Genomic DNA, 57,671 nt, shown 5'->3' with positions numbered 1-57,671 from the left:
GGCGTAGTGGCGGGCGTCGAAGCCGCCGTTGCCGAGCTGCGGGAAGTAGGAGTCGCCGATGCCGTCGGAGCCCGGGGCCGGGGCGGAGGACGCCGCGACGGCGAGGAAGGAGGCCGCCGCGGTGGCCAGAACCCCTAAGCGCGCCGAACGTGCCGAACGGGAGAGTGCCATGGAGTCATCCCTTCGAGCGTGCGCCGATCAGTCGATCGGACGGTCACGCCAGACTCTGCACTCACCCGTTCGGTCATGTGCATGACTTTGCCAACTTGTCATGCCTTACTTGTCGGTTGACTCCTGACGGTCCGCCGCCGCGGGCTTGTCGGGAGCGGGCTCCTCCGCGTCCGCCTCGCCGGCGGGCTCCTCCGAGTCCGCCTCGTCGGAGGTCTCGTCCGCGGACTCCTCGCTCGCGGGCTCCTCCGCGGACTCCTCGCCCGCGGGTTCGGAGGCCTCCTCGGCGGAGGGTGCTTCCGTGTCCTCGGAGCCGTCGGACGCCGCGGACACCTCGGATGCCTCCTCGGTCGCAGCCGGCGCACCGGAGGCCTCGGCCTCCGCCTCGACCGCCGCGGCCACCGCCGCCGACGTCTCCGCGGACTCCGCCAGCACCTCGTCGGCGACCAGCTTCGCCGCCTCCTTGGCGTCGGAGAGCAGCACCGTGTCCTGCGGGGCCTGGTCCTCGAAGTTCTCCGGGTGGTGGCAGGCCACCCGCTGCCCCGGCTTCAGCTCCAGCAGCTGCGGCTCGGTCGTCCGGCAGATCTCCGTCGCCTTCCAGCACCGCGTGTGGAAGCGGCATCCGCTCGGCGGGGCGATCGGCGAGGGGACGTCGCCCTTGAGCAGGATGCGCTCGCTCTTGGCGTTCTTCCGCTTCGGGTCCGGGATCGGCACCGCCGACATCAGCGCCTTGGTGTACGGGTGCATCGGCGCCTTGTACAGCGAGTCGCGGTCGGCGAGCTCGACGATCTTGCCGAGGTACATCACCGCGATCCGGTCCGAGACGTGCCGGACGACCGACAGGTCGTGCGCGATGATCACATACGTCAGCCCCAGCTCCTGCTGGAGGTCGTCGAGCAGGTTGACGACCTGCGCCTGGATCGACACGTCGAGCGCGGAGACCGGCTCGTCGGCCACGACCAGCTTCGGGTTGAGCGCGAGCGCCCGGGCGATGCCGATGCGCTGGCGCTGACCGCCGGAGAACTCGTGCGGATAGCGGTTGTAGTGCTCGGGGTTGAGACCCACGACCGACAGCAGCCGCTGCACTTCCTTCTTGATGCCGCCCTCGGGCGTGACGCCCTGGAGCCGGAAGGGCGCGCCGACGATGGTGCCGATGGTGTGGCGCGGGTTCAGCGACGAGTACGGGTCCTGGAAGATCATCTGCACATCGCGGCGCAGCGGGCGCATCCCGCTCACGCCGAGGTGCGTGATGTCCTTGCCCTCGAACTCGACGGTGCCCTCGGTCGGCTCGAGCAGCCTGGTGATCAGCCGGCCCATGGTGGACTTGCCGCATCCGGACTCGCCGACGACGCCCAGGGTTTCACCGGACTTGACCTCGAAGTCGAGGCCGTCGACCGCGCGCACGGCGCCGACCTGCCGCTGCAGCAGGCCCTTGCGGATGGGGAAGTGCTTCTTGAGGCCGGTCACCTTCAGCAGGGTCTCGCCGGGTGCGGCGTCCTTGGCGAGGGTGGCACCGTCGCTCTGCGCAGGAATCGTCACTGCCGCTTCCTTGGAGTTCTCGCTCACAGCTTCGGCGCAATCTCTTCGGTCCAGATACGCTCCCGCTGCTCCCGCGACATGTGGCAGGCGGCCCAGTGCCGGCTGCCGACCTCGGTCAGCTCGGGCCGGACGGTGCGGGTGACGTTGTCCTTCGGGACGTCGGCGTACGGGCAGCGGGGGTTGAAGGCGCAGCCGGACGGGACGTTGATCAGGGAGGGCGGTGAGCCCTTGACCGGAATAAGGCGCTCCTGCTGCTCGCGGTCCAGGCGCGGCATCGAGCCGAGCAGGCCCCAGGTGTAGGGGTGGCGGGGCTCGTAGAACACCTTCTCGGCCGGCCCGCGTTCCACGCAGCGGCCGCCGTACATCACCAGGATGTCGTCGGCCAGCTCGGCGACGACGCCCAGGTCGTGGGTGATGATGATGACGGCGGAGCCGAACTCCTTCTGCAGATCGCGCATGAGGTCGAGGATCTGCGCCTGGACGGTCACGTCCAGGGCGGTGGTCGGCTCGTCCGCGATGAGCAGTTCGGGGTTGTTGACCAGCGACATCGCGATCATCGCGCGCTGGCGCATACCGCCGGAGAACTCGTGCGGGTAGTTGTCGACCCGCTTGTCGGGCTGCGGGATGCCCACCCGGTCGAGCATCTCGATCGCCCGCTTGCGGGCGGTCTTCTTGTCGACGTCGTGGTGGATCCGGTACGCCTCCACGATCTGCTGGCCGATCGTGTAGTACGGGTGCAGCGCGGACAGCGGGTCCTGGAAGATCATCGCCATCTCGCGACCGCGCATCTTCCGTACCTGGTCGGGGTCGGCGGACAGCAGCTCGGTGCCGTTCAGCCAGATCTCGCCGGAGATCTGCGCCTTGCGCTTGCCGTACTGGCCCGTGGTGTGCAGGCCCATGATGCCGAGCGAGGTGACGGACTTGCCGGAGCCCGACTCGCCCACGATGCCGAGGGTCTTGCCCTTCTCCAGCCGGAAGCTGAGCCCGTCGACGGACTTCACCAGACCGTCGTCGGTCGGGAAGTGCACCTTGAGGTCGCGCACCTCCAGGAAGGCGGTCGGCGCGGGCGAGGAACTCGTGGGTTCACTCACGGCTGCTCCGGTCTTGCTGAGTTCGCTCATGAGAGCCTCACTCGGGGGTCGATCACGGCGTACAGAACGTCCACCACGAGGTTGGCGATGAGCACCGCGAGGGAAGTGATCAGGGTGACGCCGAGGATGATGGGCAGGTCCTGGTTCCTGATGGCGTCGAGCACGGCACGGCCGAGGCCCGGCAGGTTGAACGTGGACTCGGTCAGGATGGCGCCGCCGATGAGCGCGCCGAGGTCCATGCCGAGCATGGTCAGGATGGGCGTCATCGTCGAGCGCATGGCGTGCTTGCCGATGACGGTCTGTTCGCGCAGGCCCTTTGCGCGGGCGGTGCGGATGTAGTCCTCGCCGAGGATCTCCAGCATGGTGGCGCGGGTGATCCGGGCGTACATCGCCGCGTACAGGAACGCGAGGGTGATCCACGGCAGGATCATTCCGCCGAACCAGCCGCCGACGCTCTGGTCGAGGGGCACGTACTGCGCGTCGATCCACTTCAGGCCGAAGGCGAAGATCGCCAGGCTGAGCAGGCCGGTGAAGTAGATGGGGAGGGACACACCCGCCAGGGCGACGACCATCGCGCCGCGGTCCCAGATGCTGCCCCGCTTGAGCGCGGAGAGCACCCCCGCCGCGATGCCGAAGATCAGCCACAGCACGGCGGCGCCGAGCGCGAGACCCAGGGTCACCGGGAAGCGGTCGGTCAGCACCGGCCAGACGGCCTGTTCACTGCGGAAGGAGTAGCCGAAGCACGGTGCGGCGCAGTGGGTGACGTCACCGCCGGCCGCGTACGTGCGGCCCGCGAAGATGCCCTTGAAGAACTCCCAGACCTGGACGTAGATCGGGTCGCCGAGGCCCAGCTTCTCGCGCACCGCCTCCACGGCGGCCGGGTCGGCCTGCTTGCCCACGAAACTCGCGGCGATGTCGACGCCCGCCCACTTCGGGACGAGGAAGAAGATGCCGAAGACCACCATGACGATGACCACAAGCATCACTGCGGCGGCGAACAGCCGCCTGATGAGGTAAGCGAGCACAGCTAACGGCCCGCCGCGGACCGCGGGCCGCCGGAGGTTGTCCGGTGGCCCGCGGTCACGCCGCGCCGGCCTTCACCTGCCTTTCGTGCCGTACGGCGGGTGTGCCGGGGTTTACTTCGCGGACTTCAGGCCCAGGTTGACGAAGTCGTACTGACCGCTGTACGCGTCGGTCGTGTACACGTTCGCCAGCCGGTTGGAACGCCAGTTGATGAACTTCTCGAAGACGAAGGGCAGGTAGTAGCCGCCCTCCATGACCTTGTGGTTGATCTGCGTGGCGATCTCGGTCTTCTTCGCGTCGTCCAGCGTGTTCACGTAGGTGTCGAACAGGCCGTCGATCGTCTTGTCCTTGATCAGGGCGTAGTTGTTGTTGCCGCTCTGCAGGATGTACTTGCTGTCCCACAGCGGCAGACCGAAGCCCTGGACGGTCGGGAAGTCCGGGCCCCAGCCCATGATGATGATGCCGTAGCCCTTCTTCTTCACGTTGTCGGGGCTACCGATGATGCCGGTGGTCTGCGAACCGTCGAACTGGTCGATCTGGGCGTTGATGCCGATCTTCTTCAGCGACGCCTGCAGGGACTGGGCGGTGGCCACCTCGACCGGCTTGTTGTTGCGGACGGCGATGGTGGTGCTGAAGCCGTTCGGCTGGCCGCAGGCCTTCAGCTCTTCCTTGGCCTTGGCGGCGTTGCCGTTCTTGTTGGCACCGGCGAGCTCGTACGGGTCGTACTTCTGGTGTTCGGCGCCCGGGACGGACGGCGGCAGCATGTTGGTGCCGATGTCACCACCGGCGACGGGGCCACCGCGGGCGGTCTGCAGGGAGACGTGGTCGGCGCCGTAGATGACGGCCTTGCGGCAGTGCTCGTTGTCGAACGGCTTCACGCTCTGCGGGAAGACCGCGTAGCGGATGTATCCGGAGACCGGGTTGTCCAGGTTGGCCTTGTGCTCCTTCAGGGCGGTGGTACGGCCCTGGGGCGACATGCCCGTCTGGTTGATGTCCAGGTCCAGGTCACCGTTGAGCAGACGCTGGTCCAGCTGGTTGGCGTCGGAGAAGAACTGGACGGTGATCTTGTCCGGGTACGCCTTGCGGATCGGGTCCGAGGACTGCTTCCAGTTGGTGTTGCGGACCAGGGTGAGGTCCTTGCCCGGGTTGTACGACTGGAACTTGTACGGGCCCGAGGAGAACGGGTGCAGCGCGTACTTGGACTTGGTGTCCTTGTCCTGGCGGACCGGGGACGCCGAGGTCAGCGCGAGCACTTCCTCGAAGTCGGCGTTCGCCTTGGGCAGGTGGAAGACGATCGTCTTGTCGTCGGGCGTGTCGATCGCCTTCAGACCGAGGTGGTCCGCGGACGTGTCCTTGTACGGGCCCTGGTACTTGCCGTCCGGGTCCAGGAAGTCCTTCAGGTAGGTCGGGCCGCCGGAGAGCACGTCCTGCGCCCACACGCGCTCGATGCCGTACTTGACGTCCTTGGAGGTGATCGGCTTGCCGTCCTCCCAGGTGATCCCGTCGCGCAGCGTGTAGGTGTACGTCTTGCCGTCGTCGGAGACCTTGGCGAGCCCGGTGGCGAGGTCCGGGGTCAGCTTGGCGCCTTCCTTACCGGGCTCCGTCTTGTTCGTGACGAGCTGGCGGCTGTAGTAGCGCATGAAGTTCCAGGCGAAGCCGTAGTAGCCGCGCGTGGTGTCCCACGAGTCGGCGTCCTGGGCCCCACCGAACTTCAGCGTGCCGCCCTTCTTGACCTCGGAGGCCTGGGCGACCTTGTTGTTCGCCGCGTCGAAGCCGGCCGCACCGTTCTTCGAACCGCTGTTGTCGTTGCCGCCGCCGCACGCCGCCGTGGTCAGCAGCGCGGCGACCACGGCGGCAGCGGCCATGGCCTGCTTGCGCCGCCCTGAGGTGCGTTGGGTAGTCACGATCTCGGATCCTCCGGATTTGATGAGAGACCCCGTGCAGGTGCCACGGGAAGTTTGGGGTACGGCAGTTCAGCGGGAGCCCTTCGGGTCCAGCGCATCGCGCACGCCGTCACCGAAGAGGTTGAATGCAAGAACGGTGATGAAGATCGCCACGCCCGGGACCACCATGTACATGGGATCCGAGTCGTAGTAGTCGATCGCGCTCGAAAGCATCTGTCCCCAGGAGGCCGTGGGCGGCTTGACGCCCACGCCCAGGAAGCTGAGTGCCGCCTCGGTGAGGATGTTGGTGGGGATCATCATCGTCGTGTACACGATGATCGGCGCGACGAGGTTGGGCAGCAGCTCCTTGAAGAGGATGTAGAGGCGCCCGGCGCCGAGGGAGCGGGCCGCCTCGACGTACTCGCGCTCACGCAGCGAGAGCGTCTGGCCGCGAACCACGCGTCCGATGTAGGGCCACCCGAAGAAGCCGATGACCAGGATCATCACGAACACTCGCACGCTGGAGCCGGTCAGCCCCAGCATGTTGTTCGGCATGACGGAGACCAGCGCGATGGTGAACAGCAGCTGCGGGAAGGCGAGCAGACCGTCCATGACGCGGCTGACGACCGAGTCGACCCAGCCGCCGAAGAAGCCTGCCAGGACGCCCAGGACGGTGCCGAGGATGACGGCGACCAACGCGGACAGGAAGCCGACCAGCAGCGAGACCCGCGCGCCGTAGAGGATGCGAGCGAAGATGTCGCGGCCGTTGACCGGCTCGACACCCAGCAGGTGATCGCCGCTGATGCCGCCCAGGGACCCCGTGGGCGTGCCGAAGAGCGGGTCGATCAGGTTCTCGTGGTAGGCGTCGGGATCCTGCCCGACCAGGTTGGAGATCACGGGAGCGAGCAGGGCGACCGCGATGAGCACGAGCACGACGATGCCGCCCGTGAGGGCGAGCTTGTCCTGCTTGAGGCGCTCCCAGGCGATCCGTCCCAGGGAGCGGCCCTGTACGGCTTTCGCGTCGGCGGCGGCAGCTGCTGCTTCCTCGGCCGCCCCCGGGGCCGCTTCCGCAGTCGGCTCGTGCAATGGTGCCGTCATCTGGCAGGGACCCCTCTCAACCGGCGGTGGCCGGCCCGCACTTGCCGCTGTGGCGGCATGACTCAGTCCGTCGTACACAGGGGCGAAACCCCTTGAAGCCGGAGTCTTCAATGCTTCGGCGATCAGTGACCAGACTTGGCAGTGAAAGGATGCATAAACGTGATGCGGACTGGGGAGATCCGTTATCCGGACAGCTGGTAACGCGGTGCGGACGCCACCAAATTGGGACACTTGGCGCGAGACAGGGACCATCCACCCTCATCTACGCGCGGAGAAGGACTCCAGGTACCGAACTCGGCCCTCCGCCCGGGACGTACGGACGTCAGTACGCCCCGCGCGCCGGCGGATAGCCGTAACCGCCCGCCGCGGGGGCCGGTGCCGTGGCGTGGGCCTCTCGGTCGTAGAACGGGCGGGAGTTGACGCGCAGCCACATCGCCACCGGGTCGTCCTCGTCGGACAGCGCGACCGTCGACACCGGAAGGCCCTCCGGGACGGCCGTGACGGACTGCTGCATCATCGCCCGCACCGAGTCGACGGCGGGCGGCGAGGTGTCGTAGACGTCCAGGCCGATCGCCAGGTAGGGGGCGCCGAGGGCCGGTTGCACCCAGGCGCGACGCAGGGAGCGCACGGCGGGCGTGCGGTGGGCGTTCTGGGTGAGCAGGGCGTAGAACTGCGGAATCTCGATGGCCGGTTCGGACAGCCGCAGGGGGCCCGCGGGCTGGCGGTCCAGACCGGCGGCGATGCGGCGCAGGTCCAGCCAGGGGATGCCGACGCCACCGCCGGGCGCGTGCGGGTTCAGCCACAGGCCGTAGTGGCCCGGGTAGAGGGCGCGGGCCACGTCGGCGCCGTCGATCACCTCGTAGGAGCGGGTCCAGCCGCTGGCCGAGAGCTCCTGTGCGGAGGTGACGCAGGGCGCGTAGCCGTGGCCGTCCACCTCCATGGTGGCGTACTGGGCGTCGGGCGAACCTGCCTGGCCGTGCCACAGCAGCATCCAGACCCTGCCGGTGGAGGGGGTCGCGAGCGCGCGCAGGAGCGCCTCGTAGGCGTCGTAGCGCCCGGGCGTCACCTGGCGCAGCATGTGTTCGACCTGGCCGGCCGCGGTGCCGCTCGCGCTCACCCCGCTCACCCTTTACCGCCCCTTCGCTGACGATGTGCTGCGCATATGAAACCAGGTTAGGCGGGTCCGCTGACAGCCGGTGCGGTGTGGCTGCCACCGGCCGCGGGGTACCCAGGAGCTCGGGGTCTGCTGCCGGCCGGCGGGTGCGGCTCGTTCGTGGCTGGGCGCGCAGTTCCCCGCGCCCCTGAGGGGGCGCCCCTGAGGGAGCGCCCTGCTCAGTACCCCTGCTGGTAGAACGGCCGGACCTTCTCTCTCATCCAGTCGGCCACCGGGTCCTGGGCCACGTCCAGGAGGACCAGGTTGACCGGCCACTCGACCGCGACCTCGGCCAGGGCGCGGCCCAGGGCGTCCATGGGGAGGGTGCGCAGGTCGCCCTCCCACTGGGAGAGCTCCACGCCGATGAACAGCACCGGGTCCGCCGTCTCGATGGCGGCGAGGCAGCGGCGTGCCGTGAGGACCACACCGGTCGCCGTGAACTCGGCGGACGCGGCGGCGAGGAAGTCCACCGGGTCGTCCTGCCAGTCCGGTTCGAAGAGGCGGACGCGACCGCCGGTCGTGGGGCCGTCCAGCGGGGTGCGTCCCACGCGGCACAGCTCGGCCACCGCCTCCGGAGGCAGGGGTATGCCGACCACGCCGCCCGGGTTGACCGCGATGCCGACCTGTGGGGGCAGCCCGCGGGCGAACTCGGCGGCGGGCGCGACGGTGTACGACATATGGCCGCCGGCGGCGTGGCGGAACTGCTCCTCCGAGCTGAACACCGGGACGTACGCCTGGCCCTCGATCTCCAGCGTGGGCAGGTCGAGGGGCCCGCTGTGCGGGCCGCCGCCGTTCGGCAGCGGCACCCACAGGTAGCTGCGCCCGAGCACCTCGACGATCCGGCCGCCCGCCGAGGGGATGCCGAGCGAGGCGGACAGCACCTCCTCCAGCTCGTTGCCCGGCCATCCGCCGTGCGGATGGGGGTGCGACTGTGCCGGGAAGTCCGCGGGAAGGTCCGCCGGGATGTCCATCTGCCTACCGCCTGCCGAGTACCACTGGTGTGGCGAAAAGGCTAACGGGTGCGCGGGCACCGCGATTCATTCCGCCCCTTCCGCCCGGTCCGCGAAGTCGATCCGGCGCAGCACGTCCGCCGCGTCCCGGTCGAGCAGGACCGCCGAGCCGCAGCCCTCCGGGAGCCGGCCCCGTTCGACGGCGCGCAGCAGATGGCGGGTGGCGCGGCGGTGGCGCAGGAAGGCGTAGCGGGAGACCCCTCGGCCCCTCTCGCGCTGGCCGTCCAGGGCCGTGTCGGGGGTGACGTCGAGCAGGAGCAGATGGAGCGTGCCGCCACGGCGCCGGGCCTCGCGGGCCAGCCAGGTGCGCACCCAGGTCTGGGTACCGCAGTCGTGCACGACCACTCCGCTGTCGGCGCGCAGGGCCCGGCGCAGGCCGGCGTAGTGCGCGAGGCGGACCAGGGGGCGGTAGATCCCGTACGGCAGGAAGCGGGCCAGGCGGGCGTCCCAGCGGTCGCGGGTGTCCTGGGAGTCGACGCGGGCGCCGCGCACCGTGCGCCGCATGAGCGTGGACTTGCCGCTGCCGGGAAGGCCGGTGACCACGACGAGGTCGCGGGCGCCGAAGGTGAGCCCGTACGGGCTGCGGCCCCCTCGGTCGCGCAGGTCGCGGACCACCGGCGCCGGCACCGGCGCGCCGGCCTCCCGGGCCGGGACTCCGGGCTGCCGGGGCACCGCGATGCCCGTGGTCATGGCGTACGCCGTCGTCCTGTTCACCGTGATCGTCCTCCCTTGCGGTCAGGAAGTCCCATCCCCGCCGAATGTAAAGAGAAGGTAATGGACGGTATCTCCCCGTGGCGTTCGCGTACTGCCACAACCCGGTCACAGATGCGTCCGGAAGCCGGTCGCGGAGGCGGCCCCGGGCCGGTTGCCCACGCGGCCTGCCACGATCGGGCGAGGCGTGCAATGATGTGCCCGCCAACTGCATACCGGCCGCTTGAATCCGCGCGGGAGAGTTCCGGGGACGTACGGGTACGTACGTGGGCCCGGGCGCCGAAGGAGCAAGTCCCTCCCTTGAATCTCTCAGGCCCCGATACCGCGCGGGCGAGGCACATCTGGAAAGTGGGCCGCTTGTCGGTGGCTCCACCCAAGGTGCAAGCCGTGACGACCCGCCGTGCGGGCGTTCATGGCGAACCTCTCAGGTTCCGATGACAGATGGGGAGGACCGACCTCGCCCTTCCCCACGCTCGAATTCGCTCGCGCGCGGGGACCCACGCCCTGGGAGCACAACCGATGAGCAGTAGCCCCCTGCGCCGCACCGCGCTCGATGCCCTGCATCGTTCGCTCGGCGCGACGATGACCGACTTCGCCGGCTGGGACATGCCCCTCAGGTACGGCTCCGAGCGCGACGAGCACGTCGCGGTCCGTACCAGGGCGGGGCTGTTCGACCTCTCGCACATGGGCGAGATCACGGTGACCGGGCCCGAGGCGGACCGGTTCCTCAACCACGCGCTGGTCGGCGACATCGCCTCCGTCCGCGTGGGCCGCGCCCGCTACACCATGATCTGCCAGGAGGACGGCGGCATCCTGGACGACCTGATCGTCTACCGGCTGGCCGAGAACGAGTACATGGTCGTCGCCAACGCCTCCAACGCCCAGGTGGTGCTGGACGCGCTGACCGAGCGTGCCGCGGGCTTCGCCGCCGCGGTCCGCGACGACCGGGACGCCTACGCCCTGATCGCCGTCCAGGGCCCCGAGTCCCCCGGCATCCTGAAGTCGCTCACCGACGCCGATCTCGACGGCCTGAAGTACTACGCGGGCCTGCCCGGCACGGTCGCGGGCGTTCCCGCCCTCATCGCGCGCACCGGCTACACCGGCGAGGACGGCTTCGAGCTGTTCGTCGCGCCCGAGCACGCCGAGAAGCTGTGGCAGGCGCTGACCGAGGCGGGCGCCCCCGTCGGTCTGGCCCCCTGTGGGCTCTCCTGCCGGGACACGCTGCGCCTGGAAGCGGGCATGCCGCTGTACGGGCACGAGCTGACCACCTCGTTGACGCCCTTCGACGCCGGGCTCGGCCGGGTGGTGAAGTTCGAGAAGGAGGGCGACTTCGTGGGGCGTGCCGCGCTGGAGGATGCCGCCTCCCGTGCCGAGGAGAACCCGCCGCGCGTCCTCGTCGGCCTGGTCGCCGAGGGCCGCCGCGTGCCGCGGGCCGGGTACCCGGTCGTCGCGGGCGGCGAGGTGATCGGCGAGGTCACCTCCGGGGCGCCCTCCCCCACGCTGGGCAGGCCGATCGCGATGGCGTACGTCGACGCCGCGCACTCGGCGCCGGGCACGCCCGGGGTCGGGGTGGACATCCGGGGCAGCCACGAGCCGCACGAGGTCGTGGCGCTGCCGTTCTACAAGCGCCAGAAGTAGGCACTCGGCGGACGGGTGACGTGATCCCGCGCACCTCCGCCGTGCTCACGCACGCCTCCAGCAGTACTCCCTTCACCACCACTCCCCCGCGTACAGGAGAATTCAGGCCATGAGCAACCCCCAGCAGCTGCGCTACAGCAAGGAGCACGAGTGGCTGTCGGACGCCGAGGACGGCGTCGCGACGGTCGGCATCACGGAGCACGCGGCGAACGCGCTCGGCGATGTCGTGTTCGTCCAGCTCCCGGAGGTCGGTGACACGGTGACCGCGGGCGAGACCTGCGGCGAGCTGGAGTCGACCAAGTCGGTCAGCGACCTGTACTCCCCGGTCACCGGCGAGATCACGGAGGTCAACGAGGACGTGGTCAACGACCCGTCGCTGGTGAACTCCGAGCCCTTCGAGGGCGGCTGGCTGTTCAAGGTGCGCGTGTCCGAGGAGCCGGCCGACCTGCTGTCCGCCGACGAGTACGACGCCCACATCGCCGGCTGAGGAGCGCACCCGCAGATGACCCTTCTGAACACGTCCCTGCACGAGCTCGACCCGGAGGTCGCCGCAGCGGTCGACGCCGAGCTGCACCGCCAGCAGTCCACCCTCGAGATGATCGCCTCCGAGAACTTCGCCCCGCTGGCGGTCATGGAGGCGCAGGGCTCGGTCCTCACCAACAAGTACGCCGAGGGCTACCCGGGCCGCCGCTACTACGGCGGCTGCGAGCACGTCGACGTCACCGAGCAGATCGCCATCGACCGGCTCAAGGAGCTGTTCGACGCGGAGTACGCCAATGTGCAGCCCCACTCCGGCGCCTCCGCCAACCAGGCCGCCCTGTTCGCGCTGGCCCAGCCCGGCGACACCATCCTCGGCCTGGACCTGGCGCACGGCGGCCACCTGACCCACGGGATGCGGCTGAACTTCTCGGGCAAGCAGTTCCACGTGGTCGCCTACCACGTGGACGAGATCGGCCTGGTCGACATGGCCGAGGTCGAGCGGCTGGCCAAGGAGCACCGCCCGAAGGTGATCATCGCCGGCTGGTCGGCGTACCCGCGGCAGCTGGACTTCGCCGCCTTCCGCCGGATCGCGGACGAGGTCGAGGCGTACCTGTGGGTCGACATGGCGCACTTCGCGGGCCTGGTCGCCGCCGGTCTCCACCCGAACCCGGTCGAGTACGCGGACGTGGTCACCTCCACGACCCACAAGACCCTCGGCGGTCCCCGCGGCGGCATCATCCTCGCGAAGAAGGACTTCGCGAAGAAGCTGAACTCGTCCGTCTTCCCGGGCTTCCAGGGCGGCCCCCTGGAGCACGTGATCGCGGCCAAGGCGGTCTCCTTCAAGGTCGCCGCGTCGGAGGAGTTCCGGGAGCGCCAGCGTCGTACGGTGGAGGGCGCGAAGCTCCTCGCCGAGCGGCTGACGGCGGCCGACGCGCGCGAGGCCGGAGTGAACGTCCTGACCGGCGGCACGGACGTGCACCTGATCCTGGTCGACCTGCGCGAGTCGGAGCTGGACGGGCAGCAGGCCGAGGACCGCCTGCACGAGGTCGGCATCACGGTCAACCGCAACGCGGTCCCGAACGACCCGCGCCCCCCGATGGTCACGTCCGGCCTGCGGATCGGCACGCCCGCCCTCGCGACGCGCGGCTTCACGGCCGAGGACTTCGCCGAGGTCGCCGACGTGATCGCCGAGACGCTGAAGCCGTCCTACGACGCGGAGGCGCTCAAGGCCCGGGTGAAGGCCCTGGCAGAAAAGCACCCGCTGTACCCGGGTCTGAACAAGTGAGTCCCCGGTGGGGCACCCGAGGGAGGGTGCCCCACCACCCCCTGTCTTGAGGAGTGACCGTGGCCATCTCGGTCTTCGACCTGTTCTCGATCGGCATCGGCCCGTCCAGCTCCCACACGGTCGGCCCGATGCGCGCGGCACGCATGTTCGCGCGGCGACTGCGCAACGAGGGCCTGCTGCCCTCCGTCGCGTCGGTGCGGACGGAGCTGTACGGCTCCCTGGGCGCGACCGGGCACGGCCACGGCACCCCGAAGGCGGTGCTGCTCGGTCTGGAGGGCGCCTCGCCGCGCACGGTGGACGTGGAGACGGCGGACGCCCGGGTGGAGGCGATCAGGACCGGGGGCCGGATCGAGCTCCTGGGCGAACACGAGATCGCGTTCGACTTCGACAAGGATCTCGTGCTGCACCGCCGCAAGGCGCTCCCGTACCACGCCAACGGCATGACGATCTGGGCGTACGACGGTACGGGCGCCGAGCTGCTGTCGAAGACGTACTACTCGGTCGGCGGCGGCTTCGTCGTGGACGAGGACGCGGTCGGCGCGGACCGCATCAAGCTGGACGACACGGTCCTGAAGTACCCCTTCCGCACCGGCGACGAGCTGCTCCGCCTCACCGAGGAGACGGGCCTGTCGATCTCCGCTCTCATGCTGGAGAACGAGCGGTCCTGGCGCACCGAGGAGGAGATACGAGCCGGGCTGCTGGAGATCTGGCACGTCATGCGGGAGTGCGTCCGGCGCGGCATGTCCCGTGAGGGCATCCTCCCCGGCGGTCTGAAGGTGCGCCGCCGCGCGGCCGTCACGGCCCGCCAGCTGCGCGCCGAGGGAGACCCGCTGGCGCACGCGATGGAGTGGATCACGCTCTACGCGATGGCCGTGAACGAGGAGAACGCGGCCGGCGGCCGGGTCGTCACCGCCCCCACGAACGGGGCCGCGGGCATCATCCCGGCGGTCCTGCACTACTACATGAACTTCGTGCCGGGCGCCGACGAGGACGGCGTGGTCCGCTTCCTGCTCGCCGCGGGTGCGATCGGCATGCTCTTCAAGGAGAACGCGTCGATCTCCGGCGCGGAGGTCGGCTGCCAGGGCGAGGTCGGCTCGGCCTGCTCCATGGCGGCCGGCGCGCTGGCGGAGGTGCTCGGCGGCACCCCCGAGCAGGTGGAGAACGCGGCCGAGATCGGCATGGAGCACAACCTCGGCCTGACCTGCGATCCGGTCGGCGGTCTGGTCCAGATCCCGTGCATCGAGCGCAACGGCATGGCGGCGGTGAAGGCGGTCACGGCGGCCCGCATGGCGATGCGCGGCGACGGCTCCCACAAGGTCTCCCTCGACAAGGTCATCAAGACCATGAAGGAGACCGGCGCGGACATGTCCGTCAAGTACAAGGAGACGGCGCGGGGCGGGCTGGCCGTCAACATCATCGAGTGCTGAACAGACAGAGCTCCGGAGGCATCCTGGCCCTCCGGAGCTCACGACCGCCGGTCACCTCGCCCGCCGTCGGCGCCGCCAGCGCCTCCGGGACGGCGGCGCATCGGGGGCGGCGGGGGTGGCAGGGGCGTCGGCGGGGGCAGGGGCGTCGGCGGGGGCAGCCGGGGCGGACTGCTGGCCCAGAAAGAGCATGGAGGCGAACTTCAGTACGTCACCGCGTACACCCTCGCTCTTGCGGGAGAACCACTCGAGGACGAGGAGCTTGAGCAGGACGGCGGTGACGAGGACGGCGGCGCCGGCGGCGACGGACTGCAGGGGGGAGAGGCCGGCGAAGTGGGCGGTGAGGGAGCCGGTACCGGCGGCGACGACGGTCTTCACGGACGTGGTGGACATGGCTGTTCACTCCTCGGGAAGGGGGGCGGCCGGTTCGGCCGTCGGGCGTTCTGCCCGCTTCCCCAAGGGAACCGAGGATTTCCCAGCCACTCCACGGGCCTCTTTCTGAACTCGAACTCACTTGGGCCGCTTGGCTGTTGAGCCGCGTTCAGATCGAGTTACGGACCTGGTTCACCGGCGCTAGCATGAGGCCATGGGGGACGGAGTTTCACAGCAGGACAGACCGCATGTCGCCGCACTCGGCGAACTGATCCTGGAAAGCCGCACGGGGGGCCGGACACAGCTGAACGGAGTGGCAGCGGCCATCCTGTTACGGCTGCTGTTCCAGAAGGGGCAGTTGGTGTCCTCGGAGAGCATCAAGGCGATGCTGCCGCGCAGCGGGAGCGACGACGCTGTGTACACCCACGTCGGCAAGCTGAACAGCCGGCTCAAGGAGCACGGTGTGGCGATTCCCCGCCGGAATTCCGGTGGTTATCGGCTGCCGAAGGACCTCATCCGGCTCGATGCGTTCGAATTCCCCGAGCGAGTCGCGGCGTTGGGGAAGCCGCCGCACGCCGACGAGGTGGCCCGCCTGCTGGCGATGTGGCGAGGCGATCCGCTGCAGGTCCACCACCTGGTCGAGCCCCGGCACTGGACCACGGCTCTGAAGGCGCGCAGTGTGCTCATGACCGGCGTGTCCGAGCTGTTCCGGCGGGGCGTCGAGGTCGAAGGCTGGGACGCGTTCGCTGACCGGTTCGGTGACGATCAGGCGGTGAAGACGGCGGACGCGTTGCATCCGGGTGGGCGCGCGGCGGCGCGGCGGCGGCTGCTGATCGTGGAGGACGACGAGCAGATCTGCCGGGCGCTGCAGACACTCCTGGGCGACTTCGACACCACGGTCGTCCACAGCCTCGACGAGTACTACCTGCTCATGCGCGGCAACCCACCTCGGTTCCATGGTGCCCTGGTGGATCGTCACCTCACCCAACGCAACAACGACCAGTACGGCTATGCCGCCCTGCAGGACCTGCAGAGCCGCGGAATACCCCGGATACTCATCACCGCGTTCTTCCCCGACGGCGACGTGGAGGTGAATTACCGCAACCTCATCGAGCGTTTCGGGCTGTCCGGCATCTGCACCAAGGCGAGACCGGATGTCGGCGGCTTCGACACCCTCGCCGTCCGCGAGGCCGTCGACCGCATGCTGAGGGGCGGCTGAGACCCCTCAGCGCGGCGGCGGGGTCTCTGTCACCGGCAGCTCGATGCGGACGTGGGCGCCGCCCAGGTCCTGCGAGCGCGACAGGAACGCCAGGGTCCCGTTGTGGGCGACGATGAAGTTGCGCGCGAACGTCACCCCGCGGCCGCTGCCCTTCGGGGCATCCGGCGGCCCGCTCACCGTCCCGTTGAGGAACGGCAGCCAGTTCTCGGCCACCCCCGGCCCGCTGTCCTCGATGTCGATCCGGGCGACGGGCCCGCCCACCCCCTCGCTGCCCCGCCGCAGCAGATCGAGGGCCACCCGGATGCCACCTGTGGTGCCGACCTCCCGCAGGGCGTTGTCCAGGAGGTTGTCCACCGCCATCTTCAGCAGCCGCTGGCTGGCCCAGACGACCACTTCCCCGTCGGTGCGCGGCAAGAAGTCGACGGCCACCCCCGCCGGTGCGTGGTCCAGCACGCCGAGGCAGTGGCTGAGCAGTTCGGCGCGCAGGTTCAACCGCTCCTTGGCGTTCAGGTCGTCGTACAGCCTCTTCGGGTCACGAGAGCGGGCCTCCGCCTGCTGGCCCTCCGCCAGGGCACGCAGTGCCGTCTCCAGGTCGGTGCGGTGCTGCTCCGGCAGGTCGCCCCGCTCCAGCATCCGCCTGATGGTGTCCGTGGCCCCCATCAGCCGGTTGACCATGGTGTGCGTGTACGACTCCCTGACCTCCAGCAGCCCGAGCACCGCACTCTCCTCGCTGCGGTCCCGGCGGTCGTACAACTCCCGCAGGTCCCCATCGAGGCGCGACTCGAGGCGGTGCGGATCGGGGCCGATGAGGAGGGCCGCGAGGCCGGGGCCGTTCCAGCGGTAGCGGCGCTCGCCCTCCTGGCGCAGGAACCCGGCCGTGGCGACCCGGGCCAGGGCCGGTCCCACTTCCATCGGCGGGCTCCCGGCGCCGGACGAGGATGCTTCGATGACCGCCGCGACGTCGTCCTCCATCAGCGTCAGGTCCGGCTCGTCCCGGACGAGCAGCAGCACCGACCGCAGCGCGGCGGCCGCTTCCCGGTCAGAGCCGAGGAACGACCGCTCGACCACCGCGTCGTGGAAGGCCGCCTGGGCGACCGGGTCGGCGCGCCACGCGTCGAGTGCCTCGGACGTCAGCTCGTAGGGCCGGTCGGTGTCCGGGAGCAGCCCGGCCAGGGCGGCGCGCAGCGCCACCGGGTGGCCGTCGGTGTCGTACAGGAGCATGTCCACGACGGCGTCGGTGGAGCGGACGCCGAGGAGGTCGAGCCACCAGGCGAGGTCCTCGTGCTCCTCGTGCGGGTGGGCCGCGGGTCCGGAGCGGTCGTCCGGCAGCGGCTGCCGACCCGCTACGTCCACGACCCGAAGGCCTCGGCCCATGGCGCGCAGCAAGTGAACGGTGCGGTGACTGCGTGGGGTGGCCATGCCGTGGCGGTCCGGAGCGGCGAGCTGGAGCAGCGTCCGCGCGTCGAGCACCGCGACGCCGGGCGGAAGCAGCCTGCGCTGCTCGGAGGTGGCCTGCATGCGCAGCACCAGCCAGGCCGCGGGCCGGTCCTTCGGCGGGACCTCGGGAACCCAGTCGTGCGGGCCCACGTACAGCCGCAGCTTGCGAGGCAGGGCGAGTTGCGGGATGCGCTGGTAGTCGGCGACGCCGGACAGCCAGGTGACGTATCCCGCGCCGCACTCCTCCACCGGGTGCCGGGCGGCATCGGCACCCAGGTGCGTGTCGAGGGCTGCGGCGAGGTTGCGCACGGTCTCCGCGGACAGGCGGCGGTGCAGCTCGGTCAGTGCCTCGATCAGGGCGGTGCCGGATTCGTCGACCGGCTTCCACTGGCTGCCGAACTCCGGGCGCACGCCCACCGATCCGGCGTACCACTCCAGTGCCTCGCGCAGCGGAACGTCCGCCCAGGGCCAGGTCCGCTGCCCCGGCACCGCGAGCGGACCTCCGATGGCGTCCGGGGAGGGTCCGGCGTCCAGCAGCCTTTCCGCGGCGGCCAGTTCGCCCTGGGCCAGGCAGCTGCGCACGGCCTGCTGCCAGTCGGCGCGGGCGGGCCCGGACGCCTCCACTCCAGCCGCGGCCCAGCCGTCCTCCTCCTGGGCCGTGGTGAGCCGCTCCTCCAGTTCGGCCACGCGGGCCTTCTCTGCCCTGGCGAGATCGCGCTCCCATGTGTTCAGAGCCGTGTCGGCATCCGCGGAGCGGACCTCCAGCAGGGAGTCCAGGCCCTCCGGGGGACGGTCGGGCAGGCCCGCGCGGACGGCCCGCCGCGTGAGCCGGTCGAGGCGACGGCCGAGCCGGGCCTTGGCCTCGGCTACGGCCGCCTCCGTCGCGGCCTCCGTGTCGGTCCAGCCCGGCACCTGTCGCGCCGCCGCGAACTCGCCCTGGGCGATCAGGGCCCTGGCCGCGACCTCGGGCGCCTCGACCGGGCGGGCCAGCCCATCGCTGATCGCCTCGGCCAGTTCCTCGGGGCCGGGCGCCGTCGCCTCGTCCGTGCGGCTCAACAGGGCCAGCAGCTCCGGGTAGCGCCACCGCTCGCTCCAGCGCTCCAGCAGCGCACGCGGGACAGCGTGGGCCTCCTGTTCCTGTGGTTCGGTCACCGAGAGCCTCCCCAGGCGGCGATGTCGGTCAGACGCGCGAGCATGGCCCGGGCGAGCAGCGGTTCCGGGCCGTCCAGGGCCTCGGCCGCCGCGACGGCGCGGGGCAGCAGCGAGGACAGGGCGCGGGCCACCGGAACATACTCGGCGAGTCTGCGGGTCCCGGCGAGGCTGTCCGCGTCCAGCAGCGCCACCAGGTCCGCGGCGCCCTCGGCGACCTCGGTGAGCCGGGCGACGAAGTTGAGCCGCTGGTTGCGAGCCATCAGCGGCAGTTGGCGCGAGCTGTCGACCGAGCGCGTGGCCCGGTCCAGGATCCGGTCGATGTCCGAGGGCGGGTGCGCGGCCAGCCACTGCCGTACGCCGTCACCGTTCCAGGAGTCAAGCAGCCCTTTGAGCCGGCCGAAGGCGCCGTCGGGGCGGAAGAGCTGGGCGTGGGTACGGATGCCGGACTGGAAGCGGAAGGTGACCTGGGCCGCACGGTGGTGGCGCCGGGCCAGCTCCTGCCAGGCACGGGCGACTTCGGCCCGGTGCCGGGCGCCGTCGGCCTGGGCCCGGATCTCGGCCACGGGCACCGGTCCGAGCGTCTTGTCGTCCCAGTGGTCGCGGCCCAGCCGGGCGAGCGCCTTCCAGGGGGCGCCGAGGTACTGCTCCAGCAGATCCAGGGTCTCCGCGGCGGCTTCTCCCCGTTCGGCCGTCAGGATCTCGGCCACACACAGCGACACCAGGGCGGCGGCCTCCGCCCCGGCCCACGGCCGGGACCGCTTCAGGGCGTCCTCGGTGGCCAGGGCCGCCTCCACCATCGCCTCGTCGAGCCACGCGTCCCCCCGGGCCGCGGCGGCCAGCGCCAGCGGCAGGCGCGGCCGGGTGTGCTCCGAGGGGATGGCGGTCCGGAGCACCACGGCCTCGAGGAACTTCCCGCTCTCCCAGCAGTCGCGCATCAGCCAGCGGCGCCACATCCGGGCTTCGGTGCTTCCCGCCAGCCGCCCGGTGGCGTGAGCGGCCGCGAAACGCAGCAGCGGCCGGTACGCGTCGTGCTCCTTGAGAGCATCGAGCAGCGCCCACACCGCGTCCGCTCCCCTGTCCGCGAGCCGGTCGACGTACTCACGGACGAGGCGTGCCACGGTGGTCGGCTCGCCGGACGGGGCCTCCTTTGCCACCGCGTTGACCAGGCGCTGGGCGTGGCTCACGGCGTCGGGCACAACGGCTTCGCCCGGGTCCAAGGCCGGCGCGGTCCGTTCCACCGGTTCCGAGGCGTAGTGCTGCACGGCTCCGTGGACGGCGTCGGCCAGCTCGTCGGCGGTGCGCCGGTCGATCAGCCTGAGCCCGATCTCGCTGGGGCGCCGTCTGAGGCCGCCGGTGGCCGGGCTGCCGAGGAAGAGCAGGTCGAAGCTGCCGACCAGGGCCTCGTCGTCGCTCACCATGACGCGGGCGTTGGTGGCCTGCTGGGTCACCTCCAGGCCGCGCCCGCCGAAGTCCGCCTTCAGTGCCGCAAGGAGGCGGCGCGGGCCGTCGGCGACCCCGGTGGACTCGGTCGGCCGTCCGTGCGCGATGGTCACCTGAACGCCGGCGCCCAGGAGTTTCTCCAGTGCTACGGAGGCACGGGAGTCGAAGGCGTCCGGGCCGACGCGGGCGCCCGAGAGCAGCAGGCGCCGACGGCTGTGGCGCAGTGCCTGCCACAGGGTCTCCCGGTGCGCGCCGTCCACCTGCGCCATCGCCCACGGCAGCGTACGGGCCTCGAACTCCCGGCGCAGGGCAGCCACGTACTCCACCCATGCCTGCTCCCACACCAGAACAACGGCCTCGGAGGGCGCGGTGCCGTTGGGGGATGCCATGGGTTCGGCGGGCACCTCGGGCAGCCGCGGCTCCCAGGCGGTGAACCGCTCCTTCGCCGGGTCCGCGTCCGGCGCCGACGGCCGCGCGCCGTTGCGGGCGCCACCGGACACGGGCGCGCCGACGGCTTCGGCGAAGTCGCTGTGCCGACTGCGCACCTGCTGGCCGACCGCGTAGTCCGGTACGGCGGTCCTGGCCCAGCGCAGCAGGCCTTCCACCGGCTCACAAGCGGCGGGGGTCGGGGCCTCGATCCGCACGCCGATCTGCCGGGCCCGGTTCTGCCGGTCGCGGCCCTCCTTGCCGTGGCGTGGGGGCGGAGGGCCGAGGAAGCGGTGGCCGGTCACCAAGGCGGCACGGTCGTCGCGGACCGCCAGGCAGGCGTTGGTGCGGCTGGGACGGTACGTCCACACGAGCCTGCCGCGGCCCGCCCGCCGCAGTTCGCTGAGCAGGTTGCGCACGTTCTCCGGGAGTTCGTCCCCGTACTTCTCGCCCCACAGCAACACCACCTGGACGCCTCTCAGCAGCGCCTGCCGCAACTGCTCGGAGATCGCGTACAGGGGTTCATAGCCGACGGCGGGGCAGGCCAGCACGATCTGTCTGCGGGCGGTGTCGATCAGTTCGAGGAGCGTCTCGCGGTGGTCATCCGGATCGACCACGACGCGGGTGGCGACCTCGGAGGCGACCCGCAGCCGCAGCAACTCCGTAACCTGGCGGCTCAGCCGGGCCAGCTCGCGGTGCCGGGTGTGGTAGGTGCCGGGCGCCGATCCGGACGACGCGGACGCCGTCCGTTCCAGCCGCTCCAGGGCGGCCTCCAGTGAGGGCGCCTCCACGAACTGGCTGTTCGCGGCGCGCCGGACCTGGGCGGCGAAGTTGCTCTCCGGCATGGTGTCCAAAAGCTCCGAGATCCGGCTCAGGGCACGCAGCCGGCTCTCGGTGGGAAAGTTGGAGTCGTCCGAGAAGAGCCGGATCTTCTCGGCGTCGTTGTCCCAGCCGACGGTGATGCTCAGCGGCAGCCAGCGGTGCTGCGGCGGCGGGCGCAGCGCAGCCGGGACCAACTGGGCGGTCAGGACGCGCTGTTCCCGGACGGACGTGTACGGGCGGCGCTCCTGCCGCTCCTGCCGCAGGTGTTCCTGTAGCGCGTCGGCGAGTTCCGCCTGGGTGAAGTTCTCGTCGGCGGCCCACTGGTCGCGCACGGGCACGAGGAGGTGCCCCTCCTGCGGACGGCTGTAGCCGTTGACGGGCATCAGGGTGCCGGTGAGGGAGTCGACCATGAGCGGGTACTCGGCGGAGTGCTCCTCGGCGCCCGGCAGTTCGTGCAGCGTCCCCTGCGCCGCGTGGCGCCTGACGTGGTCGGCGGCCCTGACCTTGCCGCGGGCGAGATCCAGCGTGATGTAGTTCTTGTGCCACAGGTCAGAGATGATGTCGAGGGTCAGTCGCTGGCCGAGGCCGAGTCTGCGCGCCAGTTCGTCGGCCCCGTACACGGCCGGCTCGTCGAGGCCCTCGCTCTCGTGGAGGGTGAGCTGCCGCAGGACGATCTGCTCGATCGGGGAGACGTACCGGCCGTATCCGAGGGTGACCCGGACCGGTACCACCAGGCACTGCACGCTGACCGTCAGATTCCCCACCGCCGGCCCTCCCCCGTCCCGCTCGCTTCGGCGAAGCCGGCCCTTCTTTGCCGGTCAGCCACTGAACACCCGCCCCGCGGGCAGCACGAGGCCGTGCTGCCGGAACGTGCCGCAGACCCGCGGCCAGAAGTCCACCCCGCTGCCGTTGAAGTGCTCGAAGTCGCCGACCACGATCAGCAGGCGCCGGGCGCGCGAGCACATCACGTTGACCAGGTCAGGCTGCACCAGATGGCCGAGGTTCTTCCACGGCCGGTCCCTGGCCTCGCTCCGGTTGCGGTCGCGCACCAGGGAGACGATCACGACCTCGGCCTCCCGTCCCTGGTAGGCGTGGACCGTGTGGACGAAGGGGGCGAGGTCGCTGCGGGCACGAAGCAGGTCGTTCTGCTGGCGGTACGGCGTGAGCACTGCGAGGGCGTCATGGCCGATGCCGTCGCGGCGCGGCTGGGGCCGTGGCCGGAGCCGGGAGACCAGCTCGGCGACGACCTCGACTTCGCCGCGGTTCTTCCAGGCGGGCTCGTCCTCGCACTCGGTCAGGGCACGGGTGTCCAGCCACACCAGGGAGGCGTCGCCCAGCCATTCGGGGCCGCTGTAGCCGTGCGGCTCGTCGGGCTTGCCGGTGCGGATGAGGCCGTGGCCCTCCGGGTCCTCCGGGTCCGGGTAGAAGACGCGGCTGATCAGGTCACCGATGGGCCGGTTCATCCGGAACTGGGTGCTGAGCGTGCGAACCGGCCGGATCAGGGCCCTGTCCCCGTTGCCCGCGTCCGCGGTGCCCCGGTCGAAGAGACTGCCGAACAGGTTGAAGACGCGCAGGTATTCCGCGCTCCGGGAGCCGTGCAGGGCCAGTGCGGGGTCGGGGTGGTCGGCGGAGTCGTGCAGGAAGCGCTCGACGTCCTGTCTGCGGTGAGCGGGGAGCTGGTGGTGGTCACCGATCAGCGTCCAGCGCAGGCCCTGGGAGAGCGGGATGGCGATCTCGGTGGGCCACGCCTTGGCGGCCTCCTCGATCAGCACCCAGTCGAAGGGCTCGTCGTTGCCGGTGATCGACATGTGCTCCGGGTCGGCCGACGAGCAGGTGGCGAAGACGAGGTTGGCGGAGCGGCGGATACGGTCCGTGAGCTCGGGCACGGCCGCCTTCGCCACCGCCTCCCAGTCCCTGAGCAACTCGAACTCCAACTGGTCCCGGCCGGCCTCCTTCTGCGCCCTGGCCGCGAACCTCTGGAGGGCCTCGGACCGGGCCGTGGCGAGTTCGGCCGGTCGGAAGGGGCGCAGCCGGTCGTCGACACGGTCCGCGGAGGCGCTGGTGGTGATGCGCAGGGCGATGACATCACCCACCGTCAGGGCGTCGAGCGGAGCGCTCTCCGGATCGCTCTCCCCCGGTTGCTCGTCGTTCTCGGGAGCGAGCCGTTCCAGGATCCGTGCGGCGAGGTTGTCCAGGGCCCAGTTGGACTGGGCGGAGACCATGACCCGGGCGGCGGGCTCCTGCCGGAGGTAGGCGACCACCGCCCGGGCGGTCATCTCGGTCTTGCCCGTGCCGGGCGGCCCCTGCAGGGCGAAGAACGGCTGCGAGACGAGCATGTCGGTGACGACCTCGCCGCCCACCAGGCCGGCGCCCGCGTCCTTCCACCGCTCCGGAAGGCCCTTGATCGTCGTCGGATGCTGCAGCTGCTGCAGGAGCACCTTGTTGCCCAGCAGTTTCCAGCGGGCGTGCAGCTGACGCCGGAAGGCGACCCAGCTCCCCAAGTCGCCGGCGGGGCGGATCCAGCCCCGCTCGGGCGGCCGCCTGCTGTCGGAGTGCAGTCGCACCCGGATGGCCTGCTCGCCGAGCTGGTCGTCCAGGCCGGCCAGGCAGCGGCGATGGGTGCGGTGGCGGCGCGGGGCGCCGTTACGGTCGTCGAGAATCTCGATGTCGCCGCCCTCCTCGGAGGCGAACGAGGCGAAGAAGTCGCCGAGCGGCGGCCGCAGCACCGGGTCCTCGCAGTAGTGGGTCAGCATGGCGTTGCGGTACCGGCGGGCGTCGTCGCGCTCCGCGTCCAGCCGCAGCGTCAGATAGCGTCCGCTGCTCTCGACCGAGTCGATCTCGTAGGCGTACTCACGTGCCTGGAGTTCCACCTCCTGGTAGCTCAGCAGCCAGTCGAAGGCCTGCTCGTAGATGAGGTCGGTGGGCGAGTCGACCACCGCCCGGGAAATCGCGTCGATGAGCGGGGTCCACGGGGGGCGGTCCTTTTGGGCCTTGGCGAACTCGGCGGGGTGAATGTTGTAGGCGACCGCGTCGACCGAGGGGATGGTCCGGTGGAAGCGGGTCCGGTCGACGTCCTCCCGGATGGATCGCCCTGCGGAACTGTCCAGCGCCACCGTGTACTTGACGACCAGGGTGTCCTCGCGAGGGGGCCCCAGCGCCGTGCCCAGCGCGCTGAAGGGCCGGTACCGCTGGCAGAACCAGGCCGCCCGTTGCCCCACCAGGAGAAGCTGGGCCTCCCTCTTCGTCTCCTTGTCTCCCGGTACCACGTAGGGGACGGCCCCGTGCGGTGCGTGCACCAGCCGTGCTCCGCTCATGTCCTGCTCGATGAGCTCGGCCAGCTCCCGGTGCCCTTCCTCGGTCTCCGGATCGTGGGTCAGCCAGCCCCAGTGGTAGAGGGTGTGCCGGGACTCGGCCGGCAGGAAGGCCACGAGGTAGGGTCGCTGGACGTCCGTGACCTCGGCCCAGTGGCCGGAGATGTGCTCGTAGTGCCGGCTGATCTGCTCCACGACGTCGTGGCTGGTAGGGCGCTGGCGGTGGTGGGGGGCGAGCATGTCGGTGAGCAGCGCCTGCAGCGGACCGGGCAGGTCGGTCCGCTCGGCGAGGGCCTCGCGCAGCGCGGTGTGGCGGGTGCGCGCCCAGTCGAGGAGGCTCTTCTCTCCCGAGCCCGACGGAGCGGCGGGACCGGGCTTGGCGGGCAGGAACCACTCCGCGACCGTGGCGCCCAGGCTGAAGACGTCGGAGCTGGCGTGGTCGGCCGGCTCGATGCCCTGATCCGGAAAGAGGTACGCCAGCCTCTCTGGTGCGCAGTAGGCCAGCGCCTCGGTGCCCTGCCCCAGCAGCAGGTGCGTGACCTGCTCGACGGCGTGCTCGGTGTCCATCTCGGTGACGCGCAGGAGGTTGCCGATCAGGGCGCTCATCTCGAAGCGGGAGAGCCGCAGTTGCAGCCGCTCGGGGCCGACCGGCATGGTGGTGTCCTGGTGGACGTCGATGCTGCCGGGCCAGAGGTTGCGGTGCACGATCTTCTGGCTGTGCAGCACAGACAGCGCGTCTGCGAGGAAGAAGAACTGCCGTACGGCCACGGCCGGTTGGGTGCGCAGATCGTCGAGCAGGCCGCCGTCCGCGAGGCTGTCTACGGTGCCCTTGGTGACCACGTAGGCGAAACCGCTCACGTCGAAGCCCCTCGATCGGGTCGCCTCGGCATCGCGGAAGCCACCCGTGACGATCTCCGGCAGCGCGGGGTGGCGGAGCGCCGCCGCGCGCAGCAGTACACGCACCTCCTGCTCCCACAGGTGGCCGGCGACATCGGAAAGGCCCTCGTAGAGCTGGAGCGTGACGGGGAACTGGCCACCGTCGATCAGGTCGTAGCGGTGCAGCGCTCCGGCGATCAGTTCGTGACCGCACTCCTCGACGTTCCGCCCCCCGGGAGTGCCGTAGCGTCCGAGCGCTGTCTGGGGATCGCAGAAGAAGTACTCGACCAGCCGATCCGTCTCCGCCGCCACCATGCCTCCGCTCGCCCCGTCCCCCCGCCACCGCGGCCACTCATCCATACATAGCGCAAACTCGGCACCATTTACTGCCAGTTGACAGGACCGACGTGTCCAGCCTGATGTTCCCCCGGAGCTACCACCCAGTAATCAACTCCCTTTAATCTGCCGCCAACTCGGCAATGAGAAGGGGAGTTGAGACGTGCGCAGACTCCGGGTGATGAGACGACTGGCGGCGCTGCTGGGTGCCGCCGCGATGCTGGTGGTGGTACCGGGGAACGCCCGGGCCGCGTCGCCCACGTTCGCGGACGCGACCGCGATCGGGACGCACAACGCGTACGACAAGGCCAAGTACACCTACTTCGCCCAGGCCCTCGACTCGGGGGCCTCACTGCTGGAACTGGACGTCTACACCGACAGCATCAGCAAGCGCTGGCGGGTCAGCCACAGCAATCCGTTCGGCGACGACAACAACTGCGAGGCCGCGAAGACCCCGGGCGAGCTGTACAGCAAGAACCGCAACCAGGACCTCGGCAGCTGCCTCGACAACATCGCGGCCTGGCACCAGCTGCACCCCGACCACAGGCCGATCGTCTTCAAGGTGGAGATGAAGAACGGCTTCAACAACAACGGCGGCCTCGGACCCGACGAGTTCGACGCGCTGGTCGCCTCCAAGCTCGGCAACATCGTCTACAAGCCGTCCGACCTGCTCGGCTCCAGCTACTCCACGCTCGACGCGGCCGCGAAGGCGAACGCCTGGCCGTCGCGGGACGCCCTCAAGGGCAAGGTCGTCTTCGAACTCATCCCCGGCACGGTGGAGATGAACAACCCGTTCGACCACTACTGGACCGACCGGGAGTACGGCGACTACCTGCGCGACCTGTACGCCGCCGGGAACATCTCCAAGGCGCAGGCCTTCCCCGCGGTTCTCGGCGCGGGCTCCGGCGATCCGCGCGCCGGCCGCTACGACGCCTCCATCCGCCCGTGGTTCGTGTTCTTCGACGGGGACGCGGCGACGTACGTCAACAACGGCTACGACACGTCCTGGTACGACTCGAACCACTACATCCTGATCATGACCGACGCGGCCGGCGTCGCCCCGGCGATCTCGTCCACCGACCCGACGGACGCAGAGGTGGCGGCACGCCTGTCGCTGCTCGCCCACGACCACGCCAGCGTGATCACCTCGGACTGGTCGGCGAAGTCGGCGTCGGTCCTCAGTTCGGTGGCCGACCGGGGCTGACGTCCGAACACAAGGGGCATACCACCCGTACCAAGGTGACAACAGGCGTCGATCCGTGTCGGCGCCTGTTCCCCCCCACCACCTCTTCAGGGAGCCCCCATGCTGCGAGGCATCGACGTCAGCGCGTACCAGTCCTCCGCCTACGACACGGACGGCCTCTCCTTCGTCTTCATCAAGGCGACGGAGGGGCGTTCGTATGTGAACCCGAAACTCTCCGCCCAGACGAAGACCGCCCGGGACGCCGGCTGCGTGGTCGGCTTCTACCACTTCCTGTGGCCGGGTGACATCACCGCCCAGGCCGAGTACTTCGTCGCCAAGGCTCCGGAAAGGGCGGACGATCTGCTCGCGGTGGACTGGGAGACGACCGGCGACGGGACGCACGCGAGCAACGCGGAGAAGGACGCCTTCATCCGCAAGGTCAAGCAACTCCGGCCGGACAACCGCGTGCTCCTCTACACCAGCCGCCATTTCTGGCTGACCGTCGACACCACGTCCTACGCCGGGGACGGCCTGTGGATCGCCGACTATGTCACCGCGGGCAAGCCCCGCATCAAGGCCCCCTGGCGCTTCCACCAGTACACCTCGGACCCGGTGGACCGGAACGTGGCGAACTTCTCCAGCAAGGCGGCGCTCAGGGAGTGGGCGCAGGACGCCTGACCGACTCCGGCCCGCCGCCGCTCGGGCGGCTCGACGAGGCGGCGCCTACGCGCGGAACTCCGCGGGGCGCTCGGGGGACGCCTGTTCCAGCGCCTTGGTGACCTCGGCCACTCCGGCGCCCAGGCCGTAGACCGGGGTGCCGGGCTGCTGGCGCCAGGAGTCGTCGATGCCGCCCGCGTCCACCGTGTCGAAGCCCAGCTCGTCGATCAGGGCCCTGACCTTCGCCTTCGCCGATGCGTCGTCGCCCGCCACCGGCAGCGCCATGCGATCGGGGGCCCCGGCCGGGCGCGGACGCTCCAGGATGTCCTGGGCGTACGTGCCGTTGAAGGCCTTGATCACGGGGTGGCCGATCTGCCGTTCGGTCCAGCGGCTCTCGGTGAGGCCCTCGTCCTCGATGGCCGCGATCCTGCCGTCCCGCTGCTGCGGGTAGTAGTTGCCGGTGTCGATCACGGCGACACCCTCCGCCGCGCCGTCCAGCAGCCCGGAGGGCAGGTCGGGTACGGCCTTCACCGGGACCGTGATCACGACGACCTCGGCGCCGCGGGCGGCGTCGCGCGCCGTGACGGGGGTCGCGCCGGTCTCCTCGGCGAGGGCGGTGAGCGTGTGCGGGCCGCGGGAGTTGGCGACGGAGACGTCGTGACCGAGGGCGGTGAGCCGCCGGGTCAGGTTGCCGCCGATGTTGCCCGCGCCGATGATGCCGATCTTCATGACTGGCCTCGCCCTTCCGGGGGTCGGAGTCCTTCACAACCTCTGCCGGGCAGGACCAACCCCGGTGTACGGCGGAGTATTCCGGTCCGCGGCGAACGGGTGACGTCCCTCCCAGGGTCAGCGCGGCCGGCCCCTGAGCGCCCGCGCGCTCACGCCGCAGCCCCGGCTGCTGCTGGGCGCCGGCCCCCAAGGACCGGCGCCCCCCTGTCGCGTCACTTGCTCAGGTGTGCCCAGAACTCGTCGAACGACAGCACCTTGTCACCGTTGAGGTCACGGGACTTGATGATGGCCTCGGCCACCGCCTCGGTGACGTTCCAGTCGCCCCCCTGAGCCAGGGCGGTCTTGAACTCGGCGGCGGTGATGAAACCGTCGCCGTCCGCGTCGATCCGCTCGAAGTGCTTGCGTGCTTCCTCGATGTCCGCCACCGGTCCGCCCCTTTGTGTCGCGTTTCTTCTGTCTTGCTGTCGTACTGACGCAGGTCAGATTAACGGGCCACGCGAGCCCTCAGTGCCGCGACCACCCAGGCGAACTCCTCGTCGGGCGACGGCAGGGGCTCGAGGCCGTTCGCGACGGCGGTCAACTCGCGGTAACGGGCGAGTCGGACGTTCGCGACCGCCGTCAGACGCTCCAGTACGGCGGCCCGGTCCCCGTCGCCGAGCAGCTCGCGCAACACGTCCTCGGCCTCCGGCGCCTCAGGGGCGATGCCCTGCCGCAGCGCCTGGCCCGCCGACTGCACCAGGCGGCTCATGAACCACAGAGACGTGCCCGCCGGGACGTCCGGTCCCCGGTCCGCAGCGTTGAACTCGACCATCCTGCGCATGTGTGCGCGGAAGTCCGGGTCCTGGATCAGCTCCGCGAGCTCCACCCAGGCGTCGACCTGCTCGGGCGTCGGGTCGTCGGGCAGGTTCGCCGCGGCGAACCGGAGCCGCTTGCGGATGTCGGGGTCCACCGTGTCGAGACCCTCGAAGATCTCCGCCATGAAGTCATCGATGATCCGTTTCCGCTCGGCCGCCGAGAGTCGCGCCAGTTTGTTCATCAGGGTCGTCTCCTCCGCACTCGAGCCCCGTCGCGCCACCGTCGACAGCACCGCCCTGGTCACCTTCAGAGCCCGGATCTGCGCGTCCAGGGCCGCCACGTGCGCGGCCGCCACCTCCGCGACGGTCCGCTCGCCCCCGAGCACTCCGCGCACGTCTGCCAGGCCGAGGCCCAGCTCGCGCAGGGACCGGATCAGCTCCAGGCGCGCCACGGACGCGGCGTCGTACAGCCGGTAGCCGCCCGTGGAGCGGTCCACCGGGGGCAGGACACCCTCGTCCGACCAGTAGCGGATGGTGCGCACGGTCAGTCCGGTGGCGCGGGCCAGGTCGCCGATGGTGAAGAGGCCGGTGCCGTCGTCGATCACGTCTGCGAGTCTGGGCCTTCCAGTGGGTGGAGACTCAAGGAGCGTACGGTGGCGGTGGCGGAGACTCTGCGGGGCATCCTGGACGCGGCGGCACGGGGCGTCTTCCCGCCGCCGGACGGCCGGACGACCGTCGTGCCGCAGCCATCCCGCCGGGACGCGGGGGTCGTCGCCTTCACCGCGCACTCCGTCGTGTTCACGGACGAGGACCCGCGCTGGGTGCGGGAGACGTTGCGGCGTACCGACTGCGACCCCCTGGCCGCCACCATGAACGCCCGGTTCCTGGCCACCCTCATGGAGCGGACGGGACGCGGGGCCGAGACCGTCGACGCGCTCCTCGTCGGGGCTCCCCTGCCGGGCGAGCCGTCGCTCGCACTTCAGGAGATCGGGGAGCCCGACCATCCCCGGGTCGGCTACGCCCGCCGGCGGCGTGACGACGTGCGCGCCTGGGCGGCGGACGGCGGCGTGCTCGTGCTGGGGCGCGGGGTCGCCGGGCGGCTGGAGGTCTCGGTCGAGGTGGACGAGGGGGTACGGCAGCGGGGGCTCGGGCGTCGGCTGGCGGGTGCGGCCCGGCAACTGGCGGCCGAGCCGGTGTGGGCGCAGATCTCACCGGGGAACGCCCGCAGCGTGCGGGCGTTCCAGGCGGCGGGGTACCTGCCGGTCGGCGCGGAGGCACTGCTCCTCGCGCGGTAGGGCGGCGGCGTCAGCGGAAGACGCCCGTGTGGCCGAGCGAGTAGCGGCCCGGCTGGGGGTAGACGGCGAGGCCGTGCGGACCGCTGCCGACCCTGATCCGGGCCAGCTGCCGGCCGGTATGCGTGTCGATGGCGTACACCTCGGAGTTGTAGCGGCCGGACAGCCACAGCACCTTGCCGTCCGCCGAGACACCGCCCATGTCGGGGCTGCCGCCGCCCGGCAGGCGCCACTTCTTGGTCAGCCGGTTCTCCTTGAAGTCGAAGACGGAGATGGTGCCCTCGCCCCGGTTGGAGATGTACATCTCACGGGAGTCACGGCTGACGTAGAGCCCGTGCGTGCCCTTGCCGGTGGGCAGGAAGGACGGTTCGGCGAAGGTGTCGCCGTCCAGGATCCAGATGCCGTCGGCGACCATGTCGGCGATGTAGAACTTCTTGCCGTCCGGGGAGATCTTGACGTCCTGCGGCATGGCACCGCGGTGGGGCAGCTTCTGCTGGCCGATCACCCTCATCTGCTCGGTGTCGACCTTGAGCAGTTCCCCGCTGAACTCGCAGGAGACGATGAAGTAGCGTCCGTCGAGCGAGAAGTCGGCGTGGTTGACGCCGTAACAGCTCACGGGGACGGCCTTCTTCACCTTCATGGTGTGCGCGTCGCGGAAGACCAGCTGGCGGTCCTTGGAGGCCATCACCACCGCGTACTTGCCGTCCGGTGTGAAGTACAGGTTGTAGGGGTCGTGCACGGCGACCGGTTTGCCCGCCTCGCCGGTCGCCGGGTCGATGGGGGTGAGGGAGTTGCCGAGGTCGTTGTTGACCCACAGCGTCTTCAGGTCCCAGGAGGGCACCACGTGCTGGGGCTGGCGGCCGACCCGGATCGTCTCGATGACCTTGTAGGTCTTCGGGTCGATGACGGAGACGGTGTCGGAGTTGGTGTTGGGCACGTAGACCCGGGACCGGAAGCCCTTGACCACCGGGGAGAGCTGCCCCGGGCGGTCGGCGGCGTAGACGTCCTTGGGGTCGAGCACGGGCGGCATGCCCGGCAGTCCCTGGACGGCCTGCGGCTGGGCGCTCCGGACGGGGGTCTTGGAGGCGGTGTCCTCGTCCTTGTGGGGGGATCCGCTGCTGCAGCCGGCCAGCACGGCGAGAGCGGCGCCGGCGATCAGTACGCGCGTGACGGTCGAGGGGTGCATCAGCTCAGCAGCTCCGTGGTCGTCACCGCGGCGAGGCCGCGGTCATTGAGTGCGTGCAGGATGTCGGGGACGGCGGCGACCGTGTCCGGGTACCCGAAGTGCAGGCTCACCACCGCTCCGTTGTGGATGTCGTCGGTGACCTTGCGGGTGACGGCGGCGGCGCCCGGTGAGGTGTAGTCGAGCGAGTCGATGTCGTACGACAGGATGTGCGGGTAGCCGGCGCGGCGGGCCAGGCGTTCGACGAGCGGGGTGGCGCGTTGCGCCCGGGACGGGCGGAACCAGGCGCCGATGCCTCCGGTGAGGTGCCGCAGCCGCTCGGCGCATCCCTTGATCTCGGCGAACGCCTCCGACTCGGACATGGCGTTGATGTCGAGGTGGCGCAGGGTGTGGTTGCCGAGGTCGTGACCGCCCTCGAGGATGCGGCCGGCGACCTCGGGGTGCTCGTCCAGCCAGGTGCCGACCGCGAGGACGGTGACCTTGGCGCCCGCCTTCTCGGCCGCGTCGAGGATCGCCTTGGCGTAGGAGGGGTCGCCCTGGCCGTGGAAGGTGAGCGCGACCCGGGGACGGTTGCGTGGACCGCTCGCGATCTGGGCGGGCTGCCCCGGGAAGGAGCGCGGGACGGGCGCGGCGACCGGGGCGCGCGATCCGGTGACGGAGCGCCCGGTTCCGGTGGCGCGGGACGGGAGGGGCCGGTGGACGACGGTGTCGCCGGGGGAACAGGCGGCGAGGGCACCGGCGGCGGCGAGCCCCGCGCCCGCGCGCAGAGCCGCACGGCGGCCGGGCACCGTGCGCGCGGCGTCCGTCTCACGGCCGGTCTCACGGTTGGACGAGGAGGGATGGTCGGGGGTGGTCACTCTCCCCATTTAAGGACGTGTTGATGCTGAAATCGACGATTTGACCTTTTCCTGGAAGGGGCGGGTCGTGGTCACCGGTCGGCGACCCGCATCTCGAACCAGGTGGTCTTGCCGCGCGGCAGCAGGTCGACACCCCAGCGGTCGGCGAGTTTGTCGACGAGGAACAGGCCACGGCCGCTGAGGTCCAGTTCCTGAACGGGCATCAGGCACGGCAGTCCACGGGAGGGGTCGCGGATCTCGACGCGGATCCAGCCGCGGCGCCGGCGCATCCGTAATCCGAAGACACGTGCGCCGGTGTGGCGTACGGCGTTCCCGACGAGTTCGGAGACGAGCAGGACGGCGTCCTCGGTCATGCGCGGGCCGAGACCCCACTGCCGCAGGATCACGACCTGGGCGAGCCTGCGCGCGGTGGCGGCGGATTCGGGCCGGGACGGCAGCGGCACATCGGCCTCGGCGGGGTTCCCGTACAACTCCAGTGCCTTGAGCGCCTGTTCGTCCTCGATCGCAGGCGACCAGCGTGCCGCGGTGGCACCCCCGTGCCGCCGCGGCGGCTCCATACCCTCCAGCCCCGCCATGGACCCATCATGGCTGCCCGTAGGGGGGCTCGGGGTCGTTACGACGGAATGCGCCCCCGGGAAGCACACATTCCTCACCATTCGACCGGCATATGCCATCTGCAAGACGGGGGTTGTCGCACCCCAACTGGCCTGCGAGAACGAGCCAGTTGGGGGCAATCGCCGGGCGAGATCGGCGCGACAGCCTTAAGGTTGCCTTAAGGCTTCCATAATCCGCCCCATCGGGGGACACGAAACGGGACTCGGCGTCAACTGCGAGTAGATCAGCGGGACTTGCTGAACAATTCTCAGGTTGACGCCCTCCAGGCGGTTTTCAGAGGAATTTCGCCTTGCCCGGCCCCTCCTCCACGAAGCTGCGCATCCCGCGCTCACGGTCCTCCGTCGCGAACAGGCCCGCGAACCAGTTGCGTTCGACCGCGAGACCGGTGTCGATGTCCGTCTCGAGCCCCGTGTCGATCGACTCCTTGGCGGCGCGCAGCGCGATCGCCGGACCCTGGGCGAGCTTCGCGGCCCAGGCGTGCGCCTCGGCGTACACCTGCTCGGCGGGGACGACCCGGTCGACCAGGCCCAGCGTCAGCGCCTCGTCCGCCTTCACCTGGCGCCCCGTGAAGATCAGGTCCTTGGCCTTGGACGGGCCGATGAGCCGGGCCAGCCGCTGCGTGCCGCCCGCGCCCGGGATGAGGCCGAGCAGGATCTCCGGCTGCCCCAGCTTGGCGTTCTCGCCGGCGATGCGGTAGTCCGCGCACAGCGCCAGCTCGCAGCCGCCGCCCAGGGCGTAGCCGGTGACGGCGGCGACGACGGGCTTGGGGATGCGGGCGACGGCGGTGAAGGAGTCCTGCAGGGCGCGGGAGCGCAGGACCATCGCGGTGTGGTCCATGCCCTGCATCTCCTTGATGTCCGCGCCCGCGGCGAACACCTTCTCCCCGCCGTAGAGGACCACGGCGCGCACGTCCTCGCGGCGCGTGACCTCCTCGGCGAGCTCCTTGAGCCGGTCCTGGGTGGCGACGTCCAGCGCGTTCATCGGCGGGCGGTCCAGGCGGAGGGTGCCCACGCCCTCGGCGACTTCGAGATGCACAGTCATGGGAGGAGGTTAACGGGGACTAACGACAGCGGGCCCGGTGTGCTCGCTCACAGCGGCACATCGGGCCCGGTCACTGCGGATCGGCCGTTACCCGATCCACTGCTCCCAGGGCATGTTCCAGCCGTTGAGCCCGTTGTCGGGCGCGACCGTGGCGTCGTGGGAGTTCTTCACGATGACGACGTCACCGAGCATCGAGTTGTTGTAGAACCAGGCCGCCGACACCGAGCTGTCGTAGCCGCCCTTCACATCGCGCAGGCCGACGCAGCCGTGGCTGGCGTTGTAGTTGCCGAAGGCGTCGCCGCCCCAGTAGTTGCCGTGGATGAAGGTGCCGGAGTCGGTCAGGCGCTGGGCGTGCGGCACGTCCTTGATGTCGTACTCGCCGCCGTAGCCGACCGTTTCGCCGTTCATCCGGGTCACCACCTGGCGCTCGCTGATGACCATCTGGCCGTTCCAGGTGTCGTAGCCGGGCTTGCCCGTGGTGACCGCGAGGGTCTTGACGACCTTGCCGTCACGCCTGACGACCATCGTGTGCGCCTTGGCGTCCACGGTGGAGACCTGGCTGCGGCCGATGGTGAAGCTCACCGTCCTGGCCTGCTCGCCGTAGACGCCCGGGCGGCCCTCGACGCCGTCGAGGTTCAGGTTCACGGTGACCTTGGTGCCGGGCTTCCAGTAGTCCTTGGGCCGGAAGTCGAGGCGGTCGTTGCCGAACCAGTGGCCGCGGACCTCCACGGCGGGCTCGGTCTTGATGGTGATGGCCTTCTCGACGTCGGCCGGGTGGGTGATGCCCCGGCTGAACCGGACCGAGAACGGCATGCCGACGCCGACGGTGGTGCCGTCGTCGGGCGTGTAGACGCCGAGGAAGGTCTTCTTCGGCGTGAGCGTGGTGAAGGAGGAGTCCGCGGCGGTGGTGAGGCCCGAGGCGTCCTTGGCGACCGCGTGGACCTTGTACGTGGTGGCCGCGGCGAGGTGGGTCGACGGGGTCCAGGAGGCACCGTCGCCGGTGACGGTCCCGGCGATCTCGTGGCCCTTGGGGTCCTCGACCCTGACCTGGGTGAGTCTGCCCTTGGCCGCGGTCACCTTGAGGGCGCCGCCGGTGTCCACGCCCTTGGCGCCGTCCTTCGGGGCTATGGTGACGACGGCCTGCGACTGCTTGGCCGCCGCCTTGCCGGAGTCCTTGTCCTTGGCGTCACCGCTTCCCCCTCCCCCGCCGCACGCGGTGACGGTCAGCAGGAGGGCACCGAGTATCAGCGCCGAGAACCTCTTGCCACCACGTCCCCGCGCACCGGTCGACGCGCCCGATATGGGTCGCCCGTTCACGTTCCCTCTCCCCTCGCACGGCCTGATCGCCTCAGGCCCCCCACTCCAGCGCGTCCCGCACGCGCATTGCGCAAATCAATCACACGCCACGGCCCGATGACTCCCCGCCGCTGTCACTGTTCAGTCCCAACCGGGGACCGCGCGAAGGCGCACCGTCGACTGCCGGATGCGCCCCCTGACGTGCCGCTGAGCCGGGCTGTCACCCTTTCTGGCGCGGCGGGCGACATCTTCGTTCAATAGCACTTGATGCTTGTCCCCGGCCTGAGGTTGCATCGCGGTGGCCGAAGGCGTGGGCGAATGTCCGTTTCGATGCTCGAAACGCCGAATACTCCCGCCGACACCCGTCCGTTCAGGGCCGGTTGACGGCTCCGCCCGCTGTCCAGTCGCTCCAGCTCATGTTCCACCCGCCGAGCCCGTTGTCGGGAGCGACCTGCTTGTCGTCGCTGTGCACGACCTCGATGACGTCGCCGACGAGGCTGCGGTCGAAGAACCAGCCCGCCGGGGTGTCGGAGCCGCCCCCCTTGACGTCCTTCAGGCCCACGCAGCCGTGGCTGACGTTGCTGTGCCCGGGAGCGTCCGGGGCCCAGTAGTTGCCGTGGACGAAGGTGCCGGACTCGGTCAGGCGCATGGCGTGCGGGACGTCCGGGATGTCGTACTCGCCGCCGAAGCCGACCGTGCGGCTGTTCATGCGGGTGACCGGGAGCATCTCCATCACCACCATCTTCCCGTTGTACGTCGTGGTCTTCGGGGCGCCCGCGGTGATCGGCACGGTGGCGAGCAGCCGGCCGGCGCGGCGGACCCGCATGGTGTGCCGGGCCGCGTCCACGACGGAGACCTGGCTGCGCCCGATGGTGAAGGCGACGGTCCGGTACTGCTGTCCGTAGACCCCGGGCGCGCCCTCCACGTCGCGCAGCCGCAGGGTGACGGTGACGCGGGTGCCCGGCTTCCAGTACTCCTCGGGCCGGAAGTCCAGGCGGTCCCTGCCGAACCAGTGCGGGCGGATCTCGACGGCGGGCCTGGCCGTCACACGGATCGCGCGCTCGACGGCGGCCCGGTTCTCGATCTGCCGGTTGAACTGCAAGGACACGATCATTCCGGTGCCGACGGTGGAGCGGTCCTGCGGCATGACGTACCCGATGAACCGCTGCTCGGGGACGAACGTGGTGAACGTCGCGTGACGGGCCGAGCGGCGGCCGTGGCCGTCGCGGGCCACCGCGTCGACCGTGTACCGGGCGGCGAGGGCGAGGCGGGGGTCGTCCGGCTCCCAGACGGTGCCGTCCGCCGAGAGACGGCCGGGGACCGGGGACTGCCGGGCGTCCTGGGACCTGACGACGGTCACCGACTCCAGACGGCCGCTGGCCACCCGCACCCGCAGCCGCCGGTCGGCCGGCACGGCCCTGCTGCCGTCGCCGGGGGAGATCCGGATGAGGTCCGTGGGCGCCGGATTCTTTCCGAAGACGCCGTCGAGTCCATGGCCGGTGCAGCCGGCCAGGAGGGCCGCCCAGGTCAGTGCCGCGGCCAGTGCGGCGCCTGCGCGCCGCGCGCGCGTGTGTACGTGCGTCACGACGATCTCAACGACCCGGCCGCTCCCGGGAAACGTGAGTGCGAGCCGCGCACTGGGCAGAACAGGGGGGAGGACGACGGGATGAGGGTGGGCGGCCGGGACGCCGTGCACCCGTTTTCCCGTCGTTCCGCGAGCCGCGGGAGGCGTGCAGGTGTCCAGCGCAGCCGAGCAGGAGGCAGTGCAGGAGGAGCGGGCGGGCGAGGAACGGTCCGCGCGCTCTGCCGCCGTGCTGAACGGCAGGCGGCGCGCGGTGCCCACGGTGCCCGTGTGGCCGGGTGCGCCGACCCCGCTCGGGGCGCGCTTCCGGGCCGGCCCGGACGGGGTCGCGGGCACCAACTTCGCGCTGTGGGCGGGGGGCGCGGAGGCGGTCGAGCTGTGCCTGTTCGACGGGCCGGGTCCGCAGAGCCGGGAGACCCGGGTCCGGCTGACCGAACTGACGCACGAGATATGGCACGGTTTCGTCCCCGGCGTGATGCCGGGGCAGCGGTACGGCTACCGGGTGCACGGCCGCTGGGACCCGTGGACCGGTGCCCGCTGGAATCCGGCGAAGCTGCTCCTCGACCCGTACGCGCGCGCGGTGGACGGTGAGTTCTCCCTGCCGCCCGAGGTGTACGGGCACGTGCGGGACTGGCCCGACCAGCACGTCGCCGACACCGTGCGCGACGACCGGGACTCCGCGCCGCACGTCCCGAAGGGCGTCGTGGTGCACGACGACGACGACTGGGCCGACGACCACCGCCCGAAGACGCCCTGGGCGGACTCGGTGATCTACGAGCTGCACGTGCGCGGCTTCACCCGGCTGCACCCGGACATCCCCGAGGAGCTGCGCGGCACCTACGCCGGCCTCGCGCACCCGGCGGCGATCGAGCACCTGGTGAAGCTGGGCGTGACAGCCGTCGAGCTGCTGCCCGTACACCAGTTCGCGCACGAGGACCACCTGCTGGGCCGCAGCCTGAGGAACTACTGGGGCTACAACTCGATCGGCTACTTCGCCCCGCACGCCGCCTACGCCTCCACCGGCACGGCCGGCCAGCAGGTCGGCGAGTTCAAGCGCATGGTGAAGGCGCTGCACTCGGCCGGGATCGAGGTGATCCTCGACGTGGTCTACAACCACACCGCGGAGGCGGGCGAGCTGGGCCCGACGCTGTCGCTGAAGGGCATCGACAACCGCGGCTACTACCGGCTGCAGTCCGACGCGCGCCGCTACGCGGACTACACCGGCTGCGGCAACACCCTGCACGTGGTGCAGCCGCAGGTGCTGCGCCTGATCACCGACTCGCTGCGCTACTGGGTGACGGAGATGGGCGTCGACGGCTTCCGCTTCGACCTGGCGGCGGCGCTCGCGCGGTCCATGCACGACGTCGACATGCTCTCCCCGTTCCTCGCGGTCATCGCCCAGGACCCGGTGCTGCGCCGGGTGAAGCTGATCGCGGAGCCGTGGGACGTGGGCTCGGGCGGCTACCAGGTCGGTGCGTTCCCCCCGCTGTGGACGGAGTGGAACGACCGCTACCGGGGTGCGGTACGGGACTTCTGGCGTGGCGCGCTGCCGGACGTGCGGGACCTGGGTTACCGCCTGTCGGGCTCCAGCGACCTGTACGCGTGGGGCGGCCGCCGCCCGTACGCCTCGGTCAACTTCGTCACCGCGCACGACGGTTTCACCCTGCGCGACCTGGTGTCGTACGAGCGCAAGCACAACGAGGCCAACGGCGAGGGCAACCGCGACGGCTCCGACGACAACCGCTCCTGGAACTGCGGCGCGGAGGGCGACACCGACGACGAGCGGATACGCGCGCTGCGGCGCCGGCAGCTGCGGAACCTCCTGACCACCCTCCTGCTGTCGACGGGCGTGCCGATGCTGGTCGCGGGCGACGAGATGGGCCGCACCCAGCGCGGCAACAACAACGCCTACTGTCAGGACAACGAGATCGGCTGGGTGGACTGGAGCCTGCCGGCCGACCCCGGCTGGCGGGCGCTGTTCGACCTGACCTGTCGCCTGATCGCGCTGCGCCACCGCCATCCGGTGCTGCGCCGCCGGGCGTTCTTCTCCGGGCGGCCGCAGGCGGCGGACGGCTTGAGGGACCTGGCGTGGTTCACCCCCCGGGGGGCGGAGATGACCGAGCGCGACTGGTACGCGCCCGCCGCGACCCTCGGCATGTATCTGTCCGGCCGGGACATACCGGGCCGGGACGCCCGGGGCGCACCCGTGGTGGACGACAGCTTTCTCGCGGTGCTGCACGCCGGGGACCGCCCGGTGAGTTTCGTGCTGCCGGGGCCGCCGTGGGCCGAGCGCTACGAACTGGTCGTGGACACCTCCCGCGAGGAACAGGCGCAGGCCCCGGGCACGGAGTACCGGGCGGGCGCGACGGTGACGGTGCCGGCCCGGGCGGTGCTGCTGCTGAAAGTCGCCGGCTGAGGGCCCGGCCCTGCGCCCGGTCACCTGCCAGGAGGGCGGCGAAGACGATCCACTGGTGAGCTTGGGCTGCAGCTCGCTCTGCTGGAGCTGGGCGCCGAGGACGCGGGAGACCTGCTCGTGGTCGGCGACGGGGTCCAGGCCGGTGACCCGGACGCGGCCCGCGTCCGGGACCCTCAGACCTTCGACGCACTCGACGGTGGTGGTCTTGCCGGCGCCGTTCGGGCCGAGGATCCCGAAGATCTCGCCCTCCTCGACGACGAAGGTGACACCGTCGACGACGGCCCGGCCGCCGTAGGACTTGCGCAGAGCGTCGACTTCGATGACGGGTCGCCCGGTCGTCCGGGTCATGCTGGTCATGCGTCGAGGGTCCCGGGCGAACCGGGTGCGGCACATCGGCCGTCCCGCTCGAAGGAGCATCAACCGATCGGCTGACGGGGTGATACGACCGCGTGACGCCGGGTCGTACGGCCCCTCGAACACCCAGGTCGTAGGACCAGCGGTGGACCTCGGGCGGGCCGAAACTCGGTGGGCAGTGTCAGTGCCGATCCGTAGGCTCGCACTGATGCCGACGACACGTGCAACCACCAGCGACCGTTCCGCCGTCCGCACCCTGCTGCGCCTGTGGCCGTATGTGCGCCCGGTGCGGCTGCGGCTGTTCACCGCGGCGTTCGTCGCGATCGTCGCCTCCTGCGTGGGGCTCGTGATCCCGCTCGTCCTGAAGTGGATGGTGGACGGGCCCGTCACCGACCGGGACCCGGCGGGGGTGTGGCTCGGCGCGCTGTACCTGCTGCTGCTGGGGATCGCCGAGGCCGGGCTGTTCGGGGTGCGGCGGTGGCTGGTGGCGCGGCCGCTGTCGCGCGTCGAGGCGGAGATGCGGGCGGATCTGTACCGGCATCTGCAACGGCTTCCGGTCGCCTTCCACGACCGGTGGGCGTCCGGACAGTTGCTGTCCCGGGGCACGACGGACCTGATGCTGCTGCGTCAGTTCCTGGCGTTTCCGCTGACGTTCCTGCTGGTGAACGGCGTGACGATCCTGGTGGGTGTGGTGATCATGCTGCTCCAGGACTGGACCCTCGGACTGGTCGTCCTGGGGCCCGGCATCCCGGTCGTCGTGATGTGCGCCGTGTTCGAGCGGCGGTACGCGCTGGTGGCGCGGCGGGCGCAGGACCAGGTGGGCGACCTGACCACCGTGGTCGAGGAGAGCGTGCTCGGCATCCGCATCATCAAGGGGTTCGGGCGGCACCGCAGCCAGGCCCGGGCGTTCCGGGAGCTGTCGCGCACGCTGCGCGGGACGGAGCTGGCCAAGGCGCGGCTGCTGGCGGCGATCTGGGCGGTCATCGTGACGCTGCCGGAGGTGGCCCTCGGGGCGGCGCTGGTCGTCGGGGCGGTGCAGGTCGCGGACGGCCGGTTGTCGGCGGGAACTCTGGTGGCCTTTCTCTCCACGGCTCTCGCGCTGCGGTGGCCGGTGGAGTCCATCGGCTTCCTGCTGGCGATGAGCCAGGAGGCGGCGACGGCCACGGAGCGGTACTTCGAAGTCATGGACGAGGAGCCGGAGGCGCCGCGTGCCGCCGAGTTGCGGTCCCGACTCCCGGGCCGCACCGGCACCCGCACCGCCACCGGCACCGGCACCGGCACCGGCACCGGCACCGGGCAACCCGACGGCCTGCGGTTCGACAACGTTTCCTTCCGCTACCCCGACGCACCGACCGGCTCCCGGCCGATCCTCGACGGCATCGACCTGCACATCCGCCCCGGCGAGACCATGGCCCTGGTAGGAGCCACCGGCAGTGGCAAGACCACGCTCACCGCACTCATCCCCCGCCTGCACGAGGTGACCTCGGGACGTATCACCCTCGACGGAGTCGACATCACCGCCATGTCCCGAGAAGAGCTCCGTTCCCAGGTGGCCGTCGCCTTCGAGGAACCCACCCTCTTCTCCGCCACCGTCGCCGCCAACGTCCTCATGGGTGCCCCCGACACCGCCGGTGAGAAGGAGCTGGAGCGGGCCCTCGCCGTCGCCCAGGCCGACTTCGCCCACGCCCTCCCCCAGGGAACCCGCACCCAGGTCGGCGAGCAGGGCCTCAGCCTCTCCGGAGGCCAGCGGCAGCGCCTCGCGCTGGCCCGCGCCGTCGTCGGCACTCCCCGCTTCCTCGTCCTCGACGATCCCCTCTCCGCCCTCGACGTGCACACCGAGGCCGCAGTGGAGGCCGCCCTGCGCCGGGTGCTCGACGGCACGACCGCCCTGGTCGTCGCGCACCGCCCGTCCACCGTCCTGCTCGCCGACCACGTCGCCCTGCTCTCCGGCGGCCGTATCGCCGCCGTCGGCACCCACCAGGAACTGCTGCGCACCGACGCCGAGTACGCCCATCTGATGTCCGGAGACCCCGCACGCTCCCAGGACAGCGAGGAGGTCCTATGACGGCGCCCACGACGACCGCGCCGAACGACGAGGAACAGGGCCGGGAGGGGCCCGCCCCGGACCCGGCCGCCTCCGACGACCCCTTCGACCGCGACGCCCTCCCCGCACCCCCGGGAGCCACCGCCGCGCTGCTGCGCTCGCTGCTCGCCCCCCTCAAGGCCCGAACCGCCCTGACCTGCGTCCTGCTGCTGCTCCAGCAGGCGGCTGTGCAGGTGGGCCCGCTACTGGTGGCGTACGCCATCGACCGCGCCGTACCGGCCTTACGGCACGGCGACCACGGCCCGCTCATCGCGGTGGCGGTCGGCTATCTGCTGTCCGCCGCGGCCTCCGGCGTGCTGCAGTACGCGTTCACGATCGCCTCCGCCCGCGTCAACCAGGATGTGCTGCTCGATCTGCGCGGCCGCATCTTCCGCCACGCGCAGGCGCTGAGCATCGACTTCCACGAGCGCTACACCTCGGGCCGGCTGATCTCGCGGTCCACGACGGACGTGGAGTCGCTGCGCGAACTGCTCAGCGAGGGCCTCCAGGAACTGGCCACCGTCATCCTGTCGTTCGTCTACATCTCGGCGATGCTGCTCTGGCTCGACCTGGGCCTCGGCGCGGTCGCGGTGGCCTCCCTGGTACCGCTGTACGGGCTGGTCCGGCTCTACCGGCGCCGGGCGGGACGCGTCTTCCGCAGGCGGTCGACCGCGATCGCCGCGGTGATCGTGAAGTTCGCGGAGACCATGAACGGCATCCGCCCGGTGCGCGCGTTCCGCCGGGAGGAGGCCAACGACGCCGACTTCCGCGTCCTGAACCGGCGGCACGAGCGGACCAACGGCGACGCACTGCTGGAGATGGCCCGCTATGTCACCGGCTCCCGTCTGATCGCCAACACGGCGGTGGCCGGAATCGTGCTGTGGGGCGCGTACCGGGTGGCGGAGGGCTCCCTCGCGCTGGGTGTGCTGGCGGCGGCGGTGCTGTATCTGCGGCGGCTGTACGACCCCATCGACCGGCTCGGCATGTTCCTGAACTCCTACCAGTCGGCCGCGGCCTCGCTGGAGAAGATCGCGGGGCTGCTGGCGCAGAGGCCGTCCGTGCCGGAGCCGGCCCACCCGAGCGGGCTCCCGCCGCTGAAGGGCGACCAGCCGGGCCGCGAGGTCGTCTTCGAGGAGGTCCGGTTCGCGTACCGCACGGGTGGCGAGGTGCTGCCGCGCTTCTCGCTCACCCTGCCGGCCGGGCAGACGGTGGCGGTGGTCGGCGCGACGGGCGCGGGCAAGTCGACGCTCGCCAAGCTGCTGGCCCGTTTCTACGACCCGACCGACGGCCGCGTCCTGCTGGACGGCGTGGATCTGCGCGACCTCGCGCTGCCCGACCTCAGGCGCGGGGTGGTCATGGTGACCCAGGAGGCGTTCCTGTTCTCCGGGACGGTCGCCGAGAACATCGCGATCGGCCGCCCTGACGCGACCCGCGAGGAGATGGAGCGGGCGGCGAAGGCGATCGGCGCGCACGACTTCATCGCCGCGCTGCCGGAGGGCTACGACACCGACGTGCGCAAACGCGGCGGCCGTATCTCGGCCGGGCAGCGGCAACTCGTGGCGTTCGCCCGGGCGTTGCTCGCCGACCCGGCGGTGCTGATCCTCGACGAGGCGACCAGCTCCCTCGACGTCCCCGGCGAACGGGCCGTGCAGCGGGCGATGGAGACGGTGCTGCGGGGCCGTACGGCCGTGGTGATCGCGCACCGGCTGTCGACGGTGGAGATCGCCGACCGGGTGCTCGTGATGGAGGGCGGCCGCATCGTCGAGGACGGCAGCCCGGCGGAACTGATCGCGGGGACGGGACGGTTCGCGGATCTGCACCGGGCCTGGCGGGACAGCCTGGCGTGAGCGGAACGGCGGGATCGGCGAGAACCGGAAGAACGGGGAGACGGGACGATGATCGACGCGTACGAGGATCCCGGGAAGCCCGACTGTCGCGGCGGCTGGCGGTACATGTGGTGGCTGGTGAAGCGGCAGCCGGGGCGTGCCGTGGCGGGGGCGCTGCTCGGCAGCGTGTGGATGGTGCTGCTGGCGGCGACGCCGTACCTGATGGCCCGGGCGGTCGACGAGGGTCTTCGGCCGGGTGACATGGACGTTCTGGCCGCGTGGTCAACGGCGCTGTTCTCGGTCGGGGTGTTCAACGCCTGGCTGAGCATCATGCGGCACCGGGTGATGACCCGGGTGCGGATGGACGCCAACTTCCGCACGGTGAAGGTGGTCGTGGGGCACGCGGTCCGGCTGGGGGCCGCGCTGCCGCGGCGGGCCGGGGCCGGTGAGGTGGTCACGATCGGCGTGGGCGACGTGCAGACGATCGCCGGCGCGCTGACGGTCGTGGGCCCCGGTGTGGGTGCGGTCGTCGCGTACCTGGTGGTAGCGGGGCTGCTGCTGTCGGTCTCCGTGCGGCTCGCCGCGGTCGTGCTGCTCGGCGTGCCCGTGATCGCCCTGATCGTCGGACCGCTGATGGGGCGGTTGCAGGGCACGGAGGCGGAGTACCGGGAGCGGCAGGGCGTGCTGACCGCCCGGATCGGCGACCTCGCGGGCGGGCTGCGGGTCCTCAACGGCCTCGGGGGGAAGGGGTTGTTCGCGGACGCCTTCCGCCGGGACTCCCAGCGGCTGCGGGAGCAGGGGTACCGGGTCGGGTCGGTGACCAGCTGGATGCAGGCGCTCGGGGTGGGGCTGCCGACGCTGTTCCTCGCCGTCGTGACCTGGCTCGCGGCGCGGCTCGCCGCCCGGGGGGACATCACCGTCGGCGAGCTGGTGGCGGTGTACGGGTATGTCGCCGTGATCGTGCGTCCGGTGGCGTTCTTCCTGGAGTGCGGCTACCAGCTCAGCCGTGGTGTGGTGGCGGCCCGGCGCGTCGTACGGCTGCTGCGGCTGGAGCCGGAGCCGGACGACGGCACCTGCGACGCTCCCCCGCAGCCGTCCGTGCTGCACGACCCGGAGTCCGGGGTGCGGGTGCCTCCCGGGCGGCTGACCGCCCTGGCCGGGGCGCGGCCCGCGGACACCGCGGCGGTCGTCGACCGCCTGGGCCGGTACGTCCCGTCGGAGGCGACCTGGGGCGGGGTGCGCCTGGACGGCATCCCGCTGTCACAGGTGCGGGAGCGGATCCTGGTCGCCGACAACGAGGCCGACCTGTTCGCCGGGACGCTGCGCGAGCTGGTCGCGGGCGCCCGTGAGGCGCAGGACGTCGATGACACGGCGATCGGGCGGGCGGTGCACGCCGCTGTGGCCGACGACATCGTGCAGGGCCTGCCGGACGGACTCGGCTCGGCGGTCGACGCGCAGGGACGCAACCTGTCCGGCGGCCAGCGGCAGCGCGTCCGGCTCGTGCGGGCGCTGCTCGCCGACCCGGAGGTGCTGCTGGCGGTCGAGCCCACGTCGGCGCTCGATGCGCACACCGAGGCGGCGGTCGCAGAGCGGCTGCGGGAGGCGCGCGAGGGCCGTACCACCGTGGTGACCACGACCTCCCCGCTGGTCCTGGACCGGGCGGACACCGTCCACTACCTGGTCGACGGCAAGGTCGCGGCCACCGGGAGCCACCGGCGGCTGCTCGAGGCGGAGCCGGGCTACCGGGCGCTGGTGGCGCGGGACACCGACACCGCCGATGCAGAGGAGGTCGTGGCGTGAGCCGGGGACAGCTGCCCGTGGCCGAACGGGTCGACGTGCGGCGGGCCGCCGTACGGCTCGTGCGGGCCGACGGGCGGGCCTTCGCCGCGGTACTGGCCCTGAACGCGGCGGCCTCCGGGGCCGGGCTGGCCGGTCCGTGGCTGCTCGGGCGGATCGTCGACGAGGTCCGGTCCGGGGCCGGCGTCGGTGCGGTGGACCGCCTGGCGCTCGGCATCCTGCTGTGCTCGCTGGCGCAGCTGCTGCTGTCGCGCTGGGCCCGGTACGTGGGTCACCGCTTCGGGGAGCGGACCCTGGCCCGCGTGCGCGAGGAGTTCGTCGACCGGGTGCTCGCGCTGCCCGCCTCCGTGGTGGAGCGGGCCGGCACCGGGGACCTGACCGCGCGCGGCACCGCCGACGTGGCGACCGTGGGCACCACGTTGCGCGACGCCGGCCCCGAGCTGCTGATCAACACCGTGCAGGCGCTGTTCCTGCTGGGCGCGGTCTTCGCGCTCGACCCGCTGCTCGGCGCGATCGGCGTGTTCGCTCTGATGCCCGTCTGGTGCGTGCTGCGCTGGTATCTGCGCCGGGCCAGGGACGGCTACCTCGCCGAGGGCGCGGCGAACTCCCAGGTCGCCGAGATCGTGGCGGCGACGGCGTCCGGGGCGCGCACGGTGGAGGCGTTCCGTTTGCAGGAGCGGCGGATCGCGACGAGCCGGGACGCGCTGGACGTCTCCCGGCGCCGGCGCCTGTACACGCTGTCCCTGCGGTCCGTGTTCTTCCCGGTGGTGGAGGTCTCCTACGTCCTCCCGGTGGCCGGGGTGCTGCTGGCCGGCGGGGCGCTGCAGGCGCACGGGGCGATGAGCCTGGGGTCGGTGGTGGCCGCCGCGGTGTATCTGCAGCAGTTCAGCTCACCGCTGGACGAGATCCTGATGCGGGTCGAGCAGTTGCAGAGCAGCGGCGCGTCCTTCGCCCGGGTGGAGGGGCTCGCCCGGGCCCCGCAGGCCGGCCCGGAGGGCACGCCGGCCGTCCCGGCGGACGACCGGATCGACGTGACGGACGTGCACTACGCCTACGACCGCGGGGGCGAGGTGCTGCGCGGGGTGGACCTGACCGTGCGGCCGGGCGAACGGCTGGCGGTGGTCGGCCCCTCCGGCGCCGGCAAGACCACCCTGAGCCGCCTGCTGGCCGGCATCGACACGCCGACCGAGGGCTCGGTGACGGTGGGCGGCGTGCCCGTCTGCGCCCTCGGTCCGGAGCGGCTGCGCCGCCAGGTCGTCCTCGTCACCCAGGAGCACCACGTCTTCCTCGGCACGGTCCGCGACAACCTGCGGGTCGCCGAACCGTCCGCGACGGACGAGCAGCTGTGGGCGGCGCTCGCCGCGGTGGGCGCCGACGACTGGGTGCGGGAGCTGCCGGACGGCCTGGCCTCCGAGCTGGGGCCGACGGGTTGCCGCACGGACGGCTCACAGGCCCAGCAACTGGCGCTGGCCCGGGTGGTGCTGGCCGACCCGCACACGCTGATCCTCGACGAGGCCACGGCCATGCTGGATCCGACGACGGCCCGCCACACGGAGCGCGCACTGGCGGCGGTCCTCAAGGGCCGCACGGTCATCGCGATCGCCCACCGCCTCCACACGGCCCACGACGCGGACCGGGTGGCGGTGATGGAGAACGGCCTCCTGACGGAACTGGGCACGCACGACGACCTGGTGACGGCCCAGGGGGCGTACGCGGCATTGTGGCGGACGTGGCACGGAGACGGCAGTCCCCGGCCGCCGGGTGACGGCACCCGGGTGCCGGCCACCGGGTGACGGCCACCGGGAGAACGGGCGGTCGCCGCCATCGGGGCATACCACCTCCTCGCCGAATTCCCGGCAAACGATCCGTATATCGGACGTGACCAACCGGCCAACGAACGATTTCCGGCCAACCTATTGATGCGATCCTGACAACTTCATCGCTCTCTGCCACGCTTCCCACGGCCCCTCCACAGCAACCCCACAGCTTCGACCGCTGCGCTGGGCCGCGACACCCTTCACGCACTGCGCACCCGCACCTGGTTCCGCGTTCCGCCCCTGTTCTGCCCGGACGGCCCACCCTCCGTCCGGTCTCCCCTGGCCGCGCGACCCGCGGCCACGCAGAAGGAGTCAGTGTTGAGAAGCAGTTCCTCTCGCAGACGCACCTCCCACGCCCCCTCCCGTCGCGCCGCCGCCGTCGCCCTCGTCGGCGTCTCGGCGCTGCTCGCCGCCGCCGTCCAGTCGGGCGCCGCGAGCGCCGCCCCGGCCGGCCCCGCCGCCGGGAAGTTCGACCCCGCCCACGCGGCCCTGAAGCTCTCCCCCTCGCAGCGCGCCGAGCTGATCCGCGACGCCGACGCGGCGAAGGCGGACACCGCCAGGCAGATCGGCCTCGGCGCCCAGGAGAAGCTGGTCGTCAAGGACGTCGTCAAGGACGGTGACGGCACGCTCCACACCCGCTACGAGCGCACCTACGCCGGCCTTCCCGTCCTCGGCGGCGACCTCGTCGTCGACACGAGCAAGTCGGGGACGACGCAGAAGGTCGTCAAGGCCACGCAGGCCGCCCTCAAGGTCGCCTCGCTGACCCCCGCGATCGCACCCGCCAAGGCGGAGAAGCAGGCGCTGTCCGCGGCCCGGGCGGCGGGCTCGAGCAGGACCGGCGCGGACCAGGCGCCCCGCAAGGTGATCTGGGCGGCGAGCGGCAAGCCGGTGCTGGCCTACGAGACGGTCGTCGGCGGCTTCCAGGACGACGGCACGCCCAACGAACTGCACGTCATCACCGACGCCGCCACCGGCAAGGAGCTCTACCGCTACCAGGGCGTCGAGACCGGCATCGGCAACACCCAGTACAGCGGCCAGGTCACCCTGACCACCACGCAGTCCGGGTCGACGTACACGCTGAACGACGGCTCGCGCGGCGGGCACAAGACGTACAACCTCAACCGCGGAACGTCCGGCACCGGCACGCTGTTCTCGCAGTCGAGCGACACCTGGGGCAACGGCACCACGTCCAACGCCGCGACCGCGGGCGCCGACGCGCACTACGGCGCGGCCGTCACCTGGGACTTCTACAAGAACACCTTCGGGCGCAGCGGCATCAGGAACGACGGCAAGGCGGCGTACTCGCGGGTCCACTACGGCAACGCGTACGTGAACGCCTTCTGGGACGACGGCTGCTTCTGCATGACCTACGGCGACGGCTCCGGCAACGCCGACCCGCTGACCTCCCTCGACGTGGCGGGCCACGAGATGAGCCACGGCGTCACCTCCAACACCGCGGGACTCAACTACAGCGGTGAGTCCGGCGGTCTGAACGAGGCGACCAGCGACATCATGGGCACCGGCGTGGAGTTCTACGCCAACAACGCCTCCGACCCCGGTGACTACCTCATCGGCGAGAAGATCGACATCAACGGCGACGGCACCCCGCTGCGCTACATGGACAAGCCCAGCAAGGACGGCGGCTCCGCCGACAGCTGGTACTCGGGTGTGGGCAACCTCGACGTGCACTACTCGTCGGGCGTGGCGAACCACTTCTTCTACCTCCTGTCGGAGGGCAGCGGCGCCAAGGTCATAGGCGGCGTGAGCTACAACTCGCCGACGGCGGACGGCCTTCCGGTCACCGGCATCGGCCGGGACAAGGCGCTGCAGATCTGGTACCGGGCGCTGACCACGAAGTTCACCTCGACCACCAACTACGCCGGCGCCCGCACCGGCACGCTCGCCGCGGCGGGTGAGCTCTACGGCACCTCCAGCGCCGAGTACAAGGCGGTGCAGGACGCCTGGGCGGCCGTCGCGGTCGGGTCGCGCTCGGGCGGGGGCGGCGGCGGTGGCACGTCGTACGAGAACACGACCCCGGTCTCCATCCCGGACAACGGACCCGCCGTCACATCGTCGATCACCGTCTCCGGCAGGACCGGAAACGCGCCGAGCAACCTCCAGGTGACCGTCGACATCACGCACACGTGGCGCGGTGACCTCGTGATCGATCTGGTCGGCCCCTCGGGCGCCTCCTACCGCCTGAAGAACTTCAGTTCCTCCGACTCGGCGGACAACGTCAAGGCGACCTACACGGTCAACGCCTCCTCCGAAACGGCCAACGGCACCTGGAAGTTGAAGGTCCAGGACCAGGCTGCGCAGGACGTCGGCACCCTCAACAGCTGGAAGCTGACCTTCCCGTAAACCGCACCCCGAGCAGTGCGGATCGGGCGCCGTCACCGAGGTGGGCGACCTCGGGGCGGCGCCCGTTTACATGCCCGCAACGTTCACCTACGAGTCGACTTTCGGCCAACATCACTTCGAACTCCTGACATGTACGCGACCGCATGTCACGCTTCCACCGCTGCCGCACATGCACCGCAACTTCACAACCGATCCGGTTGGTAACCCCACGCCGACCGGAATCCCCCACAGAAGGAGCTTGTGTGACTCCCCGCTACGCGCGTCACCAGCGCACCACGCTGGCCATCGCCACCGCCGTCGCCGCAGGAGCCCTCCTCACCACGGGCCTGACCGCGAACGCCTCGGCCCAGACCCAGGCCGCTTCCGCCGGCAAGGCGCCTCTCGCCGCCGCCCCGACCTACCTGTCCGCCGCGGCCCGCACCTCGCTCATCGCGACGGCCGAGGAGAACGCCGCCGAGACGGCCCGGCAGATAGGCCTCGGCGCCCAGGAGAAGCTGGTCGTCAAGGACGTCGTCAAGGACGTCGACGGCACGGTCCACACCCGCTACGAGCGTACCTACGCCGGCCTTCCGGTCCTCGGCGGCGACCTCGTCGTCCACTCGAAGTCCGGCAGGACCGAGGGCGTGACCAGAGCGAGCGGCGCGGCCATCAAGCTGGCCTCGCTCAAGCCGCAGATCGCTCCCGCCAAGGCCGAGAAGCAGGCGCTGACCGTCGCGAAGGCCGCGGGCTCGGACAAGACCGCCGCCGACAGCGCGCCCCGCAAGGTGATCTGGGCGGGCAGCGGCAAGCCGGTCCTCGCCTACGAGACGGTCGTCGGCGGCCTCCAGGACGACGGCACCCCGAACCAGCTGCACGTCATCACCGACGCGGCCACCGGCAAGAAGCTGTACGAGTACCAGGGCATCGAGACCGGCACCGGCAAGAGCCTGTACTCGGGCACGGTCACCCTGAACACCACCCTGTCCGGGTCGACCTACCAGCTGTACGACACCACGCGGGGCGGCCACAAGACGTACAACCTCAAGCACAGCAGCAGCTCGTCCACGGGCACCCTGTTCACCGACTCGGACGACGTCTGGGGCACGGGGACGGCCTCCAGCTCGTCCACGGACCAGACGGCCGCCGCCGACGCCGCCTACGGCGCCCAGGTGACCTGGGACTTCTACAAGAACACCTTCGGCCGCAGCGGCATCAAGAACGACGGCAAGGCGGCCTACTCCCGCGTCCACTACGGCAACGCCTACGTCAACGCCTTCTGGGACGACAGCTGCTTCTGCATGACCTACGGCGACGGCTCCGGGAACACCCACCCGCTGACCTCCCTCGACGTGGCGGGCCACGAGATGAGCCACGGCGTCACCTCCAACACGGCCGGCCTGAACTACAGCGGCGAGTCGGGCGGTCTGAACGAGGCGACCTCGGACATCTTCGGTACGGGCGTGGAGTTCTACGCCAACAACGCCTCCGACCCCGGTGACTACCTCATCGGCGAGAAGATCGACATCAACGGCGACGGCACCCCGCTGCGCTACATGGACAAGCCCAGCAAGGACGGCGGCTCCGCCGACTACTGGTCCTCCAGTGTCGGCAGCAAGGACGTGCACTACTCGTCCGGTGTCGCCAACCACTTCTTCTACCTCCTGTCGGAGGGCAGCGGCGCCAAGACGATCAACGGCGTCAGCTACAACTCGCCGACGTACAACGGCTCCACGGTCACCGGCATCGGTCGCGCCAAGGCGCTGCAGATCTGGTACAAGGCGCTGACCACGTACATGACGTCGACGACGAACTACAAGGGCGCCCGCACGGCGACCCTGAGCGCGGCGTCCGCCCTGTACGGCTCCGGCAGCACCGAGTACAACGCGGTGGCGGCGGCCTGGTCCGCGGTGAACGTGAACTAGCACGCACGCCGACACGGCGGCCCCCGGCGGGAAGGTCACGCCGGGGGCCGCCCTAGGCTGGGGCGCATGTCCTTCACCTACGAGGATGTCGGCGCCACCCGCGTGCCCGGCCACTGCCCCGAGGGCTTCCGCCCGCTGCACGTCCGTGCTCGCCTCGGCGAGGGAGAACCGGTGTTCCACAGGGCCGCCGAGGCGGTTCTGACCTGGGAGCTGCACCGGGCGATGGGCGTCGGAGTCTCGGTCACCGAGGACAGGGCGGCCCCGGGGGTGGACGTCACCATCACCCTGGCCGGCATGATCAAGGCCCCGTGCCGCGTGGTCTGGACGCTCGAGGAGCCCCGCCGCGCCGGCTGGGCGTACGGCACGCTGCCGGGCCACCCGGAGTGCGGTGAGGAGGCCTTCGTGGTGGACCGCACGGGCGACGGCACGGTCTGGCTGACGATCTCGGCCTTCAGCCGGCCCGCCAGGTGGTACACGAGGGCGGGCGGACCAGCCGCACGGGGGTTCCAGCACGCGTACGCACGGCGGTGCGGGGCGGTGCTGCGGAGGCTGTGCGCGGATCCGGACGAACTCGCGTAGTCGCGGCCGTACGGAGACGACGAACCACGACCGCGGTTCCACGCCTTCGCCTCCAAGGAGAAGACGTCGCACGCCAACGCCGGCAGGCACGAGGAGCCGCCCGGGTTCGAGGCCGCCGGCGCGGTCCGGTTCTTCGCCCGGCACCTCGGCCGGGCCGTCACATCACCGGCCCGACCGACCTGACGGTATCGGCGCCTCGGGCACCGGTCGGGCGCCGATACCTCTGCCCCGGGTTGTCGAGCGGGCGCTAGCGCATGAGCACCCCCGCCGCCCCCACCATCTCCTCCGACGGCGCCGCCACCAGCCCCATCTCCGCGCTCGACGCCAGCAGTCGATGCGACGGCAGGATGCGGACCGTGTAGCCGAACGGGCCCGTGCGGTCCAGGGACAGGGGCCCCTCGTACAGCAAGCGGCCCTCCGCGTCCGGGCCGCCCACCGGTTTCAGCGGCACCGGTGTCGGGTCCTCCAGGCGGTCCTCCATGTCCACACGGCCCGCCACCGCCTGCACCTCCACGTCGTCCGGTCCCAGCTCGCCCAGGCCGACCCGGACGCGGAGCGCCAGCGTCGTGCCCAGTTCCGCCGTCTCCGTCGTGGCCGACGTCTCGACGTGGTCGACCGTGACCGACGGCCAGGCGGAGCGCACACGCGCCTTCCAGCCCGCCAGCTCCCGCGCCGCCTGCGGTGTCATCGCCCGGTGCGCGTGGGCCGCCGGGGTGTACAGGCGTTCCACGTACTCCCGGACCATCCGGCCCGCCAGCACCTTCGGGCCCAGGTGGACGAGGGTCTGGCGGACCATCTCGATCCAGCGGTCCGGCAGCCCGCCCTGGCCACGCTCGTAGAAGCGCGGCGCCACTCGCTGCTCCAGCAGCTCGTACAGCGCCGCGGCCTCGAGGTCGTCGCGCCGGTCCTCGTCCGTCCCCGCGCCGTCGGCGGTGGGGATCGCCCAGCCGAAGTCCGGCTGGAACCACTCGTCCCACCAGCCGTCGAGCACCGACAGGTTGAGGCAGCCGTTGAGCGCCGCCTTCATCCCGCTCGTCCCGCACGCCTCCAGGGGACGCAGCGGGTTGTTCAGCCACACGTCACAGCCGGGGTAGAGCTTCTGCGCCATCGCCATGCCGTAGTCGGGGAGGAACACGATGCGGTGGCGCACCCGCGGGTCGTCCGCGAACCGGACCAGCTCCTGGATCAGGCGCTTTCCGCCGTCGTCGGCGGGGTGTGCCTTTCCGGCCACCACGATCTGGATCGGGTGTTCGGGGTGCAACAGCAGTTCCATCAGGCGGTCGGGGTCGCGCAGCATCAGCGTCAGACGCTTGTACGACGGAACACGGCGCGCGAAGCCGATCGTCAGGACGTCCGGATCGAGGACGCCGTCGATCCAGCCCAACTCCGCCGTTCCGGCACCACGCTGCCGCCAGGACGCGTACAGCCGCTCCCGGACCTCGAGGACCAGCTGCTCGCGCAGCACCCGGCGCAGGTCCCAGATGTCCTGGTCGGGGATCTCGGCGATCGCGTCCCAGCGCTCGCGCCCGCCCTCGGTCATGGCGTCCTCGGTGCGCTCGGCGCCGATCTGCCGCGCGCCGAGCCGGAACACCTCCGGTGCCACCCAGGTCGGCGCGTGCACCCCGTTCGTCACGGACGTGATCGGCACCTCGTCGGCGTCGAAGCCCGGCCACAGGCCCGAGAACATCTCCCGGCTGACGTTGCCGTGGAGGAGGGACACCCCGTTGGCGCGCTGGCCGAGGCGGAGGCCCATCACGGCCATGTTGAACAGGTTCGGTTCGCCGCCCGGGTAGGTCTCCATGCCCAGCCGCAGGATCCGTTCCACGTCGATGCCCGGCAGCTCGGCGTCCGGGCCGAAGTGGCGCGCCACCAGCTCCCGGTCGAAGCGGTCGATGCCGGCCGGGACGGGGGTGTGGGTGGTGAAGACCGTGCCGGAGCGCACGGCTTCCAGGGCGGAGTCGAAGTCGAGCCCGCCCTCGCACAGTTCTGCGATCCGCTCCAGGCCGAGGAAGCCCGCGTGCCCCTCGTTGGTGTGGAACACCTCCGGCTCGGGGTGCCCGGTCAGCCGGCAGTACGTGCGCACGGCGCGCACCCCGCCGATGCCGAGCAGCATCTCCTGCAGCAGCCGGTGCTCGCTGCCGCCGCCGTACAGCCGGTCGGTGACGCCCCGCTCGCCGAAGTCGTTCTCCTCCACGTCCGAGTCGAGCATCAGCAGCGGCACCCGGCCCACCTGGGCGAGCCAGACACGGGCCTTCAGGCGGCGGCCTCCGGGCAGGCCGAGGGAGACCTGGGCGGAGGTGCCGTCCGGCTCGCTCAGCGGTGTGAGCGGCAGCTCGTTCGGGTCGAGCACCGGGTAGTGCTCCTGCTGCCAGCCGTCGCGGGAGAGCGTCTGCCGGAAGTAGCCGTGCCGGTACAGCAGGCCCACGCCGATCAGCGGGACGCCGAGGTCGCTGGCCGCCTTCAGATGGTCCCCGGCGAGGATGCCGAGGCCGCCCGAGTACTGGGGCAGCGCCGCGGTGATGCCGAACTCGGGCGAGAAGTAGGCGATGGCGGCGGGCAGGCCGGAGGACCGGTCCTCGGACTGGTACCAGCGTTCGCCGGTGACGTAGTCGTGCAGATCGTCGGCGGCCGCGGTGAGGCGGCGCAGGAAGCGGCGGTCCTCGGCCAGCTCGGCGAGCCGGGCGGGAGGCACGCTCCCCAGCAGCCGCACCGGGTCGCCGCCCGAGACGGCCCACCGCTCGGGGTCGACGGACTGGAAGAGGTCACGGGTCTCCGCATGCCACGACCAGCGCAGATTGCGCGCCAGGTCGCTCAGCGGCTGGAGGGCTTCGGGGAGGACGGGACGTACGGTGAACCTGCGGATGGCCTTCACGAATTCCACCTTCACGGAGGACGTACGTAGCGTCTCCGACGGTACGCTGCGCTCCGCTGTGGCGGCACGGCGTCTGTGCGGTTACCGCCGGTTCGTAGGCACCCGGGAGTGCGGCGGCCGTCGCCGGGGGCTCCGCCCCCGTACCCCCGATCGGCCCGAACGGCCTCGTCCTCAAGCTCCTCCATGCTCTTCGAGCCGACCGAAAAACAACGCAACTTTTACACATCCGCCATCCCCCGATATGGCCGATTCCCCACGCATAGGCGACCTTGTGGTGGTTCGCGCCCGCACGAGAGGCTTCAGGCGGCGTACCGGCCGCGAACTGCGGGCGGGTCGCGCCGAGTTGGGAGGGGAACTCGAGTCATGGCACGGATGAGAGAGACGCGTCTGCGCTGGGCGGGCGGTCTGACCACCATCGCCACGGTCGCGGCGCTCGCGGCCGTCGCACAGCCCGCGCAGGCGGCCCCGGAAGGAACCGTCCTCGGCGCCGGTGCTCCCGGCGCCGTCAGCGGCAGCTACATCGTGACGCTCAAGGGGGGAACACAGGCCCTGTCGCCCGCCGGCAAGGGCATCGCCGAGAAGTACGGGGCGAGAATCAGCCACACCTACGGCAGCGCGCTCAACGGCTACGCGGTGACCGTCGACGAGCGGCAGGCCCGGCGTCTCGCGGCCGACTCCCGCGTGGCCTCGGTCGTCCAGGACACCCGGGTCTCGCTCGACCACTACCAGAAGAACCCGCCCTCGTGGGGCCTGGACCGGATCGACCAGCCGAACCCGCCGCTCGACCAGGGCTACACCTGGCCCGAACCGGCGGGAGCGGGCGTGACGGCGTACGTCATCGACACCGGCATCCGCATCTCGCACCAGGACTTCGGCGGCCGGGCGAGCTACGGCTGGGACTTCGTCGACAACGACGCGACCGCCCAGGACGGCAACGGACACGGCACACACGTGGCCGGCACCGTCGCGGGCGCCACGTACGGCGTGGCCAAGCAGGCCGAGGTCGTCGCCGTACGCGTCCTCGACGACAACGGCGCCGGTACCACCGCGCAGGTCATCGCGGGCATCGACTGGGTGACCAAGCACGCGAGGAAGCCGGCGGTGGCCAACCTGAGCCTGGGCGGTTACGCGAACGCGCAGCTGGACGCGGCCGTGCGCAACTCCATCGCCTCCGGCGTCACCTACGCGGTCGCCGCCGGCAACGACGGGCTCGCGGCCGGCCTGTACTCCCCGGCCCGGGTCGATCAGGCCATCACGGTCGGCGCCAGCGACCGGAAGGACGCCCGGGCGAGCTTCTCCAACTGGGGCCCGAGCCTGGACCTGTTCGCCCCCGGCGTGGCGATCACCTCGGACTCGAACGCGAGCGACACCGGCACAGCCACGCTCTCCGGCACGTCGATGGCGGCACCGCACGTCGCGGGCGCCGCCGCCCTCTACCTGGCCCGCCACCCCAAGGCCACCCCGGCGCAGGTCAGCCAGGCCCTCGTACGGCGGGCGGCCTCCGGGCGGATCAAGGGCGCGGGCATCGGGTCGCCCAACAAGCTGCTCCAGGTCGACAATCCTTGACCCCCGGTTAACCGGACACGCGTACTCTGACCGGCCTCGCCCCTTGTCGCGGGCGGGGCCGGTCCTCTTGGCTGTACTGAATGCGGCCGGTCTTGAACGTAGACGTACGCGTGAGTAGTTAACAAAGTGCCGGAATGCCCACCCGTACTGCGGGAAGGCTCATCCGGTAACCCCGCCGGCCCACCTTCCGACACCCCATCCGCCCGGACATGTTGACGCGGACAGGAGCGGTCATGCCCCCGACGCACCACTCGCCGGCACCCCCGGCACCTGGCACCACCCCCGCACGACACACTGACGCCGGTCCCCCCGCCCAGCGGACACCCGCCTCGGACGCGGGGCCGAGCCCGGCGCCGGAGACCGGTCCCACCCTCGGACGCATCCCCGTCCTCGACGTACGCCCCCTCGTCCTCGGCGGCCGGCGCCCGGCCAAGGCCGTGGTCGACGAGGAGTTCGAGATCTCCGCGACCGTCTTCCGCGAGGGCCACGACGCCGTCGCCGCGAACGTCGTCCTCACCGACGCCGAAGGCCGCCGGGGACCCTGGACACCGATGCGTGAACTGGCCCCCGGCACCGACCGCTGGGGAGCCGTCGTCTCCCTGCCGAGCGAGGGCCGCTGGACCTACGCCGTGGAGGCGTGGGGCGATCCGGTCAGCACCTGGCGCCACCATGCGCAGATCAAGATTCCGGCGGGAATGGACACCGAACTCGTCCTGGAGGAGGGCGCACGGCTGTACGAGCGCGCGGCCGCCGGCGTCCCCGAAGGGGAGGACGGGCAAGGCGTGCTGCTGGCCGCGGCCCGCGCCCTGCGCGACACCGGCCGCCCGGCCGCCTCCCGTCTCGCGGCGGCGTTGACGCCTGAGGTGGATGCGGTGCTGGCCCGGTTTCCGTTGCGTGAACTGGTGACTTCGTCGGATCCGTTGCCGTTGGTGGTGGAGCGGGAGCGGGCGTTGTTCGGGTCGTGGTACGAGTTCTT

41 protein-coding genes, 1 pseudogene and 1 riboswitch (1 of these 43 running past the window's edge) are annotated in these 57,671 nt (G+C 71.2%); of the genes and pseudogenes, 18 read left to right on the top strand and 24 right to left on the bottom strand.

The annotated features are described in order from the left end of the window. The 9 genes from ACFYZE_RS26130 to ACFYZE_RS26090 all read right to left on the bottom strand — a co-directional run. Window positions 1–171 carry the 5' portion of a M1 family metallopeptidase gene (locus tag ACFYZE_RS26130; protein WP_388998754.1) on the bottom strand. Its footprint begins 1,230 nt before the window's first position, so only the first 171 of its 1,401 coding nucleotides appear in the window; the start codon lies at window positions 169–171; its stop codon lies off the left edge, out of view. A gap of 105 nt (window positions 172–276) precedes the next feature. Then, window positions 277–1,707 carry an ABC transporter ATP-binding protein gene (locus ACFYZE_RS26125; RefSeq protein WP_388998751.1) on the bottom strand — a complete coding sequence of 477 codons (1,431 nt, stop codon included), beginning with the start codon at window positions 1,705–1,707 and terminating at the stop codon, window positions 277–279. 23 nt (window positions 1,708–1,730) lie between these two features. Next, on the bottom strand, window positions 1,731–2,828 hold the full coding sequence (locus ACFYZE_RS26120; RefSeq protein ID WP_388998748.1) for an ABC transporter ATP-binding protein: 1,098 nt from the start codon (window positions 2,826–2,828) through the stop codon (window positions 1,731–1,733). After that, on the bottom strand, window positions 2,825–3,823 hold the full coding sequence (locus ACFYZE_RS26115; protein WP_103838005.1) for an ABC transporter permease: 999 nt from the start codon (window positions 3,821–3,823) through the stop codon (window positions 2,825–2,827). The genes ACFYZE_RS26120 and ACFYZE_RS26115 overlap by 4 nt, the downstream gene beginning before the upstream one ends. 111 nt (window positions 3,824–3,934) lie before the next feature. Next, complete coding sequence (locus ACFYZE_RS26110; RefSeq protein ID WP_388998745.1) at window positions 3,935–5,725, bottom strand: ABC transporter substrate-binding protein; 1,791 nt, start codon at window positions 5,723–5,725, stop codon at window positions 3,935–3,937. Between the two features lie 69 nt (window positions 5,726–5,794). Then, on the bottom strand, window positions 5,795–6,802 hold the full coding sequence (locus tag ACFYZE_RS26105; protein WP_388998741.1) for an ABC transporter permease: 1,008 nt from the start codon (window positions 6,800–6,802) through the stop codon (window positions 5,795–5,797). 322 nt (window positions 6,803–7,124) lie between these two features. Continuing rightward, window positions 7,125–7,919: an enhanced serine sensitivity protein SseB C-terminal domain-containing protein gene (locus tag ACFYZE_RS26100; protein WP_388998738.1), complete on the bottom strand. Its 795-nt coding sequence runs from the start codon at window positions 7,917–7,919 to the stop codon at window positions 7,125–7,127. A 215-nt stretch (window positions 7,920–8,134) separates the two neighbouring features. Then, window positions 8,135–8,926, bottom strand: a complete 792-nt coding sequence (locus ACFYZE_RS26095) for an enhanced serine sensitivity protein SseB (protein ID WP_388998735.1) — start codon at window positions 8,924–8,926, stop codon at window positions 8,135–8,137. Window positions 8,927–8,992: 66 nt separating this feature from the next. Then, a complete protein-coding gene (locus ACFYZE_RS26090) occupies window positions 8,993–9,685 on the bottom strand; it encodes an AAA family ATPase (protein WP_388998973.1) in 693 nt (230 codons plus the stop codon). Window positions 9,686–9,900: 215 nt separating this feature from the next. Beyond that, window positions 9,901–10,011: riboswitch (glycine riboswitch) on the top strand. 184 nt (window positions 10,012–10,195) lie between these two features. Between ACFYZE_RS26090 and gcvT the strand changes: the two genes are divergently transcribed. The 4 genes from gcvT (at window position 10,196) to ACFYZE_RS26070 (ending at window position 14,506) form a co-directional block, all read left to right on the top strand. Next, window positions 10,196–11,314 (top strand): glycine cleavage system aminomethyltransferase GcvT, encoded by a 1,119-nt coding sequence (gene gcvT, locus ACFYZE_RS26085; protein WP_388998732.1) that lies wholly within the window; start codon window positions 10,196–10,198, stop codon window positions 11,312–11,314. Between the two features lie 109 nt (window positions 11,315–11,423). Continuing rightward, window positions 11,424–11,801, top strand: a complete 378-nt coding sequence (gene gcvH, locus ACFYZE_RS26080) for a glycine cleavage system protein GcvH (RefSeq protein ID WP_103837998.1) — start codon at window positions 11,424–11,426, stop codon at window positions 11,799–11,801. Between the two features lie 15 nt (window positions 11,802–11,816). After that, entirely contained in the window at window positions 11,817–13,079 is a 1,263-nt protein-coding gene (gene glyA / locus ACFYZE_RS26075) for a serine hydroxymethyltransferase (RefSeq protein WP_388998729.1), read from the top strand. A gap of 59 nt (window positions 13,080–13,138) precedes the next feature. Then, window positions 13,139–14,506 carry an L-serine ammonia-lyase gene (locus tag ACFYZE_RS26070; protein WP_388998726.1) on the top strand — a complete coding sequence of 456 codons (1,368 nt, stop codon included), beginning with the start codon at window positions 13,139–13,141 and terminating at the stop codon, window positions 14,504–14,506. A gap of 51 nt (window positions 14,507–14,557) precedes the next feature. On the opposite strand, the gene ACFYZE_RS26065 is transcribed toward ACFYZE_RS26070, so the two are convergent. After that, on the bottom strand, window positions 14,558–14,896 hold the full coding sequence (locus ACFYZE_RS26065; protein WP_388998723.1) for a hypothetical protein: 339 nt from the start codon (window positions 14,894–14,896) through the stop codon (window positions 14,558–14,560). A gap of 193 nt (window positions 14,897–15,089) precedes the next feature. Between ACFYZE_RS26065 and ACFYZE_RS26060 the strand changes: the two genes are divergently transcribed. Then, on the top strand, window positions 15,090–16,094 hold the full coding sequence (locus tag ACFYZE_RS26060; protein ID WP_388998720.1) for a hypothetical protein: 1,005 nt from the start codon (window positions 15,090–15,092) through the stop codon (window positions 16,092–16,094). 6 nt (window positions 16,095–16,100) lie between these two features. Here ACFYZE_RS26060 and ACFYZE_RS26055 read toward each other — a convergent pair whose 3' ends face one another. Genes ACFYZE_RS26055 through ACFYZE_RS26045 form a run of 3 tightly spaced genes read right to left on the bottom strand, consistent with a single transcriptional unit; the run spans window position 16,101 to window position 25,873 of the window. Next, window positions 16,101–18,683, bottom strand: coding sequence for an ATP-binding protein (locus ACFYZE_RS26055; protein WP_388998717.1), 2,583 nt, complete (start codon window positions 18,681–18,683; stop codon window positions 16,101–16,103). Beyond that, complete coding sequence (locus ACFYZE_RS26050) at window positions 18,680–22,135, bottom strand: hypothetical protein (RefSeq protein WP_388998715.1); 3,456 nt, start codon at window positions 22,133–22,135, stop codon at window positions 18,680–18,682. Before ACFYZE_RS26050 ends, ACFYZE_RS26055 begins: the two co-directional genes overlap by 4 nt. A 54-nt stretch (window positions 22,136–22,189) precedes the next feature. Continuing rightward, on the bottom strand, window positions 22,190–25,873 hold the full coding sequence (locus tag ACFYZE_RS26045) for an AAA domain-containing protein (RefSeq protein WP_388998712.1): 3,684 nt from the start codon (window positions 25,871–25,873) through the stop codon (window positions 22,190–22,192). Between the two features lie 202 nt (window positions 25,874–26,075). Here ACFYZE_RS26045 and ACFYZE_RS26040 point away from each other — a divergent pair, with 202 nt between their 5' ends. After that, a complete protein-coding gene (locus tag ACFYZE_RS26040) occupies window positions 26,076–27,098 on the top strand; it encodes a phosphatidylinositol-specific phospholipase C domain-containing protein (protein ID WP_388998709.1) in 1,023 nt (340 codons plus the stop codon). Window positions 27,099–27,197: 99 nt separating this feature from the next. Further along, window positions 27,198–27,755, top strand: coding sequence for a glycoside hydrolase family 25 protein (locus tag ACFYZE_RS26035; protein WP_388998706.1), 558 nt, complete (start codon window positions 27,198–27,200; stop codon window positions 27,753–27,755). A gap of 45 nt (window positions 27,756–27,800) precedes the next feature. Here the strand turns inward: ACFYZE_RS26035 and ACFYZE_RS26030 are convergent, their stop codons facing one another. The 3 genes from ACFYZE_RS26030 to ACFYZE_RS26020 form a co-directional block, all read right to left on the bottom strand. Continuing rightward, entirely contained in the window at window positions 27,801–28,463 is a 663-nt protein-coding gene (locus ACFYZE_RS26030) for an NADPH-dependent F420 reductase (protein WP_388998703.1), read from the bottom strand. A 212-nt stretch (window positions 28,464–28,675) separates the two neighbouring features. After that, complete coding sequence (locus ACFYZE_RS26025; protein ID WP_388998701.1) at window positions 28,676–28,888, bottom strand: EF-hand domain-containing protein; 213 nt, start codon at window positions 28,886–28,888, stop codon at window positions 28,676–28,678. Window positions 28,889–28,947: 59 nt separating this feature from the next. Further along, window positions 28,948–29,862, bottom strand: a complete 915-nt coding sequence (locus tag ACFYZE_RS26020) for a MerR family transcriptional regulator (RefSeq protein ID WP_388998698.1) — start codon at window positions 29,860–29,862, stop codon at window positions 28,948–28,950. A 54-nt stretch (window positions 29,863–29,916) separates the two neighbouring features. Here ACFYZE_RS26020 and ACFYZE_RS26015 point away from each other — a divergent pair, with 54 nt between their 5' ends. Then, window positions 29,917–30,552, top strand: coding sequence for a GNAT family N-acetyltransferase (locus tag ACFYZE_RS26015; protein WP_388998695.1), 636 nt, complete (start codon window positions 29,917–29,919; stop codon window positions 30,550–30,552). Between the two features lie 10 nt (window positions 30,553–30,562). On the opposite strand, the gene ACFYZE_RS26010 is transcribed toward ACFYZE_RS26015, so the two are convergent. From ACFYZE_RS26010 to ACFYZE_RS25985, 6 genes are all read right to left on the bottom strand, one after another. Continuing rightward, the gene (locus ACFYZE_RS26010) at window positions 30,563–31,735 is read right to left on the bottom strand and encodes a hypothetical protein (RefSeq protein ID WP_388998692.1); all 1,173 of its coding nucleotides are present in this window, start codon (window positions 31,733–31,735) and stop codon (window positions 30,563–30,565) included. Further along, window positions 31,735–32,598, bottom strand: a complete 864-nt coding sequence (locus tag ACFYZE_RS26005) for a polysaccharide deacetylase family protein (RefSeq protein ID WP_388998689.1) — start codon at window positions 32,596–32,598, stop codon at window positions 31,735–31,737. Before ACFYZE_RS26005 ends, ACFYZE_RS26010 begins: the two co-directional genes overlap by 1 nt. Before the next feature lie 62 nt (window positions 32,599–32,660). Beyond that, on the bottom strand, window positions 32,661–33,164 hold the full coding sequence (locus ACFYZE_RS26000; protein WP_388998686.1) for an ATP-binding protein: 504 nt from the start codon (window positions 33,162–33,164) through the stop codon (window positions 32,661–32,663). Between the two features lie 313 nt (window positions 33,165–33,477). Next, window positions 33,478–34,245, bottom strand: coding sequence for an enoyl-CoA hydratase/isomerase family protein (locus ACFYZE_RS25995; protein ID WP_388998683.1), 768 nt, complete (start codon window positions 34,243–34,245; stop codon window positions 33,478–33,480). A gap of 87 nt (window positions 34,246–34,332) precedes the next feature. After that, complete coding sequence (locus ACFYZE_RS25990; protein WP_388998680.1) at window positions 34,333–35,562, bottom strand: Ig-like domain-containing protein; 1,230 nt, start codon at window positions 35,560–35,562, stop codon at window positions 34,333–34,335. A gap of 349 nt (window positions 35,563–35,911) precedes the next feature. Continuing rightward, entirely contained in the window at window positions 35,912–37,126 is a 1,215-nt protein-coding gene (locus ACFYZE_RS25985; protein WP_388998678.1) for an Ig-like domain-containing protein, read from the bottom strand. A 151-nt stretch (window positions 37,127–37,277) separates the two neighbouring features. On the opposite strand from ACFYZE_RS25985, the gene glgX reads away from it, so the two are divergent. Next, window positions 37,278–39,539, top strand: a complete 2,262-nt coding sequence (gene glgX, locus ACFYZE_RS25980; RefSeq protein ID WP_388998675.1) for a glycogen debranching protein GlgX — start codon at window positions 37,278–37,280, stop codon at window positions 39,537–39,539. Between the two features lie 54 nt (window positions 39,540–39,593). Here the strand turns inward: glgX and ACFYZE_RS25975 are convergent. Beyond that, window positions 39,594–39,887, bottom strand: a pseudogene (locus tag ACFYZE_RS25975) (ATP-binding cassette domain-containing protein); the annotation flags it as partial. A 214-nt stretch (window positions 39,888–40,101) separates the two neighbouring features. Between ACFYZE_RS25975 and ACFYZE_RS25970 the strand changes: the two are divergent. The 7 genes from ACFYZE_RS25970 to ACFYZE_RS25940 all read left to right on the top strand — a co-directional run bounded on the left by ACFYZE_RS25970 (window position 40,102) and on the right by ACFYZE_RS25940 (window position 52,257). Further along, the gene (locus tag ACFYZE_RS25970; RefSeq protein ID WP_388998672.1) at window positions 40,102–41,958 is read left to right on the top strand and encodes an ABC transporter ATP-binding protein; all 1,857 of its coding nucleotides are present in this window, start codon (window positions 40,102–40,104) and stop codon (window positions 41,956–41,958) included. Next, window positions 41,955–43,823 (top strand): ABC transporter ATP-binding protein, encoded by a 1,869-nt coding sequence (locus tag ACFYZE_RS25965; protein WP_388998669.1) that lies wholly within the window; start codon window positions 41,955–41,957, stop codon window positions 43,821–43,823. Before ACFYZE_RS25970 ends, ACFYZE_RS25965 begins: the two co-directional genes overlap by 4 nt. 48 nt (window positions 43,824–43,871) lie before the next feature. Then, a complete protein-coding gene (locus ACFYZE_RS25960; RefSeq protein ID WP_388998666.1) occupies window positions 43,872–45,602 on the top strand; it encodes an ABC transporter ATP-binding protein in 1,731 nt (576 codons plus the stop codon). Next, complete coding sequence (locus tag ACFYZE_RS25955; protein WP_388998663.1) at window positions 45,599–47,392, top strand: ABC transporter ATP-binding protein; 1,794 nt, start codon at window positions 45,599–45,601, stop codon at window positions 47,390–47,392. The genes ACFYZE_RS25960 and ACFYZE_RS25955 overlap by 4 nt, the downstream gene beginning before the upstream one ends. Window positions 47,393–47,734: 342 nt before the next feature. Continuing rightward, window positions 47,735–49,777: a M4 family metallopeptidase gene (locus ACFYZE_RS25950; protein ID WP_388998660.1), complete on the top strand. Its 2,043-nt coding sequence runs from the start codon at window positions 47,735–47,737 to the stop codon at window positions 49,775–49,777. Between the two features lie 242 nt (window positions 49,778–50,019). Beyond that, a complete protein-coding gene (locus ACFYZE_RS25945; RefSeq protein ID WP_388998657.1) occupies window positions 50,020–51,678 on the top strand; it encodes a M4 family metallopeptidase in 1,659 nt (552 codons plus the stop codon). Window positions 51,679–51,744: 66 nt separating this feature from the next. Further along, window positions 51,745–52,257, top strand: a complete 513-nt coding sequence (locus ACFYZE_RS25940; RefSeq protein ID WP_388998654.1) for a DUF1990 family protein — start codon at window positions 51,745–51,747, stop codon at window positions 52,255–52,257. A 247-nt stretch (window positions 52,258–52,504) separates the two neighbouring features. Here the strand turns inward: ACFYZE_RS25940 and ACFYZE_RS25935 are convergent, their stop codons facing one another. Then, window positions 52,505–55,129: a glycosyltransferase family 1 protein gene (locus ACFYZE_RS25935; protein ID WP_388998651.1), complete on the bottom strand. Its 2,625-nt coding sequence runs from the start codon at window positions 55,127–55,129 to the stop codon at window positions 52,505–52,507. 363 nt (window positions 55,130–55,492) lie between these two features. Here ACFYZE_RS25935 and ACFYZE_RS25930 point away from each other — a divergent pair, with 363 nt between their 5' ends. Both ACFYZE_RS25930 and ACFYZE_RS25925 read left to right on the top strand, forming a co-directional pair. After that, complete coding sequence (locus ACFYZE_RS25930) at window positions 55,493–56,695, top strand: S8 family peptidase (protein WP_388998648.1); 1,203 nt, start codon at window positions 55,493–55,495, stop codon at window positions 56,693–56,695. A 233-nt stretch (window positions 56,696–56,928) separates the two neighbouring features. Further along, window positions 56,929–57,671 (top strand): maltotransferase domain-containing protein (locus ACFYZE_RS25925; RefSeq protein WP_388998645.1); only part of this gene is annotated, 743 nt, incomplete at its 3' end.

This window comes from Streptomyces sp. NPDC001796 (genome assembly GCF_042892355.1).
Lineage (GTDB): Bacteria > Actinomycetota > Actinomycetes > Streptomycetales > Streptomycetaceae > Streptomyces.
Note: the sequence above shows the minus strand (reverse complement) of the source record. Positions and strands in the feature narration are given on the sequence as shown.

Bases quoted from the DNA above. Each gene is read 5' to 3' on its own strand.
- ACFYZE_RS26120 (WP_388998748.1), bottom strand. From the start codon at position 2,828: ATGAGCGAACTCAGCAAGACCGGAGCAGCCGTGAGTGAACCCACGAGT.
- ACFYZE_RS26105 (WP_388998741.1), bottom strand. From the start codon at position 6,802: ATGACGGCACCATTGCACGAGCCGACTGCGGAAGCGGCCCCGGGGGCG.
- ACFYZE_RS26095 (WP_388998735.1), bottom strand. From the start codon at position 8,926: ATGGACATCCCGGCGGACCTTCCCGCGGACTTCCCGGCACAGTCGCAC.
- gcvT (WP_388998732.1), top strand. From the start codon at position 10,196: ATGAGCAGTAGCCCCCTGCGCCGCACCGCGCTCGATGCCCTGCATCGT.
- gcvH (WP_103837998.1), top strand. From the start codon at position 11,424: ATGAGCAACCCCCAGCAGCTGCGCTACAGCAAGGAGCACGAGTGGCTG.
- glyA (WP_388998729.1), top strand. From the start codon at position 11,817: ATGACCCTTCTGAACACGTCCCTGCACGAGCTCGACCCGGAGGTCGCC.
- ACFYZE_RS26065 (WP_388998723.1), bottom strand. From the start codon at position 14,896: ATGTCCACCACGTCCGTGAAGACCGTCGTCGCCGCCGGTACCGGCTCC.
- ACFYZE_RS26060 (WP_388998720.1), top strand. From the start codon at position 15,090: ATGGGGGACGGAGTTTCACAGCAGGACAGACCGCATGTCGCCGCACTC.
- ACFYZE_RS26045 (WP_388998712.1), bottom strand. From the start codon at position 25,873: ATGGTGGCGGCGGAGACGGATCGGCTGGTCGAGTACTTCTTCTGCGAT.
- ACFYZE_RS26040 (WP_388998709.1), top strand. From the start codon at position 26,076: ATGAGACGACTGGCGGCGCTGCTGGGTGCCGCCGCGATGCTGGTGGTG.
- ACFYZE_RS26035 (WP_388998706.1), top strand. From the start codon at position 27,198: ATGCTGCGAGGCATCGACGTCAGCGCGTACCAGTCCTCCGCCTACGAC.
- ACFYZE_RS26030 (WP_388998703.1), bottom strand. From the start codon at position 28,463: ATGAAGATCGGCATCATCGGCGCGGGCAACATCGGCGGCAACCTGACC.
- ACFYZE_RS26010 (WP_388998692.1), bottom strand. From the start codon at position 31,735: ATGCACCCCTCGACCGTCACGCGCGTACTGATCGCCGGCGCCGCTCTC.
- ACFYZE_RS26005 (WP_388998689.1), bottom strand. From the start codon at position 32,598: ATGGGGAGAGTGACCACCCCCGACCATCCCTCCTCGTCCAACCGTGAG.
- ACFYZE_RS26000 (WP_388998686.1), bottom strand. From the start codon at position 33,164: ATGGCGGGGCTGGAGGGTATGGAGCCGCCGCGGCGGCACGGGGGTGCC.
- ACFYZE_RS25995 (WP_388998683.1), bottom strand. From the start codon at position 34,245: ATGACTGTGCATCTCGAAGTCGCCGAGGGCGTGGGCACCCTCCGCCTG.
- ACFYZE_RS25970 (WP_388998672.1), top strand. From the start codon at position 40,102: ATGCCGACGACACGTGCAACCACCAGCGACCGTTCCGCCGTCCGCACC.
- ACFYZE_RS25965 (WP_388998669.1), top strand. From the start codon at position 41,955: ATGACGGCGCCCACGACGACCGCGCCGAACGACGAGGAACAGGGCCGG.
- ACFYZE_RS25960 (WP_388998666.1), top strand. From the start codon at position 43,872: ATGATCGACGCGTACGAGGATCCCGGGAAGCCCGACTGTCGCGGCGGC.
- ACFYZE_RS25940 (WP_388998654.1), top strand. From the start codon at position 51,745: ATGTCCTTCACCTACGAGGATGTCGGCGCCACCCGCGTGCCCGGCCAC.
- ACFYZE_RS25930 (WP_388998648.1), top strand. From the start codon at position 55,493: ATGGCACGGATGAGAGAGACGCGTCTGCGCTGGGCGGGCGGTCTGACC.